Source organism: Paenibacillus sp. GL_099_B (assembly GCF_057835695.1).
Genome location: NZ_CM174430.1, coordinates 5,475,253 through 5,532,923, shown reverse-complemented (window position 1 = coordinate 5,532,923; position 57,671 = coordinate 5,475,253). Strand labels below are relative to the sequence as shown.

Annotated in this window: 51 protein-coding genes (2 of these 51 only partly in view); 39 read left to right on the top strand and 12 right to left on the bottom strand. The window is 45.9% G+C overall.

Annotated features, from left to right (window positions below; genetic code table 11):
- On the bottom strand, positions 1-61 hold the start of the coding sequence (locus AC3ITG_RS25130; protein WP_489251707.1) for an endonuclease MutS2. Its footprint begins 1,946 nt before the window's first position; 61 of the gene's 2,007 nt are visible here — the first part of the coding sequence; its start codon is at positions 59-61; its stop codon lies off the left edge, out of view.
- A 574-nt stretch (positions 62-635) separates the two neighbouring features.
- Between AC3ITG_RS25130 and AC3ITG_RS25125 the strand changes: the two genes are divergently transcribed.
- The 14 genes from AC3ITG_RS25125 (at position 636) to AC3ITG_RS25060 (ending at position 23,509) form a co-directional block, all read left to right on the top strand.
- On the top strand, positions 636-2,972 hold the full coding sequence (locus AC3ITG_RS25125) for a helix-turn-helix domain-containing protein (protein WP_489251706.1): 2,337 nt from the start codon (positions 636-638) through the stop codon (positions 2,970-2,972).
- A gap of 282 nt (positions 2,973-3,254) precedes the next feature.
- On the top strand, positions 3,255-4,208 hold the full coding sequence (locus AC3ITG_RS25120) for an ABC transporter permease (RefSeq protein WP_063566889.1): 954 nt from the start codon (positions 3,255-3,257) through the stop codon (positions 4,206-4,208).
- A 45-nt stretch (positions 4,209-4,253) separates the two neighbouring features.
- Positions 4,254-5,126, top strand: a complete 873-nt coding sequence (locus tag AC3ITG_RS25115; RefSeq protein WP_024633116.1) for a carbohydrate ABC transporter permease — start codon at positions 4,254-4,256, stop codon at positions 5,124-5,126.
- Between the two features lie 64 nt (positions 5,127-5,190).
- Positions 5,191-6,690, top strand: a complete 1,500-nt coding sequence (locus AC3ITG_RS25110) for an extracellular solute-binding protein (RefSeq protein ID WP_489251705.1) — start codon at positions 5,191-5,193, stop codon at positions 6,688-6,690.
- 23 nt (positions 6,691-6,713) lie between these two features.
- A complete protein-coding gene (locus tag AC3ITG_RS25105; protein ID WP_413373076.1) occupies positions 6,714-7,823 on the top strand; it encodes a glycoside hydrolase family 88/105 protein in 1,110 nt (369 codons plus the stop codon).
- A gap of 82 nt (positions 7,824-7,905) precedes the next feature.
- Entirely contained in the window at positions 7,906-9,417 is a 1,512-nt protein-coding gene (locus AC3ITG_RS25100) for an extracellular solute-binding protein (RefSeq protein ID WP_489251704.1), read from the top strand.
- Positions 9,418-9,750: 333 nt separating this feature from the next.
- Positions 9,751-10,923 (top strand): S-layer homology domain-containing protein, encoded by a 1,173-nt coding sequence (locus tag AC3ITG_RS25095; protein WP_489251703.1) that lies wholly within the window; start codon positions 9,751-9,753, stop codon positions 10,921-10,923.
- 19 nt (positions 10,924-10,942) lie between these two features.
- Positions 10,943-14,683 (top strand): DUF5704 domain-containing protein, encoded by a 3,741-nt coding sequence (locus AC3ITG_RS25090; protein WP_489251702.1) that lies wholly within the window; start codon positions 10,943-10,945, stop codon positions 14,681-14,683.
- A 177-nt stretch (positions 14,684-14,860) separates the two neighbouring features.
- Positions 14,861-16,912 carry a type I pullulanase gene (gene pulA / locus AC3ITG_RS25085; RefSeq protein WP_489251701.1) on the top strand — a complete coding sequence of 684 codons (2,052 nt, stop codon included), beginning with the start codon at positions 14,861-14,863 and terminating at the stop codon, positions 16,910-16,912.
- 333 nt (positions 16,913-17,245) lie between these two features.
- A complete protein-coding gene (pulA, locus tag AC3ITG_RS25080; RefSeq protein WP_489251700.1) occupies positions 17,246-20,125 on the top strand; it encodes a type I pullulanase in 2,880 nt (959 codons plus the stop codon).
- A 279-nt stretch (positions 20,126-20,404) separates the two neighbouring features.
- Positions 20,405-21,037, top strand: a complete 633-nt coding sequence (locus tag AC3ITG_RS25075) for a 50S ribosomal protein L25 (RefSeq protein WP_413373071.1) — start codon at positions 20,405-20,407, stop codon at positions 21,035-21,037.
- A 303-nt stretch (positions 21,038-21,340) separates the two neighbouring features.
- Entirely contained in the window at positions 21,341-21,862 is a 522-nt protein-coding gene (locus AC3ITG_RS25070) for a hypothetical protein (protein WP_489251699.1), read from the top strand.
- A gap of 270 nt (positions 21,863-22,132) precedes the next feature.
- Positions 22,133-23,098 carry a helix-turn-helix transcriptional regulator gene (locus tag AC3ITG_RS25065; RefSeq protein ID WP_489251698.1) on the top strand — a complete coding sequence of 322 codons (966 nt, stop codon included), beginning with the start codon at positions 22,133-22,135 and terminating at the stop codon, positions 23,096-23,098.
- A 48-nt stretch (positions 23,099-23,146) separates the two neighbouring features.
- Positions 23,147-23,509, top strand: a complete 363-nt coding sequence (locus tag AC3ITG_RS25060) for an HIRAN domain-containing protein (RefSeq protein WP_489251697.1) — start codon at positions 23,147-23,149, stop codon at positions 23,507-23,509.
- A 26-nt stretch (positions 23,510-23,535) separates the two neighbouring features.
- Here the strand turns inward: AC3ITG_RS25060 and AC3ITG_RS25055 are convergent, their stop codons facing one another.
- Positions 23,536-24,633 (bottom strand): glycosyltransferase family 4 protein, encoded by a 1,098-nt coding sequence (locus tag AC3ITG_RS25055; protein ID WP_489251696.1) that lies wholly within the window; start codon positions 24,631-24,633, stop codon positions 23,536-23,538.
- A gap of 174 nt (positions 24,634-24,807) precedes the next feature.
- Here AC3ITG_RS25055 and AC3ITG_RS25050 point away from each other — a divergent pair, with 174 nt between their 5' ends.
- The 6 genes from AC3ITG_RS25050 to msrA all read left to right on the top strand — a co-directional run bounded on the left by AC3ITG_RS25050 (position 24,808) and on the right by msrA (position 30,801).
- Positions 24,808-25,122 carry a DUF3817 domain-containing protein gene (locus AC3ITG_RS25050; protein ID WP_376035578.1) on the top strand — a complete coding sequence of 105 codons (315 nt, stop codon included), beginning with the start codon at positions 24,808-24,810 and terminating at the stop codon, positions 25,120-25,122.
- Positions 25,123-25,401: 279 nt separating this feature from the next.
- Positions 25,402-26,220, top strand: coding sequence for a TerC family protein (locus AC3ITG_RS25045; protein WP_163757596.1), 819 nt, complete (start codon positions 25,402-25,404; stop codon positions 26,218-26,220).
- 596 nt (positions 26,221-26,816) lie between these two features.
- Positions 26,817-28,280 carry an RtcB family protein gene (locus AC3ITG_RS25040; RefSeq protein WP_489251695.1) on the top strand — a complete coding sequence of 488 codons (1,464 nt, stop codon included), beginning with the start codon at positions 26,817-26,819 and terminating at the stop codon, positions 28,278-28,280.
- Positions 28,280-29,584 carry an AAA family ATPase gene (locus AC3ITG_RS25035; protein ID WP_489251694.1) on the top strand — a complete coding sequence of 435 codons (1,305 nt, stop codon included), beginning with the start codon at positions 28,280-28,282 and terminating at the stop codon, positions 29,582-29,584. Before AC3ITG_RS25040 ends, AC3ITG_RS25035 begins: the two co-directional genes overlap by 1 nt.
- 283 nt (positions 29,585-29,867) lie before the next feature.
- On the top strand, positions 29,868-30,125 hold the full coding sequence (locus AC3ITG_RS25030) for a GlsB/YeaQ/YmgE family stress response membrane protein (RefSeq protein ID WP_017686880.1): 258 nt from the start codon (positions 29,868-29,870) through the stop codon (positions 30,123-30,125).
- A 157-nt stretch (positions 30,126-30,282) separates the two neighbouring features.
- Positions 30,283-30,801 carry a peptide-methionine (S)-S-oxide reductase MsrA gene (gene msrA / locus AC3ITG_RS25025; RefSeq protein ID WP_489251693.1) on the top strand — a complete coding sequence of 173 codons (519 nt, stop codon included), beginning with the start codon at positions 30,283-30,285 and terminating at the stop codon, positions 30,799-30,801.
- 296 nt (positions 30,802-31,097) lie between these two features.
- On the opposite strand, the gene AC3ITG_RS25020 is transcribed toward msrA, so the two are convergent.
- Positions 31,098-31,793 carry a putative RNA methyltransferase gene (locus tag AC3ITG_RS25020; protein WP_489251692.1) on the bottom strand — a complete coding sequence of 232 codons (696 nt, stop codon included), beginning with the start codon at positions 31,791-31,793 and terminating at the stop codon, positions 31,098-31,100.
- Positions 31,794-32,092: 299 nt separating this feature from the next.
- Positions 32,093-33,367: a PQQ-binding-like beta-propeller repeat protein gene (locus tag AC3ITG_RS25015; protein ID WP_413373061.1), complete on the bottom strand. Its 1,275-nt coding sequence runs from the start codon at positions 33,365-33,367 to the stop codon at positions 32,093-32,095.
- A 256-nt stretch (positions 33,368-33,623) separates the two neighbouring features.
- On the opposite strand from AC3ITG_RS25015, the gene AC3ITG_RS25010 reads away from it, so the two are divergent.
- From AC3ITG_RS25010 to AC3ITG_RS25000, 3 genes are all read left to right on the top strand, one after another.
- Complete coding sequence (locus AC3ITG_RS25010; RefSeq protein WP_489251691.1) at positions 33,624-34,220, top strand: restriction endonuclease; 597 nt, start codon at positions 33,624-33,626, stop codon at positions 34,218-34,220.
- Between the two features lie 70 nt (positions 34,221-34,290).
- Complete coding sequence (locus AC3ITG_RS25005) at positions 34,291-34,515, top strand: hypothetical protein (RefSeq protein WP_315793488.1); 225 nt, start codon at positions 34,291-34,293, stop codon at positions 34,513-34,515.
- Between the two features lie 135 nt (positions 34,516-34,650).
- The gene (locus AC3ITG_RS25000) at positions 34,651-35,901 is read left to right on the top strand and encodes a DNA glycosylase AlkZ-like family protein (protein ID WP_489251690.1); all 1,251 of its coding nucleotides are present in this window, start codon (positions 34,651-34,653) and stop codon (positions 35,899-35,901) included.
- A gap of 103 nt (positions 35,902-36,004) precedes the next feature.
- On the opposite strand, the gene fabV is transcribed toward AC3ITG_RS25000, so the two are convergent.
- Positions 36,005-37,195, bottom strand: coding sequence for an enoyl-ACP reductase FabV (gene fabV / locus AC3ITG_RS24995; protein WP_090953766.1), 1,191 nt, complete (start codon positions 37,193-37,195; stop codon positions 36,005-36,007).
- A gap of 198 nt (positions 37,196-37,393) precedes the next feature.
- Between fabV and AC3ITG_RS24990 the strand changes: the two genes are divergently transcribed.
- The 3 genes from AC3ITG_RS24990 (at position 37,394) to AC3ITG_RS24980 (ending at position 40,248) form a co-directional block, all read left to right on the top strand.
- Positions 37,394-38,674, top strand: a complete 1,281-nt coding sequence (locus AC3ITG_RS24990; protein ID WP_489251689.1) for an XRE family transcriptional regulator — start codon at positions 37,394-37,396, stop codon at positions 38,672-38,674.
- A 277-nt stretch (positions 38,675-38,951) separates the two neighbouring features.
- Positions 38,952-39,368, top strand: coding sequence for a hypothetical protein (locus AC3ITG_RS24985; protein WP_163757613.1), 417 nt, complete (start codon positions 38,952-38,954; stop codon positions 39,366-39,368).
- A gap of 85 nt (positions 39,369-39,453) precedes the next feature.
- Entirely contained in the window at positions 39,454-40,248 is a 795-nt protein-coding gene (locus AC3ITG_RS24980; RefSeq protein ID WP_489251688.1) for a hypothetical protein, read from the top strand.
- Between the two features lie 100 nt (positions 40,249-40,348).
- Here AC3ITG_RS24980 and AC3ITG_RS24975 read toward each other — a convergent pair whose 3' ends face one another.
- Together AC3ITG_RS24975 and AC3ITG_RS24970 are read right to left on the bottom strand one after the other, a co-directional pair.
- On the bottom strand, positions 40,349-41,164 hold the full coding sequence (locus AC3ITG_RS24975) for a class I SAM-dependent methyltransferase (RefSeq protein WP_489251687.1): 816 nt from the start codon (positions 41,162-41,164) through the stop codon (positions 40,349-40,351).
- Positions 41,165-41,240: 76 nt separating this feature from the next.
- Positions 41,241-42,182 (bottom strand): helix-turn-helix transcriptional regulator, encoded by a 942-nt coding sequence (locus AC3ITG_RS24970; protein ID WP_489251686.1) that lies wholly within the window; start codon positions 42,180-42,182, stop codon positions 41,241-41,243.
- Positions 42,183-42,528: 346 nt separating this feature from the next.
- Here AC3ITG_RS24970 and AC3ITG_RS24965 point away from each other — a divergent pair, with 346 nt between their 5' ends.
- Complete coding sequence (locus tag AC3ITG_RS24965; protein WP_489254529.1) at positions 42,529-43,962, top strand: glycoside hydrolase family 1 protein; 1,434 nt, start codon at positions 42,529-42,531, stop codon at positions 43,960-43,962.
- A 129-nt stretch (positions 43,963-44,091) separates the two neighbouring features.
- Here the strand turns inward: AC3ITG_RS24965 and AC3ITG_RS24960 are convergent, their stop codons facing one another.
- Positions 44,092-44,760 carry a phosphatase PAP2 family protein gene (locus AC3ITG_RS24960; RefSeq protein WP_072734714.1) on the bottom strand — a complete coding sequence of 223 codons (669 nt, stop codon included), beginning with the start codon at positions 44,758-44,760 and terminating at the stop codon, positions 44,092-44,094.
- 145 nt (positions 44,761-44,905) lie between these two features.
- On the opposite strand from AC3ITG_RS24960, the gene AC3ITG_RS24955 reads away from it, so the two are divergent.
- The gene (locus AC3ITG_RS24955; RefSeq protein ID WP_489251685.1) at positions 44,906-45,472 is read left to right on the top strand and encodes a hypothetical protein; all 567 of its coding nucleotides are present in this window, start codon (positions 44,906-44,908) and stop codon (positions 45,470-45,472) included.
- A 136-nt stretch (positions 45,473-45,608) separates the two neighbouring features.
- Here AC3ITG_RS24955 and AC3ITG_RS24950 read toward each other — a convergent pair whose 3' ends face one another.
- Positions 45,609-46,385 carry an AraC family ligand binding domain-containing protein gene (locus AC3ITG_RS24950; protein WP_489251684.1) on the bottom strand — a complete coding sequence of 259 codons (777 nt, stop codon included), beginning with the start codon at positions 46,383-46,385 and terminating at the stop codon, positions 45,609-45,611.
- A gap of 21 nt (positions 46,386-46,406) precedes the next feature.
- Positions 46,407-46,988, bottom strand: coding sequence for a LysE family translocator (locus AC3ITG_RS24945; RefSeq protein ID WP_489251683.1), 582 nt, complete (start codon positions 46,986-46,988; stop codon positions 46,407-46,409).
- A 158-nt stretch (positions 46,989-47,146) separates the two neighbouring features.
- Between AC3ITG_RS24945 and AC3ITG_RS24940 the strand changes: the two genes are divergently transcribed.
- Entirely contained in the window at positions 47,147-47,650 is a 504-nt protein-coding gene (locus AC3ITG_RS24940; RefSeq protein WP_489251682.1) for a hypothetical protein, read from the top strand.
- A 174-nt stretch (positions 47,651-47,824) separates the two neighbouring features.
- Here the strand turns inward: AC3ITG_RS24940 and mgtE are convergent, their stop codons facing one another.
- On the bottom strand, positions 47,825-49,195 hold the full coding sequence (gene mgtE, locus AC3ITG_RS24935) for a magnesium transporter (protein WP_489251681.1): 1,371 nt from the start codon (positions 49,193-49,195) through the stop codon (positions 47,825-47,827).
- Between the two features lie 176 nt (positions 49,196-49,371).
- On the opposite strand from mgtE, the gene AC3ITG_RS24930 reads away from it, so the two are divergent.
- From AC3ITG_RS24930 to AC3ITG_RS24890, 9 genes are all read left to right on the top strand, one after another.
- Entirely contained in the window at positions 49,372-50,076 is a 705-nt protein-coding gene (locus tag AC3ITG_RS24930) for a DNA alkylation repair protein (RefSeq protein ID WP_489251680.1), read from the top strand.
- A gap of 76 nt (positions 50,077-50,152) precedes the next feature.
- Positions 50,153-50,692 carry a methylated-DNA--[protein]-cysteine S-methyltransferase gene (locus tag AC3ITG_RS24925; protein WP_449006366.1) on the top strand — a complete coding sequence of 180 codons (540 nt, stop codon included), beginning with the start codon at positions 50,153-50,155 and terminating at the stop codon, positions 50,690-50,692.
- 263 nt (positions 50,693-50,955) lie between these two features.
- Positions 50,956-51,657, top strand: a complete 702-nt coding sequence (locus AC3ITG_RS24920) for a DUF1361 domain-containing protein (RefSeq protein ID WP_489251679.1) — start codon at positions 50,956-50,958, stop codon at positions 51,655-51,657.
- 126 nt (positions 51,658-51,783) lie between these two features.
- Complete coding sequence (locus AC3ITG_RS24915; RefSeq protein ID WP_489251678.1) at positions 51,784-53,007, top strand: amidohydrolase; 1,224 nt, start codon at positions 51,784-51,786, stop codon at positions 53,005-53,007.
- 184 nt (positions 53,008-53,191) lie between these two features.
- Positions 53,192-53,620 carry a GNAT family N-acetyltransferase gene (locus AC3ITG_RS24910; RefSeq protein WP_489251677.1) on the top strand — a complete coding sequence of 143 codons (429 nt, stop codon included), beginning with the start codon at positions 53,192-53,194 and terminating at the stop codon, positions 53,618-53,620.
- A 65-nt stretch (positions 53,621-53,685) separates the two neighbouring features.
- Positions 53,686-54,096, top strand: a complete 411-nt coding sequence (locus AC3ITG_RS24905) for a DUF6157 family protein (protein WP_489251676.1) — start codon at positions 53,686-53,688, stop codon at positions 54,094-54,096.
- 56 nt (positions 54,097-54,152) lie between these two features.
- On the top strand, positions 54,153-54,644 hold the full coding sequence (locus AC3ITG_RS24900) for a GNAT family N-acetyltransferase (RefSeq protein ID WP_489251675.1): 492 nt from the start codon (positions 54,153-54,155) through the stop codon (positions 54,642-54,644).
- Between the two features lie 27 nt (positions 54,645-54,671).
- Positions 54,672-54,899, top strand: coding sequence for an NUDIX domain-containing protein (locus AC3ITG_RS24895; protein WP_489251674.1), 228 nt, complete (start codon positions 54,672-54,674; stop codon positions 54,897-54,899).
- 272 nt (positions 54,900-55,171) lie between these two features.
- Positions 55,172-55,711 carry a DUF6896 domain-containing protein gene (locus tag AC3ITG_RS24890; protein WP_489251673.1) on the top strand — a complete coding sequence of 180 codons (540 nt, stop codon included), beginning with the start codon at positions 55,172-55,174 and terminating at the stop codon, positions 55,709-55,711.
- A 6-nt stretch (positions 55,712-55,717) separates the two neighbouring features.
- Here AC3ITG_RS24890 and AC3ITG_RS24885 read toward each other — a convergent pair whose 3' ends face one another.
- The gene (locus tag AC3ITG_RS24885) at positions 55,718-56,620 is read right to left on the bottom strand and encodes an ArsR/SmtB family transcription factor (RefSeq protein WP_489251672.1); all 903 of its coding nucleotides are present in this window, start codon (positions 56,618-56,620) and stop codon (positions 55,718-55,720) included.
- 177 nt (positions 56,621-56,797) lie between these two features.
- On the opposite strand from AC3ITG_RS24885, the gene AC3ITG_RS24880 reads away from it, so the two are divergent.
- A protein-coding gene (locus AC3ITG_RS24880; protein ID WP_489251671.1) for a glycoside hydrolase family 43 protein crosses the window boundary here: on the top strand, positions 56,798-57,671 show its 5' portion. The gene runs 617 nt beyond the window's last position; only the first 874 of its 1,491 coding nucleotides appear in the window; the start codon lies at positions 56,798-56,800; its stop codon lies off the right edge, out of view.

Genomic DNA, 57,671 nt, shown 5'->3' with positions numbered 1-57,671 from the left:
AGGCTGCAACGTTTTTTTGAATTTGGTGATAACCCAGACTGTTTAATGTGTTTTCATTCATGCTTAATCTCTCCTTGGTTATAAAATGGAATTCGGTTTAAGCGATGGAGCATATTCCCGGAAAACGCAAAAAGGGCGCAGAATGAACAAACGTCATTCTCCGCCCTTAACGTAAGGGAAAGCAGGGCCCGTTATAGGTCTATACAAAAAAATCCACGCTGAACACAGCGCGGAAATAGACCCGGACACGTACAATCCCGGAGGCGATTTATGATATCCGCTGTTCTTAACTAAGTACAGGGTAATGGCGCATCATGAAATACACGTATGCCACAAGGCACAAGTGAATCGAAGGCCAAACTCCTGAATATGAAACTTGGTTAGTTAAGAACGCTCACCGACATCAAAATCTCTCCTTTGATTGAGGAATATGCAACTAATATAAACTGGAAATTACCTTGAAGTCAACCTTCAAGAATAAATAGTGGACTTGAATAAGAATGGGTTTTAAAATAACAATAGTAAATTAATCCAATGAAAGCGATATTATACATACGTTTTGCATTAGATCGAGAAGTGATTCCGAAATCGTTCTCGTTCAAATAACGCAAAATGCACAAAGGAGGATGCTCTTTTTGCCTAAATACCTGCTGCGTTTGCTCTGTTTTACCATGATTCTCGGAGCCCTTCCAGTCATTGTTATTGGTTCAGTCTCCTATTCGATTGCTTCACGTGACATTGAGCAGAAGGTGCGGGAGAGTAATTTGCAGATTCTGCATCAGACCCAAATGCGGGTAGAGCAAGTATTGCGCAGCCTGCAATTATCATCCATCCAATATGTGAATTCTCCACTGGTATTACAAGCGATGAAAAAACCGCTGGACAGCAGCGAATTTCAGGAAATTCGTGATCTGACTTCCGGATTTAATAATCTGCAATCGGTTACAAATATTGATCAGGCCTATCTCGTGAATCTGGATGAAGACTGGGTCGTTTCGATGCGATCCTTTGGAAAATTGGATGATTTCAGTATTCGTGACCGGATTGGTTCCTATTTGAAATATGCAAACAGCCTGTTCTGGGTGACGCAAAATGTGAGTTCAACCAAAGAAAGTATACCGGTATCGGCCGGAGTCGGTGAAGCAACACAGGAACCCGCGCCTACCCTTATATCATCGGACAATGTAGTTAGCATGGTGTTCAAAATTCCGATGATACCAACGAATGTGAAACCAAAAGGATTTCTGGTTATAGACATAGCTGATACAGAGCTAAGTACGTTTCTAAGCAGAAATCCGAATTCTGGGGATATGTACGTCCTTGATCGGGAGCAGAAATATTTTCTCAACGATACAGAACAAGACGGGAAATACGACACGCTGAATCAGGAAATCCACGAAAAGGTACAAAAGACGGGACAGTCGGAGGGTTTCTTCAGTGCAGAGGTGGAAGGAAGCCAGGTGGCGGTTAGCTACAGGCAGTCCCCACTCAATGGCTGGTTGTATGTGTCCGTTGTATCGCTAGGTCAGATAACCGCCCAGTCGCAGAAAATTGCATTGGTTACGGGAGTGGCTACACTAGTCATGTTATGTTTGACGGGACTAGTAGCCTTCTACGGCAGTCGCAAGATGTATTCTCCCATTTCCAGACTTCTGCAGTTTACAAAAGGACTGGATTCTCCGTTGGCTCCGTCGGGACGCCGTCAGGATGAATTTATATACATCGAAGAGCGATTGTCTACCTTGTTCAGTTCGGAGAAAACGATGCGTGAGCAGATGAAGGGCCAGCATGTTCATTTACAGGAATTTTTTATGACCAAATTGCTTACAGGCAAAATATCGGAAGATGACTTCAGGTATCAGGGTGAGCTGTATGATTTTCCGACATCATGGTCCAGGCTGGGGGTGCTAACACTTCAAATCGATACGCTTGAAGGGACAAGGTATGAAGAGCAGGACCGGGATCTGCTGTTGTTTGCATTGAACAACATGGTGGGTGAACTGCTGTCATCGGAGATTCGTTTTTCCCCTGTTATGCTTGATGATGCCCAGGTTACGGTGCTTGCATCGGTGCTGGATGACGAAGTACAGCTAAAAGAATGGATGCATACCCAAGCCGAATTGATCCGTGAGCGGGTCGTAACCTATCTCAATCTGCCTGTGAGTATCGGTATTAGTCGCTCCTATGCTGAGATAGGAGATTCACCAAGAGCTTATCAGGAGAGCCGGGAGGCCCTTCAGGGCAGGGTAAGTCTGGGGAGCCGTATTATTTTGCATTACGAGGATATTCAGCCTCGCGGTCAGACGGAGGCAGCGTTATATACACAGCTCAGAATGATTGAAGAGCAGTTGGCTTCTGCACTCAAGCAAGGAGACCAGGCGAAAACCGATTCGTACTTTAAGCAATACCTCAGTCTGCTTGCAGACAAGAAGCTGCACTTCAGTGAATACCCTGTTATCATGGTTCAACTGTTGTCCCGTGTGTATCAGCTTGTACAGGAGCAGGGTGGGAATGTTGCGGAAGTGTTGGGTGAAAAGGCCTCCATGGCTCGACTACTCAAGTTGTCCACATTAGATGAAATGACGAACTGGTTCCGCAAATGTTTATTCCAACCTGTAATTCGATTCTGGCGCGAACAGGAAGAATCTCAATATCTGAATATTGCCCGGCGCATGATTCGGCTGATCGAGGAGCGATATGATCGCGAATTGTCGCTGGAAGCTTGCGCAGAAGAACTGAATTTTCATCCAGTCTATCTGAGCCGTGTGTTCAAGAAGGAGGCCGGAGTGAACTTTACGGAATACCTTGCCGAATACCGGATGGAAAAAGCCAAGACCTGGCTGCAGACGACCAACCTGAAAATATCGGAGATTGCTGAGAAACTCAATTACACCAACCCTACCGCTTTTATTCGCACGTTTCGTAAAATTACTGGAACCACCCCCGGAAAATACCGGGAGCAGCAGCGATAAAAGCAACCTGCTCTGCCTGCCATGGCAGGCAGGTTTTTCTTTGTTTCAGGGTCAACCTTTGTTCCTTGTTGGAGCAGAGTTAAGACGGGAATATCGGAGGTTAAATGTGGTTCATTGAGGGGAGAAGCTCAGAGTTACAAATGCCTTAAACCCTTGCTGCATAAGGAAATACAAGAAGCTAAAACGAGACGATAGCCAGTTACCCGTTTATCCTCCACAATGAAGACATGAATTCAGGAAGTGATATTTTGTAATCGTTTCCAATGTGGGGAGGAAGACACTATGAAAGCCGAAACGGCGGCTCGGACACGACCCGCTACCCGCAGTGACAAAAACCTGCTGTGGAGGGACATCATCAAAAACCGGTGGCTCTATATTATGTTGATACCGGGCGTGCTCTACTTTGTTATTTTCAAATACATACCCATGTATGGCATTACGATGGCATTTCAGGATTACACGCCTTACAAGGGCATTCTGGGCAGTGACTGGGTAGGGTTCAAGCACTTCCAGCGTTTCTTTGGGGAACCGCAGTTCTGGACCTTGTTCCGGAATACGTTTTTGCTAGCGATTTATAATATGGTGTTCTTCTTCCCACTGCCCATTGTATTGGCGCTCATGATGAATGAAGTTCGTCGTGAACGGTTCAAACGATTTGTACAGACGCTGGTATATGTTCCGCACTTTGTTTCCTGGGTTGTTGTGGTTGGTGTGTTCTATATGCTGTTCACAACCGAGGGTGGCGCTATTAACGAATTACTTTATAACCTGACGGGGCAAAAAGTGGCTTTCCTGCTTGAGCCTGGCTGGTTTCGAACGATGATTGTTGGACAATCCATCTGGAAAGAGGTAGGCTGGGGCACGATTATTTTCCTGGCGGCACTTTCCGGTGTAGATACACAGCTCTATGAAGCTGCACGGATGGATGGTGCCAATCGCTGGCGTCAGACATGGCATATTACGTTGCCTGCGATCCGCAGTACGATCATAATTTTGCTCATTCTGCGTCTGGGTAACTTCCTGGATACAGGCTTTGAACAGATCTTCCTGATGCTCACGCCGACGAACAGGGATGTGGGTGAGGTATTTGATACCTACGTCTACACCAAAGGTCTCACACAGGCACAGTACAGTTATAGTGCTGCTGTCGGTTTGTTCAAGTCGGTGGTCGGACTGGCGCTTGTACTGGGTGCCAACACGATGGCCAAAAAATTCGGGGAGGAAGGCGTCTACTAACGCTTGGAAGCAGACGTTCTTCACCAGACAGGAGTGAACATTAAGATGCAACAGGATAAAACGTGGGGCAACCGGATCTTTGATATCCTCAATCATGGCTTTCTGCTTTTGATCGGAATCGTGACCGTTATCCCGTTCATTTATATTTTGGCCGTCTCGTTTACCAGTCCGCATGAAGTGGCCAAGGGAGGATTCATTCTTTTTCCGAAAGAATTCTCCCTCGCCGCTTACCGTTACATCTTCTCTACAGACACATTGATTCGCAGTCTGGGTGTATCGATCTATATCACCGTAATCGGAACACTGCTTAACCTGTTGTTCACGTCGCTTATGGCGTATCCGCTCTCCAGAAGATACTTGCGTGGACGTCAGCCGATCTTGCTGGGTGTACTGTTCACCATGCTGTTCAGCGGTGGGATGATTCCAACCTACTTTGTCGTAAAATCACTGCACCTGACCGATACATTATGGTCTTTGATGCTGCCAACCGCGATTAGTGCGTTCAACCTGATCGTACTTAAGAACTTCTTCCAAGCCATTCCGGACGAACTGGAGGATGCCGCCAAAATCGATGGATGTAACGATGTGGGCGTATTGTTCCGTATTGTTCTGCCTTTGTCGATGCCAGCAATGGCTACATTCTCTCTCTTTTACGCGGTGGCTCACTGGAACAGCTTCTTCAACGCTGTCATTTATATCAACGATAGTGAAAAATGGCCCGTACAGGTATGGTTGCGGGAAATTGTCATCCTGGCTCAGAGCCGGATCGGGGATACCAGTATCGAAGAGACTGAGATTCAGCCGCTCACCATTCGTATGGCCGTTATCGTGTTCTCCACGATTCCAATCATGCTGGTGTATCCGTTCCTGCAAAAACACTTTGCCAAAGGAGTGATGCTGGGATCGGTAAAAGGTTGAAGTTGCACACGTTCGAATATCAGAACTGGTTCATGACTGTATAAAAAGGGGAGGTTTTCGTTTGATGAAAGCAACAAAAAAGAAAGCCGTAGCTGTCTTGAGCACACTGGCACTGGTAACAGGCCTGCTGGCAGGATGCGGATCGGATGAAGGTCAGGCTGCCGAGGGCGGCGTACAGAACGTGTCCATTGCAATAGCACAGGTGGGTGACGTACCGAGCAAAGGCAATGAGGTCCAGAAAAAGATTGAGGCGTATACGAACACCAAAATGGACATTCAGTGGATTCCGGCTTCGGCTTACAATGACAAAATTAATGTCATGATTGCATCCAGCGATATGCCCAAAATTGTGAAAGTACAGTATAACCCAACCGTGACGAGTGCGATGCGTAACGATGTATTCTGGGAAGTTGGACCTTTGCTGAAGGATTATAAAAATCTGTCTGCACAGAACGAGCGTTTCTTTGACAATATCAAGGTGGAAGGCAAAATCTACGGGGTACCCGTATTCTCTGATATTGCCCGTGCAACGGTGATTTACCGTAAAGACTGGTTTGATAAGTTGAATCTCAAGGTACCAACGACACCGGATGAATGGTATGAAACGATCAAGACGCTGGCGACCTCCGATCCGGATGGGGACGGTCAGGATAATACGTTTGGACTGATGCTTTTCAAAAAGTATAACGAGGATCAATACTCCTTCACTACACGCCTTGGCGTAAGCTTTGGTGCACCAAACAAGTGGAAAGTAGAGGATGACGGCAGTTTTACGCCGGAATTCATGACACCGGAATATATGCAGGTGCTGGATTTGCTGAAACGTTTGTATAGCGAGAAACTGCTGAATCAGGACTTTGCTGTATTCGACTCCACAGAAGCGGAGAAGAAATATGATACAGGCGTTGTCGGCATGCGTATCGGTGTCGCCCAGAACGGAAAGAGCCAACAAGAGCGTCTGTCCAAGAATGACCCGGATGGCGTAGTAGACATTGCCGGTTTACTTGGTGTGAGTGGTGACCGAGTAGCGGGGCAGACGGGTAACTCCGGTATTCTGGCCTTCCCAAAAGCGACGGTTAAATCCGAAGATGAGCTGAAAAACCTGTTGTCTTTCCTGGATAAACTGATGGACCCGGAGATGGCGACGCTGCTGATGCGTGGTATTGAAGACAAACATTACAAGAAGGCTAGCGAAGACCAGGTGGAGATGAGCGACTTCGATGCATTCCAGCGTGAAGTGAAGCCATATCGTGATAACTTGCCTTACGTGGAAGGATATAATGTGCCGAAATTGAAAGATACCGAACTCGGTGAGAAGGGTACGGAACTTGCCAAAGAGCTGGCGGAACATGCTGTACCCAACCCTGCATTAACTTTGTATTCGTCTACTTATGGCGACCGTGGGGCAGATCTGGATCAGATGATAGCAGATGCGCAGACCAAATATATTATGGGCAAAATCGATGAAAATGGGTGGAAACAGGAGATCGAGAATTGGGGCAATGCGGGCGGTACCAAAATTCGTGAGGAATATGCCGAAGACTACAAAAAACAGGCTAAATAAAAAGCTGGAAGCGGAGGAACTCCATGAAAGAAACACTGCAATTCACACCGGTACGGATGGCCGAACAGTTCATGGAAAGTTATCGCAATCATGAGTTGTATCCTACTTGGCATTATGAAAATGGTTGTCTGCTGAAAGCGCTGGAAGAGCTGTACACCCATACCGGAGAACAGAAATATTTTGATTACATCCGTGAACTGATGGATAACTTTATTCAAGAAGATGGCTCAATTCGCTCCTATGTAGTCGAGGAATATAACCTGGACCAGATTAACCAGGGGAAATCGCTGTTCCTATTGCTGGACAAAACGGGTGAAGAGAAATACCGTAAAGCCGCGGATTTGCTCATGGTACAGCTTAAGGGACAGCCCCGAACGAGTGAAGGCGGATTCTGGCACAAGAAAATCTATCCGTTCCAGATGTGGTTGGATGGGCTGTATATGGCCACGCCGTTCCTAACGCAGTATGGTGCGGTTACAGGCGAGGAGAAGTGGTTTGACAAGGCGGCGTTGCAACTGCTGCTGGTGGAGAAACGTACACGTGATCCACGCAGCGGTCTGCTGTACCATGCCTGGGATGAGAGCAGGGAACAGCGCTGGAGCTCGGGAGAAACGGGATGTTCTCCGCATGTATGGAGCCGGGCGATGGGCTGGTATGTGATGGCGGTAGTGGATACACTGGATCATCTGCCTGTAGATCATGAGCAGCGCGGTCAGATTGTGGGTATTTTCGAACGTGTAGCGAATGCACTTGTACATGTACAGGACCAACAGTCGGGTCTATGGCCTCATTTGCTCGATCAGCCAGGGCGTGAGCGTAATTATTTGGAGGCATCGGGAACCTCAATGTTTGTGTATGCACTGGCGAAGGGCGTACGTAAGGGTTATCTGAGTGGCAAGTTCAAAGCGATCGCAGAAAAGGGTTATCAGGGTCTGCTGCTGCATCTGCTGCAAACGGATCGTGAAGGTGTATTGTCCCTGACGCAGTGTAACGGCGGGGCAGGTCTGGGCGGTACCCCGTATCGTGACGGGTCATACGAGTATTATGTGACTGAATCCATTCGGATCAATGATCCGAAATCGGTAGCTCCGTTTATTTTGGCAGGAGTGGAGATGGAACTGGCGACACGCTAGTTCTTTTCTTCAGACTCATTTATGATAGCGTATTCATGGAGTGTGTCCTGAACAATTTGGTTATCCAAAGGAGAGATGGTTCATGAGTCCAAAAGGTCGGATGTCCCGTTTAGGCGGATTGGTCGTGGTTGGTGCAATGTCCGCCGGACTGCTTGCAGGCTGTGGGGAAGAAACAGCGCCTGCGGCAGGGGAAGGCAAGCTTCCCATTTCGATTTCTTTGATGCAGGTTGGTGATGTGCCAGCCAAGGAGAACGGGATTGAACAAAAGATTGAGGAATATACCAATACGGATGTCAGTGTACAGTGGATTCCGCAGTCTGCTTTTGATGATAAAGTGAATGTCATGGTTGCTTCGGGCGAGATGCCGACCATCATGCGCGTGAATTATGTACCCACAACATTTAATGCAGCCAAAACGGGACTATTCTGGGAAATTGGACCCTACCTGAAGGATTATAAAAACCTGTCTGCCCAATCCGAGGCTTATTTTGACAATATCAAGATCGAAGGAAAGGTCTACGGGGTACCCAATTTCCGCGATATCGGGCGTACAGCCATGGTGTACCGCAAGGACTGGTTCGACAAATTGAAACTGGATGTACCGAAAACGCTGGATGAATGGTACGAAGTGATGCGTTCCATTCGCAAGGATGATCCTGATGGTAACGGCAAGGAAGATACGTATGGAACGGTACTGTTCAAAAAGTACAACGAAGGTGTTTCCTCTCCGCTGACACGGATCGCTGTAAGTATTGGTGGGGTAAACAAGTGGGGTGTGGACGATGCGGGCAAACTTACCCCTGAGTTCCTGACAACAGAATATGTGGATACGATGAAGCTGTTCAAGCGTCTGTTCAGTGAGGGATTGATTAACAGTGACTTTCCTGCCCTGGACCCTTCCGATGCGGACAAAAAAATCGACTCCGGTCTCGTAGCTATGAAGCTAAACGGTGTGGCTCAGAACGGAAAGTCGTTCCAGCAGCGGCTGACACCGAATGTAGCGGATGGCGAGATTGATGTGGCCCCGTTCCAGGGACCTGATGGCATTCGAATTGCCGGGGAACCGGGGAACTATGGCATGCTCGTCATTCCCAAAGCTTCCGTACCAGACGAAGAACAGTTAAAACAGGTGCTAACGTTCCTGGACCAGCTGATGGATGAACCGCTGAGTACGCTTCAGCTGCGAGGTCTGGAAGATGTACACTATACGAAGACTTCGGATGGCAAAACCGAGTTCAAGGACTTCGACGGATATCAGCGTGAAGTGAAGCCTTATCGTGACAACCTGCTAAGCGTTGAAGGTTATAACGTGTCTGAGCTTGTCGATGTACCGATTGGTATGAAGGGCACGAAGATGGCACGTGAAAATGAGCAGTATGCTATTCCAAATCCGGCGCTGACCTTGTCTTCTGCCATCTATACTGAGCGCGGCCAGGAGCTGGACCAGATGATCTGGGATGCACAGACCAAATACATTATGGGCAAAATCGATGATGCTGGATGGGAGCAGGAAGTGGCGAACTGGAGAAAATTCGGTGGCGATCAGCTCATTTCCGAATTTGAAGCGTCTTATGCCCAGCTAAACGGGAAGTAATAGAACTGGTTAAAAAAAGAGTGGTCAAATGGAATGGAATCGTTTATTCTATGAAAGAGTGATGTTTTTACAAAATTAAACAGTAATTACACCTTAAAGAATAAGGCTATGAATCTGCGGATTCGTGGCCTTTTTTTGTGCATTAAGAGGTGAATTAGTTCTTAGGGAGGAGGTGTCCCTTGAAAAAACAATACCAATCACCTAGATTGACATGGTAGAATATTGATTATTATGACAAATTTAGGTTTTGGATTGAAAGGAAATACGAAAGTGTTGAACAAGCAGCATTAAGCAGAAGTTTACCCCATATTAAGGTACATAGGAGGAAAGAAAATGAAAAAAGTAATATTAACAGGTGTGGCTGCACTAACTCTACTTTCCGCACAAGCATCTATCGGCCCACAACCCGTAAAAGCTGCAATTACCGACGACATCAAGGTTGTACAAAAATTCAAAGACATTACTGGCCATTGGGCAGAATCCAGTATCCTTCAGGCTATTCAGCGAGGCTATGTGGATGGTTTCCCAGATGGGAAATTCCTTCCCAACAATATTGTTACTAGGGCAGAATTCGTGAAAATGACGGTATCTGCTTTAGATCTGGAGGTCGGCTCTACATCCGGGAGTTGGTATACCTCGTACGTCAACGCAGCCCAAACAGCAGAGATCTATAAAGCAGGTGACTTTTCAAATTCGGATTGGACAAAGCCGATGTCTCGAGAGGAAATGTCAAAAGTAGCTGTCCGAGCACTTGGAGTTTCCGACGTAGAAGACAAACAATGGATGTACTTGGCCACCAAGAACGGTATTATCACAGGCACGGCGCCAGGTGAAATCTCGCCAGAGGGAACTACAACTCGCGCTCAAGCAATTGCTGTTATTGAACGGGTTTTGTTGATAAAGGATGGTAAAACATTGGCATCCGATAAGTATGCTGTCGCGGCTGCGGAACTGTACTGGCACAAGACCAATATTTTCACTGTTGCAGAAGAAATCTTTAATGGTCCGAAAAACTCCAATCACAGATTTGGTATTAAATCATGGAAACAGTCCAACCTTACCGTTTCAGCCCCTAACGGTTCTGTTCAGGGTCGCGTAAACAGTTTGATTGCAATTGATTGGAATGATCCGAAAGACCCTAATCGAAAACTGCTCCCATCCAAAGATAAGTTCTTCTGGCTCTACGGGGGACAAGAAATGAAATTCGCTGACAATGCTGAGTGTTATATCTTGCTACTTGACTCCGAACTTACAGTTAATAAGAATCCACAAGGATATAGAACGAACCGACTTGCCCTTTCTGTTCGAGGATATGACGGAGCACCAAGTAAAGATAAAATTAATCAAGCAATGCCTATTCTCTCTATCGATCCCAAAAAAGAAGTATACGGCTTAGTGATCCCGAAAAAAGCTCTTTATTATAATGGTTCGTTGCAAGTTCGTGTAGAAACAATTACTGCTGGAGCTCCTGTCTACCAAAAAAGATTAGCAGTATCTGAGCTTTAAGAAGTTAGGAAGTGGTTCTTTGAAGAACAGAATTCTTCCCATTGTGTTGTTAATGGTTCTCCTTTCTCAGTTGCTACCAACTAGCATTTTTTTGAATACTGTATCAGCTGCAGGAGAAATTACAGAGATTATAGCGTATGAGATGAAAGGGGACGCTGACGATTATCTTTATGGAGGGCTTTATTTCTCGGACAAGCCTACCTTACCAACCGTTCCAATCGTGGTGCCCTCAAAGCCTGGCAAAATCATTAAAAAGATGGAGTGGACAGACAAGGACGGTAAGGTACTTCGTTCACTTTCCATTCCTACAGGTAAAGCGGAATTTAAAGCATCTGATAATTTGAAAGATACTTTAAACGGCACGAGGTATACTGTGCGTTCTGAAAATAATTCTAATTACGGTGGAATTTACTATTGGGACAGATGGACAGCTGGTGATTCTGGAAACTTTAATGGTAAGTATTGGCGCGCCGGGGGCGGACAGGTAAGTGTTTATACCAGTGAACCCGGCCCAAACTGTCCAGGTGGTGTACCAACCGAAAACAAAAACCCTAACACGTGGCAGAGTTTTAACGGGAATCTGCCACGTTATCCTGGATGTACGGACCCCAACTTGGCGGCCAATATTCCACGAACAGAAGCATACTATATTGTCGCTAATGGAGATTCTCTTCATGGTTTATGGATTAAAGATGGAGGGATTTCTAAGACTGATGTAAAAGCATCAAGAACTGAAATTGATTCAACCACTCGAATCGACGATGTGCATGGGTCTCAGGGTTATACTGATCCAAGTACAGTCGCAGGCCAAGTAATCGACGTACCAAACTTGAACTTGATTACGATCAGCTTTAAACAAACATTTAACAATGATACTTATAGGAAATACTGGGCCAATCCAGGAGCAAAACAAGTATGGTACTTTTCGAAATTCATAGCTGACTTTGATTCCTACACCTACGTTTACAAGGATAAGAATTTGAAAGTTACGTATGCAGATGGGACATCCGGACTCGAAATCAGCGGTAACACTTGCGTTGCTCCAAACGGAACAACTCAGTTAACAGCAACTTTGACAAAGGTAGATGGAAGTGTTTGGCCCCTTCTGACCCATGCCAAGCTCACGTGGTCAAGTTCTAACATATCTGCAATGACAGTCAATAGTTCTGGATTAGTAACAGCGGTTGCCCCAACGGGCACAGCAACGATTACTGCAAACTTTGTTGACGCTACCCAAGCGCTTGATGAAAAGGATACCTTTGAGATGACAGTTGGTTCGGGGGCCTCATGCACCGACAGTGGCGGAGGAGGCAATCAACCTGAAATTCCTGAAGGTAATGGATCGGGACAATGCAGTTGGACGATTGGAAGTCCTTCTCCAGGAACAGTTATGAAGCAAAGTGACATGGACCCAGGTGCCAATGGGGTTATTCGGGCTGACGATAGGGATTCCGAAAAATTCGATGTTTTTAAAGGCATTCCAACATCTGAATCTCTTTATGCCAACGCATTAGCTGATGAATATTTGTTCAAACAGGATTGGGGAAAAATGTCTGGAAAGACCACATATGACTGTACTGTTGAAGTTACGTATGCACGTCAATGGACAGTACCCGGTCCTCAAGTATGTACTGAAACTGGTTGTACTCCAGGACCTCCGGTGACAAAAACGGATACTCAGTCCAAAACCTATACATTCCAATTATTCAGGGATTACTCGTACTGGCAAATTAATAATTTGGAAGTATACAAGATCAATCAGGCTGAAATGAGTAACTATGCCTTGCCCGGCGGGAAGGTCACCATGACACCTTTAGGGTATACGCCACCATCACTTGATTCGAGTAATGATACGGATGTTAATAGTCACGTTAGACCAGCCAATACATCATCAATCACTTTTTCTCCACCACTTCTAACAGGGGGATTGAACTCTCCGCCATCTCTTCCGGATCACACATCCACGCTTAAAGGGATGGCTGAAAGCAATACGCCTCAAAGTAAAGTGAGTAACGATATGGTCAATTTTAATGGCTCAACGATCATGAGCTCTTCGGAAACGACGAAGGATGGGCCAATCCCGTCTAATATTCCTAACCCGACTACTATTAACCGTGATGTACTGTATAAGCCTAATAACATGATCAGCAATACGCTCATGAATAAGGCAAATACCACGAGTTCCGGCGAAATTTATTATGAATTGTTGCCGGGTAATGTAAATGGGGGAATCAACAAAGTTTTTCCAATCAACGGCATAAATACGGTCACGGTACATACGCCTGTCGTGAACTACGCTTGGGTATCGGATGACCAGCCGCATAACCAGAAGACGATGCCAAATGCAAACCGGGCAGCGCTCATTCTGGAGCGTCCGTTTATCGTAAGAATCCCGACCTCAGGGCAGCATTTTGATGCTGCGAGTTACCCCGGTTATGGCAACCGGGACTACGCCAAGTATTTTCGCATCAAGCAGGTGCGGTTCCCGTTTGATGTCTATAACGAAGGCCGCAACCAGTTCATCCCTGCCAAGACGTGGGTGGATATTCCGGTGAATCAGCTGGATACCCCCTTTTATCTTCCGGTTTGGGTGGACGAGGGGGACTATGAAGTCGAGTTCCGCAATATCGCTGAAAATGCACCAGCGAACTTCACTGAACAGCAGGAGGCCAATACGAATCTGGCGCATCATGTAGCGGCAGATACGGTACCTGTGGAAGTCATCGGACGGTTGTATGATTTTCGCGTTACCGATATTTCCGACTATAACTGGGAGAATGTATTTCGTGAGCAGATAGGTCGTCCAGAGCCTACGGGAGTCGGCTACTGGACGGGCCTTAACAGTATAGATGGGGACCCTAGAGGGAATTTAGCTCCGTTCATTCTTCCGATTCGACCAGGTAGTCATCCGGTGCAGGGGTTCAAAAATGTGTCAGTCAAAACAGGATACCATATCAAGTTTGACCTCAAAACAAAGGGTAATATGTTTGGCAAGCAGGATGGTGTGCGAATTACACCGAGTTTCCATTTTGTGAGTCGGGATGGTTCTTCCCGTCAGGAAGTGGATCTGTACTATCACCGGGGCCAGGAGCGTCTCATTCGCATCGGATCGGCGCAGGATTTGGAGAAACTCTTTGTTGTTCTGAACGCGCGGCTGCGGAATGTACCCAGTACGGAGCTGGGGGATGCAGCTAGGTATCGGTATACCTACGAGCTGACATCGCAGGAGCAAAGCCAGAGCACCCTTGCGGAATACATGGTTCGTTTCGTGGATCAGACTTCTCACCAGAAAACGTGGGTCGGCCGTTATGACTGGCTGATCCTGTCCTCGCCGATCCGCACACTGATTGGATCAAAGACGGACATCCCACCTGGCGTCAATGTGGACAGGGCTAATGCAGCCATCCAGCGCTGGTATGGGGAGTACAGTCTGCCGGCCGATGTGTACGCTGTACAGAAGGGAGCCGATCTTGAAGCGCTTGCCAGGCAACATCCTCTCGACGAGAAGTCGGCGATCTTCCTGAAGGCTGGGTATATCGTGGTCAACTTCAATATTGAGAGTTTGCAAGGTGGTAATACGGATGCCCCGCACTTGCAATATATTCATGCCCCATTGATGAATCAGTGGCAGATGGAGGGCTTTAACCGGAGTCCGGCAAACAGCCAAGGTAGTAACTGGCCGCTGAAGGATGGTGATGTTGTGTTTTACCATGCGGATCAGTCCAGCCGGAACGACTTTCAGTCCCAGGTACCGCATTAGAGAAAAAAGGCTAATCCCTCAACAAGCTATGTTTTACGTGAAATGACGTGAAGCATGGCTTGTTTTTTTATGGTCTTTTTCAACCCGAGATTATGGTTAGGTGGCAGAAGGGGTATAAAAGGTAAGGAGCATTTGTTCACATCCATTTTATTGCTCATCGAGAGGGGAATATACAGCATGATTGATGATCATCACAAGCTAGACGTAATGAATGTAGTGGATACATACCAAGGAAGAGATCTGGGTGTCACAATGGACCTACAAGCCTGTAGTTTCAAAGTGTGGACGCCTGCCGCAAAGCAGGTGGATGTGCTGTTATACCCGCCTTCAACAGGGGGAAGTCCCAATGAACATAAGAATCAGGACGTACAGAAAGAAATACCTATGCATAAGCAGGACCAGGGCATCTGGTCCCTGAAGCTGGAAGGCGAGTGGAACGGTTATCGTTATATGTACAGGGTGACCTTTGAGGGCGGACGACAGGAGATTGCGGTTGATCCATATGCACGGGCTGTGACCATGAATGGAGAAATGGGTGTCATCGTCAGGCTGGATCAGACTCACCCGAATGGCTGGAATGAGGATATTCGTCCAGAACTGGCAAGCCCAGTAGATGCGGTCTTATATGAGCTGCATGTGCGCGATTTCTCGATCCATGAGTCATCCGGCATGAGGCACAAAGGAAAGTATCTGGCTTTTACCGAGACAGGTCTACGCGATTCAAGCGGGAATACGCTGGGGATTGAACATTTGGCTGAGCTGGGAGTCACTCATGTACATCTGCTACCGGTATTTGATTTTGCGACAGTGGACGAATCGAAGGCAGATGACGGGACTTCCAATTGCTCACGTTATAACTGGGGCTATGATCCGCTCCACTACAATGTTCCAGAAGGTTCCTATGCTTCACGTGCAGATGAGCCGGAGACAAGAATTCGAGAGTTCAAATCGATGGTACTCGCCCTTCATGAAAAAGGTATCGGAGTCATTATGGATGTGGTGTTCAATCATACGTTTGATACCGCACGCAGTTCTTTTGAGAAGCTTGTCCCAGGGTATTACTACCGTCAGAATCCGGATGGCACATACAGCAATGGATCAGGTACAGGCAATGAAGTGGCTACCGAGCGCCCCATGGTGCGCAAGTTCATCATCGACTCTGTACGTTACTGGGCAGAGGAGTACCATGTGGACGGGTTTCGTTTTGACCTGATGGGTCTGATTGACACGGCAACGATGAAAGAGCTCACAGCAGAACTGCATGCCGAGGTTTCTTCGTCCATCCTCTTATACGGTGAACCCTGGGGAGCTCTGGAATCACCACTTGGGGATCAAATGACCCTTAAGGGAGCACAGCGCGAAACCGGGTTTGCTGTATTTAACGATAACTTCCGTGGAACGATCAAAGGCGATAGTGATGGAACGGGAACCGGATTTGCTACAGGAGCGGAAGGAAAAGAAGACGATATATGGACAGGTGTACGGGGAGCCATTACTGATTTTACGGATAACCCATCTGAAACGATTAATTATGTAACCGTACATGATAATCTCAACCTATGGGACAAAGTCGCCCAGATACAAGGATTGCACGATGCACTGGGATTTATCACATATAACGAGGATGGTCGTGTGAAAGGCAGCGCCAACGTGGAAGAGGCTGTACAGCAGGCGAAGCCATATTTGCACGTTGACCCGGTTCGCATACTGGAGAACGAAACGGTCCGGCGCTGCCTGCTTGCTAGTGGCATCGTGCTGACTTCCCAGGGGGTTCCTTTGATTGCGGCTGGAGATGAATTTCTGCGAAGTAAATATGGAGATTCGAATAGTCATGAGAGTGGAGATTCAGTCAATGCCATTCGGTGGCAGCAAAAGCAGACGTTTAAGCCTGTTTATGATTATTATCGTGGCCTGATCTGTCTTCGGCGTGAGCATCCTGCCTTTCGTATTCGCACCCGGGAAGAGATTGAGGAGCATGTTCGATTGCTTGAAAAAGGAAAAGGGTTGTTGGCCTATGAACTGGCAGGAACAGCTGTCGGAGATTCATGGGGACGGATAATAATTATCTACAATGCTTCCAAAGAAACCCGTACAATCTCCGTCCCTTCAGGTACATGGAGTGTGGTTGTAGAGCAGGGGCAAGCTGGCACCGAGACGCTGCGTACAGCCAAGGACGGTCAGGTCAGTGTTCCCGCTATATCCATGACGGTTATATATTCAAGTGAGTGAACCTTTTACCCATGATCCGAAGTTGGTTCAGAGCTGCCACTGCAAGCTCCTCCATATTATACCCTTTCTCCAATTTGGAGAGAGGGTATTTGGTGTGTTCCCGTCTTTTTTTCATCAGGACAGGTACAAATGCTGTCAATCTATGGCGCTTGTTTACATATGCTGTATCTTGAAAGCGATTGCTGTGAGGATTTGCTTCACATTCAATATGCTAATTGAAAGCCTCTGCTCAACCGATATGTTGAGTACAGACAACCCCGGGTTGACAAATGACGTCTCGCTCCGTAACATCGGGACAACACGAAATCAATGGATATAAAGGCGGTGGGAACGATGCCGGAATGGACATCTTTTCGTTATGAAGGCAACGATCTTGGCTTAACATATACGCGTACAGCAAGCACATTCAAGCTGTGGGCACCTACAGCTCAGCAGGTTTCGTTACTCATTTTTGATAATGAGGGACATTACGATGCAACTGGTAAAGTAACCGAACATGATGACGGACAGAAACGGTCGATGACCCGTGACCCGGATGGAATATGGAGTGTACAGCTTGAAGGGGATTGGGCCGGACATTATTATATGTATCACATTACGCATGATGATCAGCATATTGCAGTGGCACCCGATCCTTACGCTCGTGCTGTATCGGCGAATGGTCAGCGAACAGCCATCATTGACCTGGATACAACCAATCCAGTGGATTGGGAAGAGGATGTGAAGCCCGTATTCCTGCGTCCGGCAGATGCAGTGCTATATGAATTACATGTGCGAGACTTCTCCTCCGACCCCCATGCCGATATTCCGTATAAGGGCAAATATTTGGCATTTACGGCTTCCGGGTTGACCGACAGAGGTGGCAACTCCATCGGAGTAGACCATCTTGTCGAACTCGGCATCACACATGTGCATCTTCTGCCTGTAGCGGATTACCAGACGGTTGATGAATTGGCAGTGACAGCAGACGTCGGTTCGAATGCCAAATTGCCATACAACTGGGGTTATGATCCACAGCACTATAACGTGCCGGAAGGTTCCTATGCGACCAATCCACGTGATCCTGCGGTTCGAATCAGGGAATTCAAGGCTCTCATTCATTCCTTGCACCGACAAGGCATTCGTGTTGTGCTTGATGTGGTTTATAACCATACGTACAGCGTGGATGATGGACCTTTTGAACGGATTGTACCAAATTATTATTATCGTTACCGTGAGGACGGCACATTGAGCAATGGTTCGGGTGTAGGCAATGAACTGGCTACGGAGCGCCCCATGGTGCGAAAATATATTTTGGACTCTCTCCTGTATTGGGCAGAGGAATATCATGTGGACGGGTTTCGCTTCGACCTCATGGGTCTGATTGATACAGACACGATGAACGAAGTGACCCGCGAGCTAAGAGAACAGATTGATCCGGCTTTTCTGATCTACGGGGAGCCGTGGACAGGCGGAGATTCACCTCTGGATCGGAAAACGTTAAAAGGAACACAACGCGGTCAGGGATTTGCTGTATTTAACGATCATTTCCGCAGTGCCATCAAAGGGGATAGTGATGGGATCGGCAAAGGTTTTGTTACCGGAGCAGACGGTAGGGAGTACGAAATTGCCATGGGTGTAGCCGGAGCGCTGGATGATTTCACATCTTCACCGGTGGAATCCGTTAATTATGTGACGGCACATGATAATCTCAACTTATGGGACAAAATCGCAACAACGATGTACCTCAGGCATGATCTCGGTTACCCGGTATGGAGAGACGGGCAGCCCGTAGAAGGAGGCAGTGCGGAGTCGGCGGTTAAAGCGGCGGACCCTTATCGTTATGTCGATGCGGATGATGTACTTGATCATGAGATGGTTCGACGTTCCTTGCTCTCAACAGGGATTTTGCTTACCTCACAGGGTATTCCATTTCTTCATGCAGGAGATGAGATGCTGAGATCCAAAGCAGGAGATCACAATAGTTATCGCAGCGGGGACGCCGTGAATACGATCACTTGGGCTGACAAAGCTCGATTCAGACCTGTTTTTGACTATTATCGCGGCTTGATTCATCTGCGGCGCACACATCCGGCCTTTCGCATGATTAACGCCGAGCAAGTAAGGAATCATCTTCGCATGATGCGTGCAGAAGGAAATGTGGTTGCATTTACACTTGATCACGGAGCGAATCAGGATACCTGGAATCAGATCGTGGTAATCTACAACGGAACGGGTCAGCAGCAGCAAGTGAGTCTGCCGGAGGGTGATTGGCATATTGTTGTGAATGATCACCAAGCAGGTACAGACCTCATTGAGACGGTGAGCGGGAACGCAATGGTAGAACGGTGGTCATTGATGGTACTGTACGACACGGAATATGCTGGTGGTACTGAACCGGCTGTGATTGAGATTCATTCGCCGCGTCTTGTGTACAGTGCCGGAGAGATTGCTGGTTTGCGAGCTTCAGTCAGAGACCGTTTTGGTAATGTGGTGGAAAATGCATCTGTGACCTGGAGCTCTTCGAACCCACAGATTATTGCGATTCAATCCGATGGGACAATTCATATGGGGGAGATTGGGGAAGCCACGATCAGCGTCCAATGTGGCACGATTACCACAGAGTGTACGCTGCAGGTTGATCACCTCCATCCGGAACGAATTGAAATTATTGGGGAATCTGTAATGTACACGACACGTGTCAGTCGATTCCGCGCCTTGGTTCTGGATCAATTCGGCCAGCCTCTGCAAGGTATGAATATACGGTGGAGCTCGTCTAAGGTGGATCATGCAGTGGTTAGTACAGCAGGAATTGTGCGTGCTTTAACACCAGGGTCTGCCCAGATTATCGCAGAGGCTGGAGGGATTCAGGCATCTCTGAATGTCAAAATCCACAAATCAATTTCGCGAATTGTCACTCTCCGATATGAACGAGAGGATCAGCGTTATGAGGGATGGGATGTTTGGGTATGGGGCACAGGCATGGAGGATGGAGCTATCCCGCTTGAGCGAGTGGGCAATGCAGCAGAAGCCCGTTTTCGGGTGGCTCCAGGATTACATCATCTGGGTTTAATCATTCGGCTGAATGAATGGGAAGCCAAAGATACCTGCGGAGATCGTTATGTTGATATCGGTCCTGAAGACGGAGATGTGCAGATTCACGTTCACAGTGGGTCGGATCAGATGCAGGTTATCCGTGAAAGTGATGAAGAGGATGATCGTCACAGCGCATAGTTGGCTAGGTTATAACTTCATACAAATGGTTGAAAAGTATAAGCTTAACAAGCGGTCGGAAGGTCTCCGGCTGCTTTTTTGTTCATCAAAAAGATACATTTTCACCCGAAAAATAAAAAAACTGTACAAGTCAGTGTTTGAGATGGTCTTTCATTGGGGTAAATATAGATATGGCCCCAGATTCGGCCACGCATGAAAAGGCCGTTCTGGTCTAAGAGAGAAGCTTATGGCTTCCTAACAAATATGAAGTAAGGATCCCTTGAAGGAGGATGTTCAATCATGAAATCCAACGGAAAAATGGCTCAACTTACGGCAACACCAAGAACTGAAAAGAAAGGTGCAGCATTGCGCCTGTTAAGACAAGGCGGACGTGTTCCGGCTGTGGTTTATGGCCCGGGATTAGAAGGTGCCGCGATACATGTAGATGAAAAAGAAATGCTGAAAGTAGCACGTACAGGTCGCTCCGAGATGTTCAACCTCAATCTTGAGGGTGGCAAAACGGTACCAGTGCTGATCAAAGATCAGCAGGAACGCAACGGACGTCTGCTGCACGTGGACTTCCTGCAGATTTCGAAGAACAAGCCGATCAGTGTTAGTGTATCGATCGACTTCCAAGGCACCGCAGCCGGCTCTAAAGCAGGCGGTGTGTTCCAGACACAGGAAACTCAACTGGAGGTCGAAGGACTTCCGGCTGATCTGCCAACCTCCATTGAGGTGGATGTTAGCGGACTGGAAATTGGTGATCGTTTGACGGCTGCGGATATCAAGCTCGATAAAGGTCTGACTCTGGTGACGTCAGGTGATTCTATCATCGCTTCTGTGATGCCGCCACAAGCGGCTGAGGAAGAGCCTACGGCTTCTGCTGATGAAGCGGAACCGGCAGCACCAGAAGAACCAGCTAAAGAAGAATAAGGGATCAGAATATACAATATTCTATATCTCAATCAAGCCCGGTCGTGATGACCGGGTTTTTTTTATGTTGGAAAGGGACCAAGTGGAGTCGCAGGAGATGCGCAATAACGAATGATGTTTTGACTTATGACAGATTGCCACATAGTCGTTATTTGGTATGATGACGGTGGTCTGTTTGCGTGAAATTGCGTTACAGTATACTATGATTCGGAGCAACAATTAACTTCGTTTGAAATGGCAGCCTGATTTGCCATGGAAAAGCCAAGTAATCGGGTATAATTTGCACAAGAAGGCAGGTCTCACATGATGTTTGATCCGACGATTTATGACAATTTAAAAGTAGGTTTCGAAAATCACCTGTATGATCTTGATAATTTGGATGAACTTATTTCCATAACGAATCGGAAGGATCAGCTTGAGATGGCGCGTATGTCCAGAGAGTTCGTACTGCAATTCTGCCTGAGAGATTGCCCTGATGTAACAGGCGAAGTGGTACTGAGCACATCGCTTGAGGATCTCGCGGCTGAGATTCTGGAGACACCAGGTGGTCCATCAGGTTGCCGTTTGCGACTGCGGTTCAGAATGGTTGTTAAGGAGCCTGAGACTCAATGTCCAGCGATTAGTTCCATATTACAAGAGAGCTGGCCGGAACAACGAAAATTGCAGCATATTCAGTATATATTTGAAGATCAGCCAGCAACTTACGCTGTCACAGCTGAAGTACATTTTGACCGCAGTGTGAATGAAGATCAGATGGGAGATATCCCTGATCTGTGCGACCATATGGTCAATGTGCTGACTAAATTATTGCAATTGCACAAATAAACAAGCGAAAATGTCTTGTCTCTGGTAAAAGAGACAAGACCTTTTTTTATTTTTTTGAATGCCAAATAGGCTATCAGGCGTAGGTATAAGGACTTGAGGTAATATTTTACGCAAGCAAGTAAGAGAATGTATATTTAATAAGCCGAATAAGTGCGATTGAACTATATACATAAGGTGAAATTGCGAAAATGAGTTTGGGACTAAAGATTTAGTACCGGACTAAAGGAACTAGTTTTCCTTGCCGATAAAATATCGAAGGGGAGAAACTACATGACAGAGAAATTAATTCGTCTTCTGCGTATACTTCAGGCTATACAAGCGAACCCCGGAATTTCCGCCAAAGAATTGGCGTTGAAATGCGGTACAACTGTGCGCACGATTTATCGCGATCTCCGAATTTTGGACAGGGTTGCCCCTATCATGAATGAAGGTTATGGCAAGGGGTATCGGTTCATTGGTGAATTTGCCATGTATCCTCTGGATTTTACCGAACAGGAAGCGATGGTGTTCTCCATGCTTCCATCCGTGGTGGATACTTCGCAACTCCCGGCTGAATTTGATTCAGCCTTTGACAAGGTGATGACAGCCCATACCAAAATGAAATCGAGAAACAGTGACATTGTAGAAAATATTGCAGGCATTATTCGTATGGGCACACCTGCATACCGGGAAGAAGGGAAGTATCCCAACTTGCTTATTCCAGTCATTGAAGCCATTCTGGATCAACAAACGATTCGAACCCAATATCACACGCTTACGAAAAATGAAATAACGGTCCGCGACATTGACCCCTATTACCTCATTCCGCGCGATCAGCGTTTCTACTTGATTGGTTATTGCCACTTGCTGAAGAAAGTCCGTTTGTTTCGGATCAGTCGCTTTCTGGACGTTATACAGACCAATACCCATTTTATTATGGGTGATTTCAACATAACGCAGTTCATGAAAAACACATGGTCCATTGATCGTGGGGATAAACTTATCCATTTCAAAGTAAGATTCACTGAGAAAGTGGCCCCCTACATAAAAGAAGAAGAGATGTTTGTTCGTCCACGAATGACAGATTTGCCTGATGGCGGATTGTTATTTGAAGTAACGCTGAACAGTAGTCGTGAATTCCTGAAATGGTTATATCAATTTGGCCCCGAAGCGGAGGTCCTTGAACCTCGCGAATATCGTAAAGAAATTCGTGAACAACTCATAGAGTGGATGAAGCATTATGAGGAAGATCAATAATTTCAACCCTTCTAAATTTTAAAAAAATGTGTAAAAGGAGCTTTTTCGATGATTACCAAATTATTTGCAGCCATGTATGGAATGGAACATTATCATGGTGTAGAAGCTTTAAATGTAGGCGATATCCTGTTTCTGGTCAAAGACCCCGACAATCGGGTGGACCCTCGAGCCATCAAGGTAGTGGTTCCTCCCATTGGGACGGTTGGATATATTGTTAATAATCCCCTGCTCGCTCCTCACGGCTGCTGGACAGGCTCGGGAATCTATGATGCTTTCCGTCAACAGACCTGTGCTAAAGTGAGGTTTGCCATGAAAGATATGATTATTGTGGAGTTAATTGAAATGATGTATGTCCCTCTTCCGCATATGGATAGCTTTATTGCAGATTGGCAGTCGCGTGAAAAAGCCTAACGAAAAGCACGGCGTAACAAGATTTATCAGCGGATGAGTCTTGTATAGGCTGCTTCAAGATGCATGGCTGTTCGGGCCCAACTGAAATGTTCAACTGCACTGGCACGCCCGGCATCTCCAAGAAAATGAGCAAGAGCGGGGTTGTCTGCCAGTTTATACAGGTAAGCAGCGAAACTTTGGGGTTGGTTATAATGTCTCACCAGGTATCCGTTACTTCCAGATGTAATGATTTCACGAATGCCTCCATTGTCTGAAGCAATGACGGGTAGTCCCGAAGCCATAGCTTCAACATTAACCAGCCCGAAGGCCTCATGTTGTTGGGAAGGACACACTAGGCAGTCCACAGCACTGTACAAACGGTCAATACGTTCATGGGCGATCTGACCTCGGAAGGTGGCATCAACCTTTAATTTTCGGGCAAGCTGTCGCAGCTTGCGGACGTAAACTGGAGGTCCTTTACCTGCAATGATCAGTTGCACGGCTACCTGCTGCTGAATAAGAGCTACGGCACGAATCAGTACATCCACACCTTTGCCGGGAATTAGTCGGCCTACATACAGAATGGAGAATGGCCCTGTAATACCGAACTGCTTCCGCAGAAGCCGCTGCTCTTCTTTAGCTGCAGGCAAAAAACGGCTTAGGTCCACGCCAAGTGGTACAACACCCATCCGTCGTTTTAAGGATGGGAATCGGAGACCCAGCCTTTGTCTGAGGGATTGACTATTGACGGCAATCCAGTTCGCTTTTTTTAACAGCGCTAATCTTGCAGGTCCTGGTTGTGCAAAGGTTAACGAGTGAAGATAGAGCACCACAGGCAACGTAGGGAAAGCGCGTTTAATTGCAGCCATACTATGAGGTCTGTTGTCTACCTGAATAAGATCGAAGGGTTGGATTTTCAGAAAACGGATCACTGCCCTTGTATACTCGCTGGGGCTGGTTGCTGGTACACGACGGATCGCTATGCCATCTATTTGCTCTGTAATGGCAAGGCCGGGCATCTGACGGCTTATGATCGTTACCTGGTGACGGAGAGCAAGTTCACGAGCAATGCCGAGGATGCAGATTTCGACTGATCCGTTACCTGGGACTGGCAATTTTTCAGGCGCTATCAGGGCTATCTTCATCAACAGGTTCCTCCTTGTCCATATTCGCAACAATCTATCTTGGTCATATATCCTATGTGCATCGGATGGATTTGGCTCCTGTAGAACTGCGCGTGAGGGTAAATTTCGTTTTTGTGATATACTGTACGGGATGCAATGAAATCGTTGCGCGTATTTAGAAGCAGGAGGAAAAAAATGTTACATTCAACACTCAGCCGCTTTCGACTGCTGTTGTGGTTGCAGGGGCTTTCATATGTGCTTTTGTTATTTGTTGCTTTTCCATTAAGGGAATCTGGGATCATGCCAAAGGCAGTCACGTGGTTTGGCAACATCTATGGCTTTTTATTTCTGATGTATTTATTATTTATGGTGAGTCTGTATACCACGCAAAAATGGCGTTTGCGTCGTCCAATTGCTTTATTTTTTGTCTCGTTTATCCCACTGGGTAATTTCATCTATGATTTGCTGGTCTTTCGCAAGCTGGACCGAGGTCAGTCAAATAAAGCTTGACTTTGCTTATCGTTATGAATATGATGAGAACAGATTATTGAACCTGTTTCAACTTAAAACTAAATATTCCTGATGTTAAAGGGGAGTAGCTTTCACAGTAAAGTCGTCAGTTCGGGATTACATCCCCGGCTTTATTGGCAGCAATTTTGTTGTTAGCGAGACCTTTACCAAGTTTTCATACTGGGTAAAGGTCTCTTTTTGTGAATAAAAAGGACCTTACCAGTAATGGTAAAGGTCCTTTTTTTTGTACATCATAAGGATACTAAGGAGGAGTCAATTTTGGATTTGTCATTATTATTGGAGTATGGGTGGGTTCTAGTCGTCTTAGTAGTCCTGGAGGGGTTACTTGCCGCGGATAATGCATTGGTTCTTGCCATTATGGTTAAGCATTTACCTGATGATAAACGCAAAAAGGCGTTGTTTTATGGTCTGATGGGGGCGTTCATTTTCCGATTGGGGTCACTGTTCCTGATCTCGTTCCTCGTGGACGTATGGCAGGTCCAAGCGATTGGTGCCCTGTACCTGTTGTACATCTCCATTAACCACATTGTCAAAAAGGTATTGGGTAGCCGAAACAAAACAGATGAAGCGGCTGACTCCGCTCCAAAAAAACCAAAAAAACAATCTGGCTTCTGGATGACTGTATTCAAGGTGGAAGTGGCAGATATCGCGTTCGCGGTCGATTCTATTCTCGCAGCTGTGGCGCTGGCTGTTGCATTGCCACCAAGTGGTCTGCCTCCGATCGGCGGACTTGACGGCGGACAGTTTATCGTCATCTTCCTCGGCGGATTTATCGGCCTTGTAATCATGAGATTTGCGGCTTCTTTCTTCGTTAAACTGCTTCATTCCCGTCCAGGGCTTGAAGTTGCAGCCTTCGTTATCGTTGGCTGGGTTGGGGTTAAGTTGGCTGTGATTACACTTGCACATCCTTCACTGGGCGTTCTGGATGAGCATTTCCCGGAAAATAAAATTTGGAAATTTGGTTTCTACATTGTGCTGATTACGATTGCAGTATGTGGTTGGTTCCTGTCCTCCAAAGTGCCTGAAAAAGAAGATGAAAATCCTGTGGAAGAATTGGAAAAACAAGCAGGGAAATGATAAGATGCAAAGTCAAATCTGTCAAAACATGTACCATCAATAATCGATATCTAATCTCATAATATGCTTGAGTAAGCAGGGTCTGTTCCTTACAGACTCTGCTTTTTTTATATAAGTTATTAGCACGAAGTTAAATCTAATGCATATGCAAATAGGGAATTTTCCAAGAAAAGGGTTGACACATCGAAACGAGTCCGCTTAATATAAACATAATATTGATGAAGGGAGGCCGAGAGATATGATGGTTGGTTATGATTTGAAATTCACAAAGACACTACGAAGCACAGACACAATTGTATATCCAGTTCATCGTCTCTTTGGCCTCATACGGGCGACATAGGGGAAGATGCATATCGTTTATCCTTGGAACGTTATTAATCGATATGCTACTCTCGGCGTATATAGCAATGGAGAACAGAACCTGCATGTTCATGCTGCTTTTGTTTTCCGTTATTGTCATGAAGAAGTCACGGGCGAACTGTCCGTGGCTTCTTTTTTGTTGTACAGAACATGGATATGAATTCGGAATAACGTTAGGTTCAATTTTTGAAATGAACCGAACTAGCTGAACGTACAGGAAGGAATAATAAACATTTATGAATACACAATCTAATTTATTTACAAGTCAAAACGAACTCACAGATGGCTACCGACATGAAGTCAAATTGCCTGCTGGGGACTTAACGGTATATGCGGCTCAACAACTATTCTCCTCATTGGACTATAAGGTGTTCGAGATGGCGAACAACAATCTTCAAATTCCGGGTATTTCCTATATGAGCTATACGCCTGACGTGCATGTCGGTGTAGGTACCTGCATCGGCACAACGGCGGTATGGGATGCCAATAGTGGCTATGTATCTCCATCCATCGTAGGCAGTGATATCGGCTGTGGCATGCGGGTGCATATGACCAATTTGCATAAGGATGACCTGAAAGACGTGAAGCTGCGCCGTAAACTCGTGAAAGCCATTGAGAAGGTGCTGCCGATGGAGGCAAATCAGCGCGGTCATTACTCGGACATTCGTTTGGAGCATATTGTGCGCAAGGGCTTGCATGGCTTACCCAAAAAATATATCCCGGACAGCTATACACCGAAAAAATCAACTTCCATCACTCATGTGGAGAGCAGCAAATTTGCCTTTGATGAGGAAGTGTTGAATCCGGTACCAGATATGACTTGGCATCGGGCTCATCGCCAGTTAGGAACTTTGGGTGGAGGCAATCATTTTGCCGAGATTCAAGCGATTGAGATTGCTGAGGAAAATCGGGAGATTGCGGAAACCTGGGGTCTGTACGATGGACAAATTGTTGTCATGATTCATTCCGGTTCCCGGGCCTGGGGCGGGTATGTAAGCCAAACCAGTTCATCAGCGATTGCGAAAATGATGCAGCGAAATGGTCTGGGGACATCCGATCCAAGACTGGTTTTTGCTCCGCTTGAACATGCGGAAGGTCGCCATTACGTTGATATGATGTATTCTGCGCTGAATTATGCTGTGGTGAACCGCCACCTGATTGCTTATGCAATTCGCGAAGCTTTTCGGGATGTGTTTGGTCCAAAATGCGAATTCCGTACCCTCTATGATCTGATGCACAACTATGCATGGGAGGAATCGCACGCGGATCAAGGCTCGGTCTTTGTACACCGCAAAGGAGCTACACGTGCATTGCCTGCAGGTCATCCGGATAATCCGAAGCCATATCTGGCAACAGGTCATCCTGCGCTTATTCCCGGTTCAATGGGGACTGCTTCGTATATCATGGTAGGTCAACCTGAGGGGAAGGATAACTATTATTCGATCTGTCATGGGGCAGGACGCATTCGTTCGCGGACAGCAACGAAGCGCCTGGTTACCGTAGAGGATTTTGCCTCAGCGCTGGGCGTGGGAACTGCAGATGAGATTGTGGTGAACCAGCGTTCACTTGAATCGATTATTGATGAATCGCCGCAAGCGTATAAAAATGTCGATGAAATAATTGATAGTGTTACCGGCGCAGGTCTGGCTCAAGTTGTAGCCAAATGTAAACCACTTGCCGCTGTGAAGGGAGCTAAGTAATGAACATAGATAAAGAACAATTGAATCATAATAGAGTCATCTATTCCTATGAGGAGCAACAAGACAGTCAAATCCGAAACGAAGGCTATGCCATATATGCCCGCTTGATTCGAGGCATCATTGAAGCGCTTGGCAATCGATACGGAGTTCGTTATGAACTCTATGCCAGCGATGATCCAAACAGTGAATACTGGGATCTGCTAAAAGAAGATCTGCAAAGCAACAGTACGGACGTGGAATTGGTTGCCCGGATTTTCGAAGATCTGGAGCTACGTACACTGCACTATGAGGATGATGGAGATGCACCAACATATGGTGTGCATTATTCGATTCGCAACAATGTATTTGCCTATCCCCAGTGGGGCGTAGCTCTCGTCCGCATTCCATTCTTCCGGGAGAACGGGATCTACAATGAAGATTTTGTTTTTGCTACAGGAGAAGAGGAATTGAAGCGATTTCTGGGCAGTGTACGGGAACGGGAACGGCAGCAAAATATGAAAAAGGTCACGGTATACACGGATGCCCGCAATGGCAGTGACCGGCATGTCGAATCCATTACCCGCTCTGTGGGGAGAGATGAGGTCGTGCTTTCTCCGCAAATTAAACAGGATATTTTCCGTTCGTTGGACCAGTTTTTCGAGGCGGATCGCTCCTTTTATCGAGACTATGATATTCCTTACAAACGTGGCATCCTGCTGTATGGTCATCCTGGAAACGGGAAAACAACCCTCGTAAAATCCATTGCGGGAAGCATACCGGGGCCTGCTGCATACTGGCAAATTACCGAATACACAAACAGTGAATCGGTACGTGAAGTGTTCGAAGCAGCCAAACGTCTGGCGCCAATGGTGTTGATTATTGAGGATATTGATTCCATGCCGGATGAAGTCCGGTCCTTTTTCCTGAATACACTGGATGGGGCAACGTCCAAAGAGGGGATTTTTCTAATTGGTACAACGAATTATCCGGAGAAAATAGACCCGGGGCTCATGAACCGTGCCGGACGGTTCGATCGGGCTTATGAAATACCGCTACCGGATGAAGGGCTGCGCCTGCAGTATTTGCACCAGCGCGGCTTCAGAACCTTCGCGGGGGAAGAGGCTACTCTCGAAGCAGCGCGATTGACAGATACCTTTTCTCTTGCCCAGCTTGGAGAGCTGTATGTCAGTGCAGCGCTGGAATGGCACCAGAATGGCCAGACGGACATTGTGCAGATCATTCAGTCGATGCGAGGAGAGCTGGACAAGAGTCATAAGCATAACTGGCTGACCCAGCCAGGTAAAGGCCGTGCAGGTTTTTATTAATCGAATATAACCGTTAAAATATTCTCACCTCAATTGGTTATACTAAGGCTGTCTGAACCAACATACAATGACTTTCGGGAGGTACATAACACAGTCTTGAGCTGTGTAAGCTGCCGAGAGTGACTCGATCTGTTTCCATGCTGGGTTAGAACTTGTTGTGCAGATAAGAGGGCATATGAACAATAGGTAATATACAACAATTTTCATGCCAGTTGTTTAAATGCTTCTGTAGCGGTTAATAGTAGACAGACAACAACAAAAACTTTAATTAGAGGTGAATGATATGGGTTGGTTATGGTCATTAATTATCGGTGGTATCATTGGATGGTTGGCAGGTCTGATTGTTGGTCGTGACATTCCCGGCGGCGTTATCGGTAACATCATTGCCGGTTTTATTGGCGGATGGTTAGGTGGAGTGATTCTGGGAGACATGGGTCCAGAAATGGGCGGATTCTACATAGTACCGGCATTAATTGGTGCCATCGTACTTGTAGCGATTGTGAGCTTGATCTTCCGTTCTATGGGTCGAAGCCGCGGGTAACGAATTCAAGATCTCTTGAATTTACAGTAAGTCGGCAACAAGCAGTTTGAAATATAACAGATGCTTCTGAAGAGGTTGATGGAAGTCCACAGACGTGGCTTTCCATCAACCTCTTTTTGTTTTAAGATATAGGTACAATAGAAAGGGATGAGTGTGAATGGAAAAAGCTACATTTGCCGGCGGATGTTTCTGGTGTATGGTTACACCATTTGAGGAGCAACCAGGCATTCATGGTATTGTATCTGGCTATTCCGGCGGTCACGTCGATAATCCAACATATGAGCAGGTCAAAACCGGGGAGACCGGTCATGTCGAGGTCGTTGAAATTACATTTGATCCAGAGGTATTTCCGTATGAACGTCTGTTGGAGCTATACTGGCCCCAGACGGACCCAACCGATGACGGAGGGCAATTTCAGGATCGTGGGAGTCAGTACCGGACAGCGATCTTTGTCCATAATGAGCGTCAACGTGAGCTCGCAGAGCAGTCCAAGCAGAAGCTGGCAGCAAGCGGGCGATTCAATCAACCGATTGTGACGGAGATTCGGGATGCAGTTGTATTCTATCCGGCAGAAGATTACCACCAGGATTACCATAAGAAAAATGAGAAGCATTATAAAGAAGACCGTGCGGTATCCGGACGGGATGAATTTATTGAAGAAAACTGGAATAATTAATTCTATTTCATTAGACCAATTTGCATCAGATCTTATTGAAAAAACCGGGGAAGTTCCAACAGGAACTTCCCCGGTTTTTTTGATTATTCAATGACTAAGAGAATGTTATCTCAATGGCTAAAGAACTTATCTCCGTTTTCCCACCAGTATTTCTAAATCAATCGTAATCTGCGATAAGGATTCTTTAACACTGGCTATGGCTGATTCCGTCCCATGCCAGGAGAGTGGTGTCATATGAATGAGTGAATTCATCATGATTTCCGATACGGGCAGAGTGTATGTTACCGGAATGCTGTCTATGAGATATGATGCTTGGTAAATCGGTCCAATACATACTCTCTGCCGTCTAGTTGATGAGATCGGTCCGGAAACAAAAGCTCTCTCATTTCCATAAGATATCGGTCACGGGGAATCACTTTGATGATCCAGCCATCCTTCTTCATCACTCGCCCGAACTCTTCATAATTCGAAGGGGAGAGGATATTCAGGATCACGTCCAGTTGCCCCTCTGCAAAGGGGCTATAAGCAAGATCACCAACAAACCAGACTTGCTGATCGTAGGTAGAAGAAGCCATGGCAATACCCTCTTTGGAGATGTCGATCCCCCAGCCCACAGCTGGAGTATCCTGTGTAATCTGCTGCAAAAGAGATCCTTCTCCTGCACCTGCGTCCAGAATATGCAAGGGTTGACTGCTGCCATTGGAGTAACCTTCAATCCAATGGCGAATGATATCGGTCAGAGGCGTATAGATAGCAGTTTGAGATAAAATATTCCTTTTGGCCGTAAATAAACGTTTGTCATAGTTGCTCTTGAAAAAACGTGTCATGAAATTGATATAGCCTTGTCTTGCCAAATCAAAGGTATGCCTGGAACTACATTTAATATTGTCCCGACTAATCGTTGTCATTGTGCGATGACAGATGGGACATTTAAGCATATGGATGTATGGATAAATAAGCGCAGCACTACGTTCTCTGCGATGGATTGACATGGAATAGCACCCCATTCATTCAGATCTGGATAACTGAAGAAAAGGGCATAACAAATAAACCTCTATCGTACATTTTAAAAAAAGAGGTTATGTTATGCCCCAAGTTATCTGTATCGAATGAATTGAATAATCATGGGAGGGCTACGCTCCTTTGCCAATCAAGAGTAGGGTGAAAAAGTGAACGATACTATTATACCAGTTTGCGCAGAGAGGATAAACGGAAGGGGACCCTACATAGTTGTGTGAAATAACAGAGCGCCCTGTTAACCGTTAGTCGGTCAACCAGAGCGCTCCATTTACTATTTTGCTGAGGCTGTCTTCAATACATACTTGGATAATGCATCGTCATTGATCTGATAGATAATATGATCGTTGTACGTTGAATATCCATCGAGCAATCCAGGAGAGGATGCAAACGAATATTCATGTACGGTATCCAATGTTTGCGGATCGAGAATATAACCTTTTTTGGCGAAATCAAGTTTGTACTGTCCGTCCTGTGTACGATCAACCTGCATAAGTATAGGCTGCTCTTCCTTGAAAGTACGTTCGGTCACTTGGCCTTTCATGGTGTACAGTTCCAGTTTTTGGCCTGTAAACAAGGTATAACCATTGCCTGCGGTCTGAACATAGGCATCACCGGCAATGGCACGGCCCCAGGCGAGTTTGCCATCGGTGCCAAAGCCCATCAGCTTGTTACCCGTGTTCGCAAAATTGGCACGCATGATCACGGAGCCATCTTCCAGAATGGCCAGTGATTCACCGCCACCGTCTCCCAGGGTGTTGGCATTGCTCGGGAACTGATAGAAGGAAAGACGATTCAGCGTACGATCGTAAATCTCCACTTTGGGATTAGCGGCAGGCTGCCAGAAGCTGCCCACTTTGGTTTGTTTGCTGGCATCGACTACGATTCGGTCACTGCCTGCTTTGAGCACAGCTCCGTTGATTGTTTTTTCCGTAATCAGTTTTCCCTTTTTGTCATACAGCGAGATGGCTGAACGAACAGATCCGTTCGATTGAACACCAGGGCTCGAAGCGATCAATAACGTATCGTCGTCCAGAAGGTACATGGATGATGAATTACTCACGTTTTTGACCCAGTTGGTTTTGCCGGAAGTATTGAACGAGTATACCTTTTTGGTTCCATCCGAATATTCCATATATACATAGGCTGTGCCGTTGCTGGTATATAGTGAATTGGAGTAGGTTGTATAAGGCCCGCTTTTCTCATGGAAAATAACGTTCCATTTCAATTGTCCGGTCGTAGCATCCAGCGCCTGAAGTGAATCCAGCTGCCAATCCAGCTTGGTATTGCTGCTTGTTTTGGTCACGGGCTGGGAGGAATGCACGTACACCAGGTTTTTCGCAGGTACTGCGTTCAATTCGTTGACGATAACGTCTTTCTCCGTATTCACTTGCGTAAGTGCCAGAGAAGATGATGTCCATGCAGGCTTGGGCAATGGTACATTTTGTTCTGCGGCCGCGTAGCTTGGTGTATGCAGGCTGAAGAGGAGCGTGCCACTGAGAAGAAGCGCAGCCCATGTTTTGGACTTTCGTTTGTTGGATGAATGCAAGTTATAAACCACCTTTCTTCGATTCAAAATAGAACCGATTGTTGAATTCTACCATTTCATACATGTGAAATTCAACCTGAGTGTCTGTAACCTTTTATGATAGAGGTATAAAATTATTGTTGTTTCGAGAAGTTCGAGGGTTACAGGGAATTCATCTTCTTTCTGTTACGAGAGAAGTCTGCTATATTTAGTCGGGTGACGAGGGCTAAGAGGGGTTCTAGCCTGCCAGATTAGAGGAACGACAAGGAGAACAGACATGAACTGGAATGAAAATATGACCACGGTGGGTATAGGTGTTATTGTCCTTCTACTGATCATTGCCTGGATCATTCGCCGTATAATTCGGCGAGGGCAGCGTATAAGAAGTGAGGCCAATCCGCGTAAGATTACGATTAAGGATATCGATAAAATGCAGGATGGATCGGAATTTGAACTGTACCTGTATCATTTATTCCAACAACTCGGTTATGCCGAAGTACATAAGACCACAAGCAGCCGAGATTTTGGTGCGGACCTTGTATTTGTGGATAGAGCAGGCAGAACTAATGTCATTCAGGCCAAACGTTACGGAGCGAATCATCCGGTTGGACTCAGCGCAGTACAAGAGATATACACGTCCATGCGTTATTATGAGGCAGATCGATCCATCGTGCTCACCTCAGCCAGATATACGGAAGCATGCCGGATGCTGGCAGCGGTCAACGGGGTGAAGCTGCTGGACCGGGAAGATCTGCTGGAGCTGATCATGCTGTTTAAATCCAGAAGAATGGAAGAAGCACTGGAATTGATTGAGGAAGACGATCAGGAACCTGTGGAAACATGGCAATCACGGCGGAAAAGAGTTCCACGTTAATCACCTTCACTTGTCTGCCTGCACATGATATATTGAGTGCATACCAACCAAGGGAGTGTGTTCAATTATTATGGCACGTACACAAACGCAAAAAGCATTGCGCAAAGCAGAGCGGTCAGGACAATGGTGTCCGGAGCAAAGTCGGAGAGTAAACGGAGATTATGGAGCGTTATCCCAGCATGTCCGACTCATGCCCACGAAACAGGAAAAATTGCAAAAGGTCAAACACAAGAAGCGGACCCAGGATGGTGGTGCTTCTTTTTATTTTGTCTATGGTGTGCGGAGTGCTGTGTGAGCATCAAATAGAAAAAAGCTCTTCATCTTAGTTGGAATGACATCCCTTGGACTGTTAAAATCAAAGTATCTCTTTTGAATTGGATCATTATAGCTATACATCCTCCTATCTTCGATGAAGGGAAGAATTCTACATATGACAACAGCGCTTCGCATGAATAAGAAAATCGTTAGGCGTTTTTTGCTGCAAACGCAATCTTTATTGGGACGTTGGCCTGCCGCTTCCTTGCCTTCAAGTCCTGAACAGGTGATGCAGCTGATTCGCTCCCTTGGCTGCGTGCAGATTGATCCTGTCGCTGCCGTAACCGGAAATCAGCATTTGGTGCTGGGCGCTCGTGATCCGGGCTATACCTCCGAATATTTACATACTTTGTTGAGTGATCATAAAGTGTTCGAATATTTTGCCAATGCTGCATGTGTTATTCCGATCGAAGATTATGCGATGTTCGAACCTGTACGTGTCCGATTACGCGATCGCCTGGCGCCTTCCCTGCAAGGGCTGGAAAATACGGTGCAGCATGTGCTGAAGCGTTTGGAAGAAGAGGGACCACTCCCTTCAAGAGCTTTTCGTGCCGTCGAACGGGTAAGCGGATATTGGGACAATGCGGATGTGCAGAAAACGAAGGATACCTCGCTAGCATTAAACTTGCTGCTGGATTCGGCTGCCATTCGTGTCGTAGCAAGGCAGGGCAATGAACGTTATTTTCATATTACTGAAACCGGTCTGCTGGAGCAGGGCCAATCCATGACAGCGGAGATCGATCTTTTGACTCAAAGGCAGGCTCTGATGGACAAGTACATTCATGCATATCGGGTCGTGGACGTGCGAGATCCACGATTGGGCTGGATGAAATCCACCGCTGCTGAACGTCGGAATGATATGGCTGCACGTGTCGCAGATGGTCGCATGATCCCACTGGAGGTAGAGGACGTTGCGACGCCTTATTACATCCGTGCAGAAGATGAAGGTTTGTTGCGTGAGATGGAAAGGGAAGAGCCGCATTATGATCCATCAGGTCCGGTACGATTCTTGCCTCCGCTGGACAACCTGCTGTGGAGACGGGAACGGATTGTGGATTTATTTGATTTCCATTATAAGTGGGAGATTTACACACCAGAGGTGAAACGAACTTACGGATATTACGCCATGCCTATTCTCCACGGAGATCGGCTGATTGGACGCATGGACCCGCGACTCGATCGCAAAACGGGCGTGCTAACGGTTCGGTTGTTATCAATGGAAGAGACTGCTCCGCCTGTGGAGAAATGGATCGCGGATTTTAGGGAGGGACTCCAGTTCTTTGCAAGGATGCATGGAGCGCGATCCATCACGGTAGAGAAGACAGTGCCGAAAGAACTGAAAAAACAGCTCAAGTCGATCTTATAGGATCGGTAGACGTCAAAAAGGGAGCGAAAGCTCGCTCCCCTAAGGCTGAATCTGGACCTGTAATAAGTTTGTTCTCCAGCCTCACAGCCAAATTAGTTTTCAATTAACGCAGATGTGGTACTTCAACATTTGGATCAACATCTGCTTCATAATCCACGCCGTCGGTTTCGAAACCAAACAGTTGGAAGAATTCCTGACGGTATCCTACCAAATCGGATAGATCGTAGATATTTTCGGTGGTCAGCTCGTTCCAGAGCTTCGCCACTTCTTCCTGAACGTCTGCTCTCATCTCCCAATCATCAATACGAATACGCCCTGCTTCATCGGTCGGAACTTCTCCTCCCGCATAGAGGCGATCAGCGAACAAACGTTGCAATTGCTCGATGCAGCCTTCATGCAAGCCTTTTTCCTTCATGACTTTGTACAATGCAGAGATATACAACGGCACCACTGGAATTGCGGAGCTTGATTGGGTTACCAGCGCTTTGGCTACGGTTAGGTAAGCACGTCCGCCCTTTGCACTTAGACGATCATTCAGCTTGTGGGCTGTCGCTTCCAGATGGTTTTTGGCCTGACCGATGGAACCATCACGATAGATCGCATGCGTAAGTTCAGGACCGATGTAAGAAAAGGCAATGGTTGTTGCATTGTCGGCGAGTACACCACCTTGTTGCAAGGCATCCATCCACAGTTCCCAATCATCTCCGCCCATCACGGCCACGGTCTGGCGAATTTCTTCATCGGATGCCGGATCAATCGTAACGGACGTCACTTCTCCCGTATGGAAATTGACTGTTTTGTTTGTGTACGATTGTCCAATCGGTTTGAGCACGGAGTTGAATACTTCACCGGTATTCGGATCGGTACGGCGTGCCGACGCTACGCTGTAGACAACCAAATCAACCTGACCGAGTTCACTGCGAATCAGTTCAACGGTCTTTTCTCTTGTTTCGTTGGCAAAGGCATCACCTGTGATGCTGTATGATTTCAGTCCTGCTTCTTCCGCAGCTTTCTCAAATGCAGCGGAATTGTACCAGCCTGCTGATGCCGTACGTTTTTCAGTGGAGCTGCTTGGGCGGTAAATACCGATGGTGTTGGCTCCGGCACCAAATGCGGATACGACGCGCGAAGCAAGCCCATATCCAGTGGAGGCTCCGATGACGAGTACATTACGCGGTCCGTTCAATTGCGGTTGGGATTTTACATAATCAATTTGTTCCTGCACTTGTGCAGCACAGCCTACAGGATGGGAAGTTGTACAAATAAAACCACGTGTTCTTGGTTTAATAATCATTCATTTGCATCCTTTCATATTCAACTCTTGTTCTTCATTATTGGATAATGCTCTTGTACATACCTTCTTATTGTAAAACAATTGCCTCCGAAACGGAAACCGTTTCGATGGATTTGGCTAAAAGACGGTATCCGGCTTCGCATCCTGGATGATATTATATAATAGATTCACAGGATCGAAACGAAAGGAAGACTAGCCATGCTGAAGGAACGGATTGAATTTCTGAGCAAAAGAAAGCAAATCTCCCGCAAAGACCTCGTGGAAGGTCTGGTTACGCAGGCTCACTTTGCCAATATTCTGGCCGATCGTTATCCACTCCCTGAAGATCTAGCAGAGGCTATTGCGTCACGTCTTGGCGTTACGACTTCCTATCTGTTAAACGCTTCTGCACAGGATGAAGAAACACTGGCGCGGGCAGAGGCTATTTTTGAACAAATGTCAGTTCCAGCTTCCGTGATAGCAGAAGATATCGTGCACGCACTTGAGGATCGGGATGATGCGCTGACAGTAGAACTGACCACGGCCTTAATGAAGGCGGTCTACTATCAACAATTAAATGATGCATCGGCTCATGAATATATACATACATCCTATCTGAATTTTTATCTGGAGAAATACGGCCGTCCTGACGATGTGGATCTGCCGCGTCCGTTAGCCAAGGCGTTATTATATTACAAAGTCCAGTACTATCGTTCCAAGCTTGCCTCTGTGGATGTGTTAACACATGCAACCAGGCTCAGTGAATTAGCCCTTCCTGGAAGTGAATTCTGGCTGTCTGTGCAAAATATAAAGATGGAAGCCTACATTCAGGTCAAACAGTACGAAGAGGCCAAGCAGGTATTCGATCTCACCATGAGACATGTCTATGATCAGCGGCTGTTTCATCGCTTGTCCGGATTATATGTGGCATACAGCGGATATTGCTTTGCGATGGGACTGGTACAGGAGGCGCTCTCGGCATTGACCATGGCAGAGGCGAATCTGGTGTATGCCGGTAATCAGGGCGATCTGGTCACCGCCATTGCGAATAATCGGATTGTTATGTTAACTATGACGGGGGAACTGGATCAGGCGCAGTCGGAGATTGAGCGATTCGAATCCCTGTTGCAGCAGGAACCGGAAGAAACACAGCAGGCCATGAAGCCGTTAGTGAGTGTGTATCGGTGTGAAGTGGCACTGGCACGAAAGAACTGGGGTGTACTTGCGCAGAGTGTGGATCAACTGCTCCAATGTGCAACAACTCAGGATCAGCAGATGAGTGCAACTTTCTACCAGAGCCATCTGGCTCTTGCGCATGGAGATCGTGAAGTGTTTATGGAGCGTGCGCTCGCTTGCCTGCCTTATTTTGAGTCCGTGCAGCATGTCATGCGTCTTGAACCTTTATATGAGGGAATGGCCGTGGTGTCCGAGGATCAGCGAAAATATAAGGAAGCCGCCATGTATTATCGGAAGCTGGTCTACCTGTTACGCAAAAAATAGATCGAAAATCGGCTTGGAACAGCCGTTTTTTTTGCATGATTTTGTTCAATACCACTGCAATAGGCACAAAATATGCCTCCCAACCTTTCATTCAAGAGTCGTTTTACGGCTCTTTTTTTGCGGAATCAACCGAAATGCATGTTAAAAAAACGAAAATCCAGTGGTTTAATCACCGGATTTTTCGTTTCTTTTGTATGCAGTCAAAAGGGTATTCAAGGACAAGCCGTCCTGTTTATACTTTAACTATAACCAAAAACAAAAAAACGAGGTGTTCATTATGGGATGGTTTGGTAAAAAGAACAAGCAGGAAGATGCGATTGCGAAGGCAGATAAAATGATGAATAAAGGACTTACCGGAATGATGATGAAAGGTTTTGTATCGAAGGAGCATCGGGAAGCCATCAACCAGAGTCTGGATTCGGCGAAGCAGGCACAACTGGCGGCAAGTGGTTCCCTTCCCTTAACCGCAACAGCCACGGTAATCACGATTACCGATACGGGCAAGCTAATCAATTTTGATCCGATTGTTGTGCTTGTGCTGGATGTAACAGAGACGAATGGCAATCAGTATCAGCGAACATTGGAAACACTGGTGTCTAAGATGCAGATTCCGCGCGTGGGAGATCGGGTGGGATTGGGTCAAAATCCGGCGAATCCGTCCGAGCTAATTTACATGGGGCTGTTGTCCGTCTAGAAGGTGTTTGAACTGCAAAAGGGCAGCTATCATTTAATAAATACAATTAACAACGAATAATAGAGATATAGAGAGGGTGGGGCAGGTGGTAGGTTTCCTGAGATTGGTCGGTGTGTTGACTGTATTTGGGGTAGGGTTCTCCCCATTTCTGTTAGAGCAGTTGTGGAATGATTCTTTTATTATTATACAGGCATGGTGGTATACACCAGCCATTATTGCCGGATTTGGGCTGATCTTTATTCCCTCCATTTTGGCTAATATCTTCGGCGTTGGGAGGGTGAAGTCAGGATTACCAGCGGTTGGTGTCATTAATAGTATCCAGCAGACGGGTACGTATATTAATGAGCAGCCGGAAGTTCGACTGGGCCTGACCGTCTCGCTTAAAGGGCGTGAGAAATACGATACCGAGTTGAGAACGATTATACCATTGACGTCTATGGCTCAGTTCCAGCCGGGTAGCTTCATTCCGTTAGTGGTCTCCGTGAAGGATGAACGCAAGGTAGGGCTTGATCTGAAAGGAAGACTGTCTCAGGAAGATATGCAGCAATTGCTGGATGAGAAGATGGTGCAGCATGGCGTGGCACCTGAGATGATGGATATTGCACGAACGGGCGAGAAAGCGATGGCCAAAATTTTGGATGTTACTCCACTTGGAAGCGGAGGTAATGGCAAAATCAAACTGCAGCTTACGCTTAGTGTAACGAAGTCAAATGGAGAGACGTTTAAGGTGACCACACCAAAGGAAATTTATCCATCTGCCCTACCTCAGGTTCAGCAAGGCCATATTATTAACGTGATCTACTCGAAGCAGGACCCGTCAAAGTTGGTGCTGGCACTGAATGTACAGGAGGGACAGTTAAGTGACCTTTTCTCATCCTGATGCTGTATAAACAAAAAACCTGCAACATCACTGTATTCGTGATGGGCAGGTTTCTTTTTGTATTTTGTTTTGGGGAGAATCTGGATGAACTTGCTTAAGATCAGACGATGCCCAAGCGCATCCGATATGAGAATAGGACTTGTCTCGATTCTCCATCAAATATGCGTGTAGCCAGCTGTCTAAATTCGTCTGCTACCTCGAGCAGATCAGTGGCTCCGAGTTTCACTGCCGTTTGCAGGCCTCCTTGGCTTAGTGCCAGATTGACGTATCGGTCCGCATCGAATGTTTCCCGATGATGAAACACAATTTCACGTGAATAACGGAACAAGCCGGACTGCTGAATCTGCTGCAAATGTCCGTCTTTACTCCATTTATGTGCTTGATTTTCCTGAGGAGCCAGACTGGCAGCTCGATGATCTGCCTCCGTATTCAACTGCAGATAGGCTTGTTCCAGCTGCCAATCGACCACTGGTGGCCAGTCACAGTCGTAGGCAGCAAATATGCCTCCTGGACGTAGTACACGCGCAAATTCGCGTAGTGTGGATTGGGGCTCCATCCAGTGGAACGACTGTGAGCAGGTCACGATATCCACACTGCCATCAGGTAGTCCCAGTTCGTGGGACAGGCCGGAGACAAAGCGAAGATGGTCCGGTTTGCCTGCCGCTTCCCATTTGGACTCTGCGACAGCTCTCATATCATCGCTTGGCTCGACTCCAATAACACGTTCTGCCTCATTTAGCCAAATCCATGACGATAAGCCCGTACCGCAGCCAACATCCGCGACCAAGCGAGGTTTGCTGTCCAAATAATTCGTCAGAATATCTACGACCTCGGTGGGCGCAGCAGGCCGGTTCTGGTCATATAACGTACCGAAACCTTTGAATCGTTCCACATTGTTACGTCTAATGTCTTGCATGGACAAACCTCCTTCAGGAAATGAAATAGATAGCAAAAAAGTAAAAGAATCAACAGATGATCAGAGCTTCATTATATCATTCATTTTCCAACCTGTTGTTAACGACCTGTTGCAAATGCTCTACCGCTTTGATATGTCGCCTAAGCAGTTCCTGTCCAACGTGTGGAGGCTTGACTACGGTCAGGTCAGATCCAAACGACATCAGGAAGGAGTACAGCCATTCCCCCTCATTGAGTTCAAGGGCAACGCGCAGCCTGCCGTCGGGCTCTTTTTCAACGCGTGACGGTTCAAAAAAATCATATACCCTATACGCAATAGAGTTGGAGAACGACAGTTCCAAAGCGATTTGGTTGATAGAGACTTGTGTCTCATTTTCCGGTGATCCGATGTTCATGTTGTTTCGGGGAACCCTCGGCAGAAATTTCAGCTGGGTAATGCGTTTCATTTTGAACGTCTGAAATTCGTTTCGATCATGCTCGTCGTGGATGTATCCCTTGAAATACCAAGTACTGTTCTTGAACAAAAGTTTGAGAGGCTCAACAGTCGGGACACTCTTCTCTCCATCCGAATTGACATAGTGAAACGTAATCCATTGATTCGTGAAGATCGCCTGTTTGACCTGATTGAACAGTTCCCTCTCCTGCAGTGGAATGCTGCCCCATGGTGAAAAATCGAACTCGATCCAATCCAGCTTGTGATCAAACAGGGCGGTTAAACGTTTGAGCATATGGGCAGTGTTAAGGTGAGGGATAGCGCTGACGCTATATAATCCAAGCAAAATTTCATTCTGATCATCTTCGGACAACAGAGATTTGTCCATGACAAAGTTGTCCATGAGATGGATGCCGCCATGCTTTCCGGTTGTCGTGTATACGGGAATACCCGCTGCACTCAGTCTATCGATATCACGGTACACCGTGCGCACGGATATCTCGAATAAACGCGCGAGCTCGGGGGCGGTAGCTTTCTTTTTCTCCAATAACAGCAATAGCATTTTGAATAATCGGTTATTTTCCATGTCGACATTATACCATGACAATAGGTGTCAGGGTATGGGTGGTACACTTGTGTTAGAGTCTCACCAAGACATTTTAGCTCAGTCTTATAATTAGTTTTTGATTTATTGCAAAGTAGTGAAGGGGACGAAATCGATTCTGAAGAAACGAAGTGTTCGCCTAAAAGCTTTCTGTAAGAAAGCTACTTCGGAAGCATACGCTATCATCGGATTTTTCCACTTAGAAAGGGGAATAAAAGAAATCCGAGGATAACAGCGATCAGAAGAACGATTCGTGACCGAAACGGCTACTTGCATAACATCAAGCACTTAATTTAGAAATGAGTTAAAAATGAAGGAGGAATTGATGATGTCGATGAAAGACGGATTTTTCTGGGGTGGCGCAACGGCTGCCAATCAGTTTGAAGGTGGATGGGACAAGGGTGGTAAAGGCCCAAGTACTTCCGATATGATGACAGGTGGAACGCACACAACACCACGGCGAATTACGCCTGTACTGGAAGAGGGTACGTATTATCCGAGCCATGAAGCGGTTGATTTTTATGGTCATTACAAAGAGGATATTGCCCTGATGGCCGAAATGGGTTTCAAAATGTTCCGCATGTCTATTAACTGGTCCAGAATCTACCCGAACGGTTATGATCTGGAGCCAAACGAAGAGGGATTGCAGTTCTATGACAACGTCTTTGCTGAGTTGAAAAAGTACAACATTGAGCCGCTCGTGACCATTTCTCACTACGAGACACCATTTGGTCTGACCCAGAAATATAACGGCTGGGCTTCCCGCGAAGTGATTGATTGTTATACCCGATATTGTACAACCCTCTTCAACCGATACAAAGATCAGGTGAAATACTGGCTGACCTTCAACGAGATCAACTGTCTGACGATGCCAATGGGGGCTTATATGGCTGCAGGTATCCTGTTTGAAGGCAAAGAGACATTGATCGATGGTGTTGATGATCCACAGACCCGCTTCCAGGCGCTGCATCACCAATTTGTTGCAAGTGCAAAAGCGGTGAAGCTGGGACATGAAATCAATCCTGATTTCCAAATCGGCTGTATGGTCGCTTTCATGACAACATATCCGAATACATGCAACCCGGACGATATTTTGCTCGCGCAGAAGAAGGACCAGCTGTCCAACATGATCTGTGGAGACGTACAGGTTCGTGGAGCATACCCTGGATTCGCCAAACGTTTCTTCGCCGAAGAAGGCATCCAGATCGAGATGCAGCCGGAAGATGCACAGACTCTGCGTGAAGGCTGCGTGGACTTCTATTCCTTTAGCTATTACATGTCCTTGGTCGAGAGTGCGGATGAGTCGTTGGATAGAGCAGAGGGAAATCTGCTGGGCGGCATCAAAAATCCGTATCTGGAAGCTTCCGACTGGGGCTGGCAGATCGATCCTAAAGGATTGCGTTACACGCTGAATCACCTGTATGACCGTTATCAGATTCCATTGATGGTTGTGGAGAACGGATTGGGTGCAGTGGATGTAGTAGAGGAAGATGGCTCCATTCAGGATGACTATCGCATTGATTATTTGAGAGGTCACATCGAACAAATGAAAGAAGCCGTTGCCGACGGTGTGGAGCTTATCGCTTACACGATGTGGGGATGTATCGATTTGGTCAGCGCATCCACAGGCGAGATGAAGAAGCGCTATGGTTTCATTCATGTGAACAAGGACAATGATGGCAATGGTGATTTGAGTAGAACACCCAAGAAGAGCTTCCACTGGTACAAAAAAGTCATTGAATCCAATGGCGAGGAGCTCTAAGTTGCCACTGTAAAATAGATTCATAATGACGTAAAAGAACCTCATTGGTGCTTGATGCAACCATGAGGTTCTTTACGTTTGGTTTGTTTTCAAGCATGGGTTGGATCATTGCATGGTGATCGAAAAAGCCTAAGCGAGAGGTTTGGACTGTAACAGGGAAAGGCGTTCCAGATGTCGCTGATAGAACCATATGCATACGGCAAGCCAGCATCCACTCAGAAAGTACCCACCCACGACATCACTGGGATAGTGCACCCCCAAATAAATTCGGCTCATTCCAATCGTCAGGATGAAGATCGCACTCACGATAATCATGAGTACGCGTCCAGTCGCTGTCGGTACATGCTTCCAGATTAAGAAGGCCAGGCCGCCATACAAGCTGAACGCTGCCATGGAATGGCCACTCGGGAAGCTGTAACCACTCACCTCAATAATCCGGTTAATCGTAGGTCTGGCGCGCTGGAATACCAGCTTAATCAATGCATTGAGCAGAGTCGAGCCCGCAATAACACAGGCGAGGAAGAGCAGCTCGCGTTTGTGCCTGAGGTAGATATACAGCACAAGCATGGCGAGAATGGTAATGACAACCACAGGCACCTCGCTGCCAATCCAGGTAAAGAGCTGCATCAATCGTGTCATTCCGGGTGATTCCATGCCCTGAATCCAACCAATCAAAGTATCGTCAAAGACGTGGATCTGGTTGTCGCTGATGGACAGGGCGATGCTTACAAATGCAATAAGGCATAACGCTGCAACGAGCAGCGGGATGGAGATATTCTTTTTTAAAGTCTGATTCAAGTGACGGTTTCCTCCAAGGTGTCTGAATTCTGATGATGCTCAATACAATATTCGTATTATGCTATAATCTTACAATAAATATAGCTTCAAACAAAATGTGAACGATTACAAGATGAGTGTGGCAATCTGAGCCGGGGGTGAAAGGATGAAGCGCTTAGTATGGTTTGCATTGATTTTGTTGTTGGTTGGATTGGGTTACACGGTATTTCCTGGGGAAAAAGCTTATGCTTGCAGCTGTGTAGAATCGAATGCTCAAGAGAAACTGAAGACGTCCACATCGGTTTTTACAGGTAAAGTGGTGAAAAGGGGTGGGATGCAAATATTCAGCCCTGACCGATTGAGAGCATATACCTTTGAAGTGGATACCGCATGGAAGGGTGTTTCTTCTAAACGAATGACTGTCATGGGTAATGATGCCGGTTCGGAATCTTGTGGGATTCAATTGGAGAAGAACCAATCCTATCTGATCTTTGCTTATCAGAATAAAATGGACGATAAGTTGCATACGAATCTTTGCAGTGGCAATGTTTCCATTGATCAAGCTGGAGACGCATTAAAGCTGCTGGGAGCAGGAAAAGTAGTGAGCCAGGATGATTTTGAAATAACCGATCAAGGACGAAGTTGGTCATTTTATCTCATTATGTATGGTGGACTTATTTTATTGCTTGTATTGGTAAGTAGCTGGATCTGGAGAAGGAAGAAGCGCGTCTGATGTTAGGATCTGATTCAAGGGAAAATGGTATTACGGGCAACGAAGGAAAATATAAATCCCCGCATGGAATATCGAGGTAAACTCGCGTTCCGTGCGGGGATTTTATATATTTGGTCGGATAATCGTACCGATTCAATTAGTTTAACTGCAGCATATATTCATAAGCCGTGATACCGAATACTCGTTTAAAGTGTCTGTTCAGATGAGTCAGGTCGACAAAACCACATTCGGCTACAGCGGAGTAAACATCCTTATGCGTTTCAATGGACTGTCTGGCACGCTCCACCTTGCAATTTAGAAAAAATTGGTAAGGAGATATGCCGGCATGGGACTTGAACTCGCGGATAAATTGAAACTTGGACATGTTGAATTCCGCACTCAGGTCGTCCAGTTTCAGAACATCTTCAATACTGCAAAACATCATTTCTTTCGCTTTTCGAACCAGATTGTCCTGAGGCCGCCACAACTTGGTGTCCATTTCCGACTGGGAGAGTAATTGCAACAGGCCCAAGAGCAGTTCATTGCATTTCGCTTCATCCTGTCCGTTTTGAACAGCATCATTCAGCATCAGGATGCTTCGTGCAAGCACAGGGTCATAGACGATGGGGCTATTAAAACGCAATTCCTTTTTCCCTAGAACCTCTTCGACCAAATCCGGCTTCAGATATAGCATGACATAGTCTATGCCGGCTTTGTCATAGGAACTTCCATCGTGGGACTGTTCCCGGTTGAATAACATCACGCCGTTTTTGTGGGAGGCCTGATAATGTCCGTCCAGATGGTATTGCTGAATACCGCGAAGCGTTACTCCTACTGCATATTCCTCGTGGCAATGCTTTTTATAGGTGAAATCCGTAAAGCTGGCGGATAAAGCCAGTACGTCCTGTGATTTCTTATAATTAAACAATTCCATGCTGCACACACCTCCCGCGCGTTAGATGATTCCCGATACCATAATGGCTGAGTATAACAAAAAAAGAGCCATAAGCATACTCACTGCTTTTTGATGACGATTGAGTAACGTTCTGAAGACGGAGCCAAAAACGACCCAACTGGAATAGGCGAAGAAGCCGATGATGGTAATGATGATCACGAACAGAAACGTTGTCATGGTGCTATCGTAGTACGGCAGCACATAGCTGGGAATGACAGTGAACGTGAACAGAACCACTTTTGGATTCACAAACTGCATGATTAAACCATTCAGAAACCCCGTAACTTGCTTCGATGCCGTCTCGGTGGAACCCATTTTATAGACTTGATAAGCCAGATATATCATATAGACACTACCCACGATCTGCATCACATGGAGAATGCCAGGCAATATCTCAGCGAGAAGATGATTAAGAAGAGCAGAAGCAGCTAGTAATAAGCCAAATGCAACTGTGGCACCCCACACATACTCCATCGTTTTCCGGGGACCAACCTGCCCGACGGAAGTGAGAATCACAATATTGCTGGGGCCAGGTGTAAAGGTAACGACAATACAATAGATGAAAAAAGATGTAAGATTCATAGTGCCTCCCCGAGTTGTAGTTACATGATCATACTCCGGGGAGGCATTGGCTTATAGTACATTATTGCAGCAGAATGCACATGAGCGGGAAAAAAATTATAACTTTCCAGCTAATAGAAACGTCATAGAAGTAACTACTCTGATATCGAGGTGATTAAATGAAAGCTGTAAGTAAGTTGCTGTTCCTATGTATGATACCTCTTTTATTGTCTGCCTGCTTACAAAACGCGGAAAGTAAACAGCCGACCAATAATTTGGATCTGAGTCCTCCAGTTGAAATTTCATTTGAAGAAGCGGAAGCTAGGACCCCGTTTGAAATCAAACAACCGTCAGTTCCTTTCCAAGTTACTCAAAAATCAGCAAGGATTTTAGATACCAATGGTAAATTTGAAGCAGTAGAAATTACGTATGTAAATACCGATGAAGGATTGAACCTGATCACTATGATTACAAACTCAAAGGTGGATACGCCTCCGAATGGGAAGAAAGGTCTAAAATTATCTAATGGTTCGCAAACGTGGGACCAAGGAGACGGACATGTAAGTGCCATCTATTGGAGAAACGAGGGTTTGACTTACTCTCTTATTTCAGGAAAAAATAACAATCTTGAACCGTTATACGATTACCAAACATTACTTGAAATTGCAAATACATTAAAATGATTTTGGTAAGCTAAATCTTTACGGTAACGGGGCACGATAGTTTAATTAACTACCTTTTCGCATAAGGCAGATCTCTTTTAGATTAAAAACAAAACCAAAAGACCCAACTTCTCTATATGTACAGAGGAAGTTGAGTCTTTTGGTTACTGTATTAAAGCACCTGTTCAATGAATTTTACATTAAGGCATCCAGAAAACGGGTTGCGATCCCAAAATAGATAAACAACGACAAAATATCATTCAGCGTTGTGATTAATGGGCCGGAGGCGACCGCAGGGTCTACTTTGAAACGACTGAGCAGAAGCGGAATGCAAGTGCCGGTCAGAGTTCCGATAACCAGAGTGAAGAATAGTGATACTCCAATAATGGCTCCGAGCAGCCAGTCACCTTGCCAGAAATAGGCGATGACCGTAATCAGCAAACCGCATACAAGCCCAATCATTATGCCTACTTTAATCTCTCGGCCAATTAGTGCGAGCACTGTAGCCTTGTCCAGCTTGCGTCCAATCAGTCCGCGCACAACGACAGCAAGGGATTGTGTACCCGTATTCCCCGTCATACCGGCTATCATGGGCATGAAGAACGCCAACGCCACAACCTGATTCAGCGTGTCCTCGAAAAAATCCACGATGCTGCCCGAGATCAGTCCGATAAATAACAATAAAATCAGCCAAGGAAGGCGACGTCTGACGGCAACCAGCGGTTTGGTATCAAAATCGATGTCTTTACTGCCGCCACCCATCTTGGCGATGTCTTCACTGGCTTCGTCCATAATAATATCAATGACATCATCCATTTGGATAACGCCGCATAATCTGCGGTTCTCATCCACGACAGGCAGAGCCATAAATTCATAACGCTGCAACAGCTGTGCAGCTTCTTCCTGGTCCATATCGACTGTTGCATGGATGACACGCCGGGTCATCAGCTCATCCACTTTGGTGTTGTCACCTGCCTGAGCAAGGGATTGATAGCTCACAACTCCAACCAGTTTGCCTTCATCATCGGTGACATACAGATAACTGGTCGCAGGAATGTGCAGCGTAGCCTGCGATTCTCTCAGTGCTTCCTTTGCGGTTTCATGCGATAACAGGGTACGGTAACGATCGGTCATGATACGTCCAGCCGTTTCCGGTGGGTAGTTCAGCACGGAGCGAATAATGGCTGAATGGTCGAGATTCATATTGGACAACAATTCTTCTCTGCGTTTGAGGGGCAGATCATGCATGAAGCGAATCAGATCACTTTTGTCCATTTGCTGCATGACTTCAAGAGTGCGCTCCGGGCCTAACTGTTCGAATAGATGCACTTGTTCGTGAAGCGTGAGCGCTTCTGCCATGTCGGCGAGAACGTCAGGCTTGAATAAGAGCAAGAAGCGTTTCGTCTCTTGTTCAGGGAACTTTTTATATACGAGAGAAAGGTCGTAGGGATGTAGTTCTTTGGCCCATTTATAAAACTCGGTCAGGTTTTGGGTTTGCACGAATTGCACAAGGAGCTCCGTAATCTCTTCAACCGAAAAATCTTTTTTGGAATGGGTTCGATTCATATGTAGTCTCCTTTCTAAATGGATTCAACTCCGTATTCTTAAACGAAAAGGAATGGAAGTTAAACAGCGACCACGGGAAATGGATATTGTAATCTTGCTAAAACATTCGATATGGGCTTACAAATGGATGCTGCCGGGATATACTTGTTGTAGAAAACCCGATGAGGAGGAGACATGTGGAATCGGTAGTAAGAACACGATTGTTATCTCTGGTCGAACCGGAATATCAGAAATTCTCGGCTGCGCTCATTCCGAATATCACGAATCTGTTAGGTGTGAGACTGCCTGAAATACGCAAGATGGCGAAACAAATCGTCAAAGAGGACTGGTGTGCCTATCTGAAAACCGCTGATGATGATTATTTTGAAGAAGTGATGCTGCAAGCGATGGTCATCGGTCATGCCCAAGCAGATATTGAGGAACTTCTGCAGCATATTGCCTGGTTTGTTCCCAAAATAGATAACTGGTCAGTATGCGACAGCTTCTGCGGTGGTTTGAAATATACAAAGGCACATCTGGATCAGGTGTGGCAGTTCTTGCAGCCCTATCTGGTATCCAACCAGGAGTATGACATTCGCTTCGGGGTTGTGATGCTGTTGAACTTTTATATGGAAGAAAAATATATCAGCAGAGTGCTTGCTTCATTAGATACCATTCATCACGAAGGGTACTATGTGAAAATGGCAGTGGCCTGGGCGATTTCCATCGCTTATGTGAAACAGCCTGAAGCGACGCTGCGTTATTTGGGGGACAATACCTTGGACGACTTTACGTATAATAAGGCTCTTCAGAAAATAACGGAGTCCTATCGTGTTGATCCGGAGACGAAGCAGATCATCCGCAGCATGAAACGAAAAGTGAAAAAAACGGTTCGTGTGTAGTATGTGTGCATAACGAGAAAAGAAACCAGATAAATCTACGAGGGGAAAGGGCGATTGACGTATGAGAAAGAGCATCATGTGGACTAAAATGGAACTAGACGGTCGTCCGTGGGTATTGCTTGCCACCGAAAAAGGGTTATGCCGGGTCATCATGCCCAATGAAACGCTGGAAGATTGGAGTAGTTGGATTGGCAGAATTGCTCCTGGAGTGGAGCTCGAAGAAAATGAAGCAGCGTTGAAGCATACAGGCATGTTGGATTGGCTGCAATCCTATTTTGCCGGAGATAAGGTGGCTTTCACAGACGAAATTCCACTCGATTTGATCGGTACGGCATTCCAACAGCAGGTATGGACGGAGTTGGGGAATGTTCCTTATGGTGAGACAAGAACCTATGGCGACATTGCTGCTGCGGTGGGAAGACCTTCAGCGGTGCGAGCTGTTGGGGCAGCCAATGGAGCCAACCCTATTCCGGTACTGCTGCCGTGTCATCGCATTATCGGTGCCAACCGCAAGCTGACCGGTTTTCGCGGAGGACTGGAGATGAAGCGAAGACTGCTGGATATTGAACAGATCGAAGGCGTGACGGATGGCGGGCATGCGCGGTTTAATTTTTAGAGAGAGTACCTTCGTTATAAGAGACGGAACCACGGGCTACCGTGGTTTTTTTGTTGTGAGGATGTGAGAAATGAACGAAAATATCGCGAAAGTTTTTGTCTTCCTTCTGGGTTTATTCCGCTATGTTCGCATATACCACATTTTGGGTTATGATGGACGTGGATTACTAGGAAGGCGGAGTCACGGCTGTTTATGAAATCAATGATCAGGTGATCGGGATTGCTCAGGCATACCATGAAGGAAAGGGAAATCGAAGCGAAGAAATGAACAATATTAAAAATACAATTTATTTAAAAATGAGTAGTGTTTTAATCGTTGCTACTATAGGTTGTCTACTTGTTGCTGTTTACTTACGTACCAAATCAAACACGAACATGTATCAATTTTTAACGTGGGACATTTTTTTAGCATGGGTTCCATTCATCATTTCATCAACGATTAGTTATGTAAGCAATAGGAAACTTACAAGAACGAGCATCGCACTAATCGGGGTGATGTGTGCATGCTGGCTGTTCTTTCTACCGAATTCGGCATATCTTTTCACAGAAATTTTGCATGCATTCAGATACTTTGATCCTCAAGGGGAAACTAAATTCTGGGTTAATATTGATTTTTGGTATAGCCTCAGCCTAACATTTGTCTTAGCCATACTGGGTTTACTTCTGTCCATTTGCTCGATACATCAAATTCACAAATTGTTAAATAAACGATTAAACCCATTTAGCGGTATGGTAGTTGTAGGCGTTGTTTTACTTCTGAGCAGTCTAGGGGTATACATCGGGAGATTTAATCGGTGGAATAGTTGGGATGTCTTGAAGCAGCCTGGCCTCATTTTGAAGGATATCATGACTGATTTAAGTGCAGGCAACAGCATTCTGGTTGAATTTGTGGCTATGATATTTGTGATTCAAGTTTTGGGATATATTACACTTCGTATACTAATGGGGAAGTCCAATAATATCTAGACGATAATCGTATGGAACACCAACGTTTTAACTATTTTTGCTGAATAAAGTCCTATGGTACCATTGACCACAGAAGATGAATCGGTACTCGATGCTAGATAGACCGAGTGGAAAGAGGGAGTGACTATGTTGAAGCAGGAATACTGGTTAACCAACGTATCATTGGAGCAAAGTTATGTAATGGAAGACGGGCAGGTAACCGGCACCCGGACGAGCCTTGGTCATCTGCGGATTGAAGATGGAGTCATTGCAGCCATCGTGGGTGGGGATACGGAATTAACAAGCCAGTTGCCAAAGGTTGATGGTAAAGGATTGCTGCTGTTGCCTTCTTTCGAGGAAGCCCATATTCATTTGGATAAAACGTATTATGATGCACCATGGAAAGCGGTTCGACGCATCTCCAGTATTTTCGAACGTATCGAAGAAGAGAAAGTGTTGCTGCCCAAGCTATTACCCGATGCGAAGCGTCAGGCGGAGAGCATTCTGAGCCTGATTCAGGGATATGGGTCTACCCATGTGCGCAGTCATTGCAATATTGAACCGGTCAGCGGGTTGAAACGGCTTGAAGCGACAAAGCAGGCTTTGGAGACATTTTCGGGCAAAATATCCTCTGAAATCGTCGCTTTCCCGCAGCATGGACTTCTCCGCTCTAATTCGGTTGAACTCATGCGTCAATCCATGGCGGAAGGGGCCACTCATGTAGGTGGACTTGATCCTCACACTGTGGACGAGCATATTGAGAAATCGCTAAATGTAATGGTCGAACTGGCTGTTCAGTATCAGGCAGGCATCGATATTCATTTGCATGATTCTGGAGAACCGGGTAAACAAACGTTGCTGCAATTGGCTGATCTGACCGAAGAAGCGGGACTTCAGGGTAAAGTTACCGTAAGCCATGCGTTCTGGTTCGCCCGTGCGGAGCAGCAAGAAACGGAAGATATGGCCAAGCGAATGGCCTCCCTTGGTATGAGCGTTGCTTCGACCGTGCCTATCGGTAAAATGATGATGCCACTTCCGATGCTCCATCAACATGGGGTGAACGTGAAGCTGGCGACTGATAGTTTGACTGATCATTGGTCTCCGTTTGGCAATGGAGATCAACTGGAGAAAGCGGGCCGCTTCGCCGAACTGTACGGGTATAACGATGAGCGCTCCTTGGCTCAGTCTCTTGCATTTGTCACAAGTGGCATCACTCCACTGGATTCAGAGGGACAACAGGTATGGCCGAAGGTAGGGGACACAGCTAGTTTTGTACTGGTAGAAGCAAGCTGCTCGGCAAAGGCGGTTGCCAGAAGGTCTGCGCGTCAAGCGGTATGGTTTGAAGGAAGACTGGTAAGTGGGTCGGTGTAGGATAGAATATAATGGAATGGATGGACCACGGGAAACCGTGGTTTTTTGTTCTGGATCTGTAAGGAAAGAACTGCTAATCAGCAGGTGAGAAAAGAGGAAGGAACTGTTCGCATATACCACTTTTTAGGTTATGATGGACGTAGTTGTCATTTAATTTACTATTTAAGTTGAGGAGTGGTACCTGATGATCAGAGAGGCTGAAGCTAGGGATGTCGAGGTTATTGAAAGGTTGTACAAAGAATTATTACCAAACAACCTGAATACGAAGGTACTGGCAGAGCGGATTGAAGAAGTAAGGAATAATCCCAATAGTTTCTTATTTGTTTACGAAGTCGGTGATCAGGTTATTGGGACTGCGCATTTACATATTTGTCTGGACACATTAGTGGAAAATAGACCGTTTGGCGTGGTTGAGCGGGTTATCATTACGGAGCATGTGCAGAGCAAGGGTCATGGATCTGAACTTATGAAGTATATAGAGGATGTATGCATACAGAAAAATTGTATAAAGGTGTTTCTCACCAGCGGTTCATCCAGGTACGAAGCACACGGCTTCTACACGAAGTTAGGGTACGATGGGGAATCCAGCAAGGCTTTTAAGAAATATTTATAAAACGAGCTCAAACTTGATTGTATATTCATATCCATATTTTTCTGAATAGATGGGAGGATATATAGATGAAAGACAAGAACTATTATGAAACTTTTGTTGCAGTTGCAGAAGACTGTCCTGTTAAAGTGGCAGAGATCCCCAAAACCAAAAATGGCTCCAAGACCGTTCCAGCTCTACAGTATGAAATGATAACAAACCATCCTTATCAATATACGCAAGAGGATGTCATGTTTGAAGTGTTCGCGCAGCGCAATGATATTCCCGATGAACAAAGATCCATAGAAAGAACCAAGTTTTTCTCCAAGGGACAACCCTGTCTTCACACTTCTTCCTTGGGTAAGCGTTACGGTTGGGGTATTCATCATAATTCACAAGGGAAAGTAGCGATCTACGCTGTTGAATCCGAAGAATATAAAGAGTTCTTAAATGACAGCAGTTTAAAACATGTAAAGGCGATGCGTTCGAACCGTCAATAGCTCTATTGTTTAACAATTAGTAGTGAGAAATTAAAAGAGAACTTTAGGGAGGCATTATGATAGTAGACCTTATTCCAGTGAAGTTTGCAGAGAAAAATATGTTATCGAATCTATATCAACTGTACCATTATGATTTCAGCGAATTTACAAGCCAGGATATAAACAAAGAAGGCAAGTACGATGTGAATATTGACTTTATTTGGGAAGGTGATGACAGATGGAGGCCATATTTCATTAAGATTTCTGGCATTATAGCTGGCTTTGTGATTGTACTCCTTGAAAATTTAGATACCGATCCAGATCCTACACATGTGATCTATGATTTTATGATCCTAAAGAAGTTTAGAAGAAGTGGAGTTGGATATGCTGCTGCGATGCAGACATTTGAGTTATACAAGGCAGATTGGGCACTCGCCCAGATGGAGAGTAACACTCCTGCAATAGCGTTCTGGCGAAAGGTATTAAAAAATTTCACAGATGATCATTATACGGAAACATTCAGAGATGATACCAGAAAGTATATTCAGACATTTAGTATGAAGGAATAAAAACAAACATAGGTTAAGGAGAAAAAAATGAAAATTCGTTCTGTCTCACTAGCTATTTTGAGGAAAGAAGATCGCATTTTGGTTCAGGAAATTAACTTCCCGGATATTTCAACTACTTTCTACAGACCTATTGGTGGAACGATAGAGTTCGGTGAGAACAGTAAGAAAACTCTGATCAGGGAGCTCAAAGAAGAGTTGGATCAAGAGATCGAAGAGCCTCGATTAATTTCCGTTATTGAAAATATTTTGGAATAGAAGATGAATTAGGTCATGAAATTGATTTTATCTATGAAGCATCATTTATAGATAAATCTCAATACACTCAGGAAGAATTTGTTGGATTAGAAGGTTCTATCCGCTATAAGGCATGTTGGAAACCAATCACTTATTTTTCAACAACAATGGATGATGTAAAGCTGGTACCTGATGGATTGCTGGATTTGTTATTGGAAAAAGAACTGGAAAATGGGTCTATGGTAAGGCATATAAGAACTAATAAATGGTGAAAAGAAGGCTGGAGGTAAGAGATGCACGCTTTAACCAAAGAAACATCGGATACATTATTGGAAGCGATGGATACGTACAAAAGAATTGCACAAGAACTGATCGACAAATTGATCTCGGAAACTAGCCAGGCTGAAAAGGAAGAGATTATCAATGGAGCGTACTACTTGCTTTCCAATGAAGAAGTATTAAACGGTGAAGAGTATTTGAGTGGAAACTGGCATTTCGATGTTCATGGAGAGCATTGCATGTTCGAGAATGCAGAAACAGGCCAAACGTTGGAGGTTTCTCTTGGCAGTAAAGATGATGTGGGAAACATGGACCCTTATTTTTTTTATAACTTTTTGAAATCCACTGCAAATTTTGAACACCTGATCGTTTATTTTGAAAATCCATTTGGGGATATGTTGGATTTTTTCGAAAGGTTGGCAGCCCAGAATGTGCTTATTCATGTTCATGGGGTTGAATATAGAAGGCTTCTTAACTGCATAAAGCAGTATCCCGTTCATTCAAATAAGGGAATGCGTTTGAAGAGAAGAACGGGATTATTCGTTACCACATAAAGAAGTTTAACGTTGTACGCGTATGACAATATCCTGGTCATGATTGCCGAACCCGGAACCATAGAGTGTTAATCCCCCGACGTTAGCCCCCTCCTCGTCAACTGTGAAACGAAGTGTCCAAAATGGTTCCTCCAGTTTGATATCCTCTATAGTCACGTCCGACATCCGCTCTCCATCCATATACGTACCCGAGTCATCAACACGAATCGTCTTTAATAATCCATATTGATTTACATTGCGATGCCACCATGTCGGCGTATATTTACCTCGAGCTGCTCTTCCGAAGTCAGCGGGGCTTGTCCAGGTTCCAAGCGAAATGCCGTTAAACGTAAATCGGATATCCGATGGCCAATGATCTCGTAAACCCGGGGCTTCTGAGGCCATTTCCACTGAAATTTCAATGGCGCTAGCAGTTTCATCGGGAAGTAAATAGTTAGGCGTTTTATATTCTACATAACCCCTTCCGAACCAGAGGATGGCAGCGTGAACCCGCTCGGGATCAAGAAAGTAGCGTGGGTCGTCCCAGACTCCAATTTCTTTCTCGTGCGTGCCAAGACCGCAGGTAGGATGAACTTCAAATGCAGTATAGTGCCCCACAGAAATTGTCTGCTCTCTAACCCTTGCTGTCCGGCTGGGGGATGGTAGTTCAATCTCGATGTTATTTTGTTTGAGGAAACACAATTTGTGCGTGCCTCCATTTAGGCGTTTCCTACGGCTATCGATCAGTCCGGCTTGCTCAAGCTTTCGTATATGCATCGTGACGATGGAGGGGCTAAGTTCTAACGCAGCCGCAATATCCTTCACATTCATTTCGCTATCTGCAATCAAATCCATGATCCTCCATCTAACCTCGCTTGCCAGGGCTTCGTATAACGGTATGAATTTTGGATCTCCGTTCGCTTTGATCACCTTTAACAATCTCCTAACCAGATCTATTGAAATCATATATATATTAATTTAATGGATTTAACATGACTCTTCAACTCTAATGCATTGAAAGTATGTTTGCGATAGTGTTTAATTTTTTTATCTGCTTATGAAGTTGGATTCTTAAATATATGAATTATGGAAAAAGAGGTGGCTCAAATGAAATACAATAATCCCGTCATTAAAGGGTTCTATCCAGATCCAAGCATCTGCAAGGTGGATGACACTTATTATTTGGTGTGCAGTTCCTTTCAATACTTTCCGGGTGTCCCGCTTTTTGAAAGCAAAGATTTATTGAATTGGACCCAAATCGGTCATTGTTTAACCCGAAAAAGCCAGATTCGCCTAGAGACGGTGAGCAGCTCGGGAGGTGTCTTCGCCCCAACAATTCGATACAACAACGGGCGATTCTATATGACCACGACGAACGACACCACGCGTCAGAATTTCTACATATGGACTGACGATATATACGGGGAGTGGTCAGAACCGATTATTGTGGATCAAGGGGGAATCGATCCGGATTTGTATTTTGAAGACGGTAAGGCCTTCTTTATGAGCAATGGTACCGACGATGAAGGGATTGGGGGAATCGTTCAGTGTGAAATTGACATTGAAACAGGTGGCAAAAAGACCCCGAGCCGTTCAGTATGGCAAGGATCAGGCGGACGTTATCTGGAAAGCCCACATTTGTATAAAATCAATGGATACTATTACCTCATGGCATCTGAAGGCGGAACCGAATACGGTCATATGGTCACGTATGCGCGGGGAGATTCTCCTTCCGGTCCTTTCGAGCCCTATGCCAAGAATCCTGTTCTGACCAACCGTAATTTGGGAGGTTATGAACTGCAGGGGGTTGGCCATGGCGACCTGATTCAGGACGAGGAAGGCAATTGGTGGATCTTGCATTTGGGATTCCGTCAGAGTGGACAATGGCTTACTTATCATCATCTGGGCCGGGAAGTATTCCTTACGCCAGTTACCTTCGACGAGGAAGGCTGGTTTACGGCAGGACATAAAGGTACGACTC

What these genes read in the sequence shown, in the direction of transcription:
- AC3ITG_RS25120 (WP_063566889.1), top strand. Translation starts at nt 3,255, where the DNA reads ATGAAAGCCGAAACGGCGGCTCGGACACGACCCGCTACCCGCAGTGAC.
- AC3ITG_RS25115 (WP_024633116.1), top strand. Translation starts at nt 4,254, where the DNA reads ATGCAACAGGATAAAACGTGGGGCAACCGGATCTTTGATATCCTCAAT.
- AC3ITG_RS25110 (WP_489251705.1), top strand. Translation starts at nt 5,191, where the DNA reads ATGAAAGCAACAAAAAAGAAAGCCGTAGCTGTCTTGAGCACACTGGCA.
- AC3ITG_RS25105 (WP_413373076.1), top strand. Translation starts at nt 6,714, where the DNA reads ATGAAAGAAACACTGCAATTCACACCGGTACGGATGGCCGAACAGTTC.
- AC3ITG_RS25100 (WP_489251704.1), top strand. Translation starts at nt 7,906, where the DNA reads ATGAGTCCAAAAGGTCGGATGTCCCGTTTAGGCGGATTGGTCGTGGTT.
- AC3ITG_RS25095 (WP_489251703.1), top strand. Translation starts at nt 9,751, where the DNA reads ATGAAAAAAGTAATATTAACAGGTGTGGCTGCACTAACTCTACTTTCC.
- pulA (WP_489251701.1), top strand. Translation starts at nt 14,861, where the DNA reads ATGATTGATGATCATCACAAGCTAGACGTAATGAATGTAGTGGATACA.
- pulA (WP_489251700.1), top strand. Translation starts at nt 17,246, where the DNA reads ATGCCGGAATGGACATCTTTTCGTTATGAAGGCAACGATCTTGGCTTA.
- AC3ITG_RS25075 (WP_413373071.1), top strand. Translation starts at nt 20,405, where the DNA reads ATGAAATCCAACGGAAAAATGGCTCAACTTACGGCAACACCAAGAACT.
- AC3ITG_RS25070 (WP_489251699.1), top strand. Translation starts at nt 21,341, where the DNA reads ATGATGTTTGATCCGACGATTTATGACAATTTAAAAGTAGGTTTCGAA.
- AC3ITG_RS25065 (WP_489251698.1), top strand. Translation starts at nt 22,133, where the DNA reads ATGACAGAGAAATTAATTCGTCTTCTGCGTATACTTCAGGCTATACAA.
- AC3ITG_RS25060 (WP_489251697.1), top strand. Translation starts at nt 23,147, where the DNA reads ATGATTACCAAATTATTTGCAGCCATGTATGGAATGGAACATTATCAT.
- AC3ITG_RS25055 (WP_489251696.1), bottom strand. Translation starts at nt 24,633, where the DNA reads ATGAAGATAGCCCTGATAGCGCCTGAAAAATTGCCAGTCCCAGGTAAC.
- AC3ITG_RS25050 (WP_376035578.1), top strand. Translation starts at nt 24,808, where the DNA reads ATGTTACATTCAACACTCAGCCGCTTTCGACTGCTGTTGTGGTTGCAG.
- AC3ITG_RS25040 (WP_489251695.1), top strand. Translation starts at nt 26,817, where the DNA reads ATGAATACACAATCTAATTTATTTACAAGTCAAAACGAACTCACAGAT.
- AC3ITG_RS25035 (WP_489251694.1), top strand. Translation starts at nt 28,280, where the DNA reads ATGAACATAGATAAAGAACAATTGAATCATAATAGAGTCATCTATTCC.
- AC3ITG_RS25030 (WP_017686880.1), top strand. Translation starts at nt 29,868, where the DNA reads ATGGGTTGGTTATGGTCATTAATTATCGGTGGTATCATTGGATGGTTG.
- msrA (WP_489251693.1), top strand. Translation starts at nt 30,283, where the DNA reads ATGGAAAAAGCTACATTTGCCGGCGGATGTTTCTGGTGTATGGTTACA.
- AC3ITG_RS25020 (WP_489251692.1), bottom strand. Translation starts at nt 31,793, where the DNA reads ATGTCAATCCATCGCAGAGAACGTAGTGCTGCGCTTATTTATCCATAC.
- AC3ITG_RS25010 (WP_489251691.1), top strand. Translation starts at nt 33,624, where the DNA reads ATGAACTGGAATGAAAATATGACCACGGTGGGTATAGGTGTTATTGTC.
- AC3ITG_RS25005 (WP_315793488.1), top strand. Translation starts at nt 34,291, where the DNA reads ATGGCACGTACACAAACGCAAAAAGCATTGCGCAAAGCAGAGCGGTCA.
- AC3ITG_RS25000 (WP_489251690.1), top strand. Translation starts at nt 34,651, where the DNA reads ATGACAACAGCGCTTCGCATGAATAAGAAAATCGTTAGGCGTTTTTTG.
- fabV (WP_090953766.1), bottom strand. Translation starts at nt 37,195, where the DNA reads ATGATTATTAAACCAAGAACACGTGGTTTTATTTGTACAACTTCCCAT.
- AC3ITG_RS24990 (WP_489251689.1), top strand. Translation starts at nt 37,394, where the DNA reads ATGCTGAAGGAACGGATTGAATTTCTGAGCAAAAGAAAGCAAATCTCC.
- AC3ITG_RS24985 (WP_163757613.1), top strand. Translation starts at nt 38,952, where the DNA reads ATGGGATGGTTTGGTAAAAAGAACAAGCAGGAAGATGCGATTGCGAAG.
- AC3ITG_RS24975 (WP_489251687.1), bottom strand. Translation starts at nt 41,164, where the DNA reads ATGCAAGACATTAGACGTAACAATGTGGAACGATTCAAAGGTTTCGGT.
- AC3ITG_RS24970 (WP_489251686.1), bottom strand. Translation starts at nt 42,182, where the DNA reads ATGGAAAATAACCGATTATTCAAAATGCTATTGCTGTTATTGGAGAAA.
- AC3ITG_RS24965 (WP_489254529.1), top strand. Translation starts at nt 42,529, where the DNA reads ATGTCGATGAAAGACGGATTTTTCTGGGGTGGCGCAACGGCTGCCAAT.
- AC3ITG_RS24955 (WP_489251685.1), top strand. Translation starts at nt 44,906, where the DNA reads ATGAAGCGCTTAGTATGGTTTGCATTGATTTTGTTGTTGGTTGGATTG.
- AC3ITG_RS24950 (WP_489251684.1), bottom strand. Translation starts at nt 46,385, where the DNA reads ATGGAATTGTTTAATTATAAGAAATCACAGGACGTACTGGCTTTATCC.
- AC3ITG_RS24945 (WP_489251683.1), bottom strand. Translation starts at nt 46,988, where the DNA reads ATGAATCTTACATCTTTTTTCATCTATTGTATTGTCGTTACCTTTACA.
- AC3ITG_RS24940 (WP_489251682.1), top strand. Translation starts at nt 47,147, where the DNA reads ATGAAAGCTGTAAGTAAGTTGCTGTTCCTATGTATGATACCTCTTTTA.
- mgtE (WP_489251681.1), bottom strand. Translation starts at nt 49,195, where the DNA reads ATGAATCGAACCCATTCCAAAAAAGATTTTTCGGTTGAAGAGATTACG.
- AC3ITG_RS24925 (WP_449006366.1), top strand. Translation starts at nt 50,153, where the DNA reads ATGTGGACTAAAATGGAACTAGACGGTCGTCCGTGGGTATTGCTTGCC.
- AC3ITG_RS24920 (WP_489251679.1), top strand. Translation starts at nt 50,956, where the DNA reads ATGAACAATATTAAAAATACAATTTATTTAAAAATGAGTAGTGTTTTA.
- AC3ITG_RS24915 (WP_489251678.1), top strand. Translation starts at nt 51,784, where the DNA reads ATGTTGAAGCAGGAATACTGGTTAACCAACGTATCATTGGAGCAAAGT.
- AC3ITG_RS24910 (WP_489251677.1), top strand. Translation starts at nt 53,192, where the DNA reads ATGATCAGAGAGGCTGAAGCTAGGGATGTCGAGGTTATTGAAAGGTTG.
- AC3ITG_RS24905 (WP_489251676.1), top strand. Translation starts at nt 53,686, where the DNA reads ATGAAAGACAAGAACTATTATGAAACTTTTGTTGCAGTTGCAGAAGAC.
- AC3ITG_RS24900 (WP_489251675.1), top strand. Translation starts at nt 54,153, where the DNA reads ATGATAGTAGACCTTATTCCAGTGAAGTTTGCAGAGAAAAATATGTTA.
- AC3ITG_RS24895 (WP_489251674.1), top strand. Translation starts at nt 54,672, where the DNA reads ATGAAAATTCGTTCTGTCTCACTAGCTATTTTGAGGAAAGAAGATCGC.
- AC3ITG_RS24890 (WP_489251673.1), top strand. Translation starts at nt 55,172, where the DNA reads ATGCACGCTTTAACCAAAGAAACATCGGATACATTATTGGAAGCGATG.